The following is a 48,444-nucleotide window of genomic DNA, read 5'->3' on the forward strand; positions in this document are numbered from 1 at the left end:
TTTTTATTGTTATTGTTATTGTTATTGTTATTGTTATTGTTATTTTTGTAGTGGTAATTTTGACAGTTGACGAATTTTTGCTTTAAGTACTTCAATCGCCATTCTGTTTTTTCCGCCTCGTGTGATCACTATATCAGCCCAAGCTTTAGAGGGTTCAATAAATTGATAATACATAGGTCTAACCGTTTCTAAGTATTGATTTGTTACAGACTCAACACTTCTATTTCGCTCGGTTAAATCACGTTTAATTCGTCGAACTAAACAAATATCAAGTGGCGTGTCCATGTAGACTTTTATATCAAACTGATCTCTAAGTGCTTTGTTTGAAAGCAGTAAAATACCTTCAACAAGCACAATCTTCGTTGGTGTAAATACCCGTGTTTCATTTAAACGTGTATGCGTTTTATAACAGTAAATAGGCACGTCGATAGATTTATTTTCAGTGATATTTTTTAAGTGCTCAGTTAACAAGTCATGTTCAAAGGCACTGGGATTATCATAGTTTGTTTGTTCACGTTCAGACATCGACAAATGAGATTGATCGCGATAGTAGGCGTCTTCACTTAGAATAGAAATACCATCTTCACCTAATTCATCGATAAGTTCGTCGTGAATAGTATGCGCAAAAAGGGTTTTACCCGATGCAGAAGGACCTGTGATTGTAATGATTGTCGGTTTATTTGCGTTCAATTGTTTATGCCTGTCGATAATTCAGCTTCAGAAATGGTTTTAATCCTATCATTAGTGATAAAGTGATAGTAATTAACGCTAATTTTATACTTTTACGGTTAAATGATCAAAAATACGTTACTTTATTCGCGTATATTTTAAAGCATCATTTACCCCATTTTCAAAAGATGGTAAATTAGCACAACTTGACCATGTGGTCATGTTTTATTCTGCTATTTATGAATATATATTGAAAAAAGATCATAAAGGAAATGGTATGGCCCGCGCAATAGTTTTAGTAATAGACAGTTTTGGTATCGGTTACTCTGCTGATGCAGCTGAGTTTGGTGATGTAGGTGCAAATACCCTTGCTAACCTCGCTAAAGCATATTATGCAGAGACAGGCAAAGCGATAAACTTACCTAATTTGGCAAGTTTAGGCTTATTTCAAGCTTGCCATGAGGCGTCAAATACCGATTTTCCACAGCAAGGCGGTGAACCTCAAAAAGGGGCTTATGGCTACGCACAAGAGATAAGCACAGGTAAAGATACCCCAAGTGGTCATTGGGAAATGGCAGGTGTGCCGGTTCTCTTTGACTGGGGATATTTCACCAATAAAGAAGAAGCCTTTCCGGTTGACCTAATAGATAAAGTTAACAAAGCCACTGGCTTTAGCGATATGCTAGGCAATTGTCATGCCTCAGGTACGGTTATCTTAGAAAAGTTAGGACAAGAGCATATCAAAACTGGCTTACCTATTTGTTATACCTCAGCAGATAGTGTTTTTCAGGTTGCCGCACATGAAGAACATTTTGGTCTAGACAATCTTTATAAGTATTGCGAAACAGTTAGAGCAGAACTTGAAGGCCTTAATATAGGGCGAGTTATTGCCAGACCTTTTATCGGTGACAACCCAGACAATTTTTCTCGAACAGGTAACCGCCGCGATTATTCGGTATTACCACCAGCACCAACCGTGCTAGATAAAATTTTTGATGCCGGTACGCATGTGATCAGTGTTGGTAAAATTGCTGACATTTTTGCCCATCAAGGTATTAGCGAAAAAACCAAAGCGACGGGCTTAGATGCTTTGCTCGATGCCAGTATTAAACATCTTAATAGTGCAGCAGATAATTCGTTAATATTTACTAATTTGGTTAATTTCGACCAAGATTTTGGCCATAGACGTAACCCGGTCGGCTATGCACAAGAACTTGAAGCCTTCGATCTACGTATCCCTGAAGTACTCAATGCGATGACCGATAACGATGTGCTGTTTTTAACCGCTGACCATGGATGTGATCCAACGTGGCCAGGTAGCGACCATACCCGTGAGTATGTGCCAGTATTGGCTTATCATCACAATATTGCTTCGGTAAATTTAGGTAAACGAACAACCTTTGCTGATTTAGGGCAAACCATAGCTGAAATGTTTAATGTTGATAAAATGGATTACGGCACCAGCTTTCTCACTGAGCTTAACTTTAACAATAAGTAGCGATGTGGCTTTGATTAAAAAGCTGTTATTCGTGTAAATAATGATTATAAAAAAAGGGGTTAGCAAAAATGCTAACCCCTTTTTTATATTCAGAATGAACGAATATAACGTTATAGAATACTTTCTAAGGTTAATTCCATCATGTCTTTAAAGGTGGTTTCGCGCTCATCTGCGGTAGTTTGTTCACCAGTTTTAATATGATCGCTCACGGTTAATACCGTTAAAGCTTTTTTACCGTATTCTGCTGCAACGCCATAAAGGCCAGCAGCTTCCATTTCTACCGCTAAAATCCCATATTTTTCCATAGTGGCAAACATTTCAGGCTGCGGAGTATAAAATAAATCCGCCGTGAAAATATTACCAACGCGCACAGGTTTATTTAAACGTTCAGCCGTATCTACAACACTCTTTAACAATGAAAAGTCTGCACATGCGGCAAAATCAACGCCATGAAAACGCTGTCTGTTAACGTTAGAATCGGTACTTGCTGCCATACCAATAACAATATCACGTACTTTAATGTCATCACGAACAGCGCCACAAGAACCAATACGAATAATACTTTCAACGCCGTAGTCTTTGTATAATTCAGTCGCGTATATTGAAACGCTAGGGATCCCCATTCCAGAACCCATTACTGAGATAGGCTTGCCTTTATAGGTGCCCGTGTAGCCAAACATGTTTCGAACACGTGTAACGCATTTAACATTTTCTAAGAAATTATCGGCAATATATTTAGCGCGAAGTGGGTCGCCCGGCATTAATACAGTTTTTGCAAAGTCGCCTGCTTGAGCTTCAATATGTGGAGTTGGCATAAGAGTTATCCTTTAGTTTTTAAGTGTAACTCAGTAAGTTTCTAGCCAGACCTGATGGGATCAAACTGCTATCAAGGGTTTTTTACTGAAAAAAATGTTTATGGCGACTATTTAAAAGTCGCCTAAAAGTTAATATGGGTATAATAATACTAAGTACTGTAACGATCAATTACCTATTAATCATTAAGGTTAACAACAACCAATAAAATTTATAATCGCAGTGTGATTGATAGCAATATTATCTTTACGCTATAGTTTTAATTGGCGTAATGTTTGTTTTTCATCATGGCTTAAAAAACTCATTTCAATGGCATTGCTTTGTAATTGCGTTATTTGTGCTTCACTGAGTTTAAGTAAGTTACTGGCAAGGTTAAATTCATCTTCAAGCTCAATATTCTCAACTGCAGGATCATCGGTATTTAAACAAACATTAAGGCCATTTGCTAAAAAAGTTTTTACTGGGTGCTGACTTAAATCTTTTATCGTACCTGTTTGATAATTTGACGTCAGGCAAGACTCAAGACCAATGTTATGTTTAAGCATGTAGTCCATTAGCTTTTGATCTTTTACACAAGCGACACCATGACCAATTCTAGTCGCTCCCAATTTTTCTATAGCATGCCAAACGCTTTCTGGTCCGGCCGCTTCACCCGCATGCACGGTTACTTGCAAACCCGCATGTGATGCTTTCTTAAAGTGACTTTCAAAAAGGCTACCAGGAAAATTATATTCGTCTCCCGCTAAATCAAGTGCAACAATATTATCTTTATGGGCTAAAAGGGCGTTGAGCTCAGTTTCACAATTGTCTACTCCAAAAGTACGGCTCAAAATACCAATTAAATTTATTTTGGTCGGATACTTTTTACGGCCTTGGTTAACGCCTTCAATAATCGCTTCCACAACACCTTCAATAGGGAGTTTATGGGTCATTGCCATATAAAAAGGTGAAAAACGTAATTCGGCATAATCAATATTAGCCAGATAAGCATCTTCTACATTTTCATAACCGATGCGAATAACATCATCTAATGAAGAGAGAACTTGCACGCCCCAATCTAACTTCTTTAAAAAAGCGAGCAGGTCGGCTTCATTGTCAGTAATTTTAATATGAGGTAAAAAGTCTTCGAAATTAGTTTCAGGTAAGGCAATATTATTTTTCTGAGCTAATTGCCAAACAGTTTTAGGTCGAATGTTTCCGTCTAAATGTCGGTGAAGGTCTATAAGTGGCAGTTGCTTGTTATACATGTGGGTCTATTGTCCTGATAATATAAAGTGTTGCTAGTTATCACTAGCAACGGTTTATGTCTGTGGTCTATTCTAGCTCAAAATCCTTATTAAATGTTTAAAGCTGTACTTTAACCGAAATAGGGCAATGGTCTGTTAATGTATTAGCAAGCTCGCGAGTATATTTTTCTTTGAAAACTAATTGTTCAAAAGAGTTTTCAATATACATGTTTTTAGCGCTAGGGTTAAAAACAATATGGTCGATATAATCTTTGTAGTAACCGCCCCAACAAGCAGACTCTTTAGTCATTGTTGGTGTCCAAAGCGCTTCATTGCCTTCATCGTCAAGTGCTTGCCATAAACCTTGGTCTTCGGCATATTGATGACTTACATCTTGTGAGAACCTGCGGTTAAAATCGCCAAGTACAATAAAGGCTTCATTATCTTTAGCTCGTTCATCTACCCAACGTTCAAGTGGGTCTATTTGCATACTTAATGTAGTGCAGGCTTCTTTTAGTCTTAATTCTTTATCTGTACTACTTGGCATCGCTGCAAGATATTTGCTATCAAGTGGCAAAGCAAAACAACCAGACTTTAAATGTACGGCAAGTAACCTGATTTGTTTACCATCTCGAGATAAGGTTAAGTCCATACCATGTCTGACACGGGTAACATTTAATGCTTTATATTCTTTGGCAACCACTGTTAAGCCCGCTGATTTTTTAACAGCAACACCAACACGCTGTACCCAATCTTTAGTTGAAAAATAAAAATCGTATTCGTTACCGAAGACCATTTTCGCCCAATTTTCATCTTCAACTTCTTGTAAAGCAATCACATCGGCATCAAGTTGTTTAGCATAGACGGCTAATTGCTGATAATCATCTGATTTTCGTTTATTATACTCATGAGAACCTAACCAAGCGATATTCCATGAAGCTACTTTTAGTTCTTGAGAGTAACTTGGTGAAACATACATTAAGCTAAATAGTAAACTAGCAGTTGTTAATATTGTTTTTTGCATTAATACTTCTCTTAGTTAAACTCAAGTTTTTTGAGTACAGGTAAATAATAAACGTTAATTCACTGAATAATTTACTTAACCATTCGGTCAAGAATTGATATAATTCGCCACATTACACTACTTTTACAGTAAGAAACAACCACTATGAATAAAAAATTTATCACCGCACAAGAATTACTAGAAGATTCTTTTAGACTGGCCGCAAAAGTCTTTGAAGATGGTTTTCGTCCACAATTTATCATAGGCATATGGCGTGGTGGAGCACCTGTTGGTATTGCTGTTCAGGAGTATTTTGATTTTAAAAATATTGAAACAGATCATATCGCTGTCCGTACTTCTTCTTACTACGGCATTAACCAACAAAGTAAAGAAATCAAAGTGCATGGTTTGCATTACATTATCGAAAATGCCAATGCAACTGATGGCTTATTAATTGTTGATGATGTTTTTGATTCAGGCCGCAGTATTGATGCATTAATAAAACAACTTAAAAAATTAGCGCGTAATAATATGCCAACAGATGTTCGCATTGCTTGTCCTTGGTATAAGCCAACCAATAACGTGGTTGATATCAAACCAGACTACTATGTTCACGAGTCTGATGAATGGTTGGTATTTCCACATGAATTGTCAGGATTAACACAAGAAGAAATTGCTGAAGGCAAATCTGACCTTACCAATATATTACACCTTTTAAAATAATTACAGGTTGAGTTGTTAATGAAGCTGCTACCCTTTATAGCTATCTATCTCTCTGCTTTTACTGTGCTTGCTGATGATAACATTCATCAGCAAGTGACTTTAAAGGGAAAGTGGCTGGTAGAAGCTGATCAGCAAGTTATGTTCGATCCACAAACCTCCGCGTTAAAGCTATGGCGCGGAAAGTTACTGACGCTCTCTGATGGTTCAGCTGATAAGTCTCAGCAGAAACAATTACATATTATTGAGCCCACGAGTGGATTAGTAGAAGAAAAATCAATGCTTATGACCCTGTCTAGCCAGGTAAAGTCTAGCTGCTTTTCCTCGTATCTAGCAGGTGAGCCTGATTTTGAAGCTTTAGCGGTTGACCCTAACAATGATAAAGTTTTCATTATAGTGACCGAAGATGCCCGTAATGGCGATGAACTTTCATCGGCATGTCAGCAGCGTTTTCAAAATACCGGTTCGACAACATACCCCACACTTATTGTGAGATTAGCGCTTGATGATAATAATATATTATCGATGACGCATGTTAGACCCTTACAATTTGACGCAAGTTATAACGTGGGTGACTTTTCTAATGATGGTATCGAGGGACTAGCTTTTGGTCAGGACAATACTTTATACCTTGGTTTAGAAAAAGACAGTCAGGGTTTAGCTCGTATTTTTTCGTTGGTATTAGGCGAAAATTTTTGGGCGACTGATGAATTTGCTCCGGTAATTGATACTGAAGTTCTATTACCGACATTTAGTCAGGGTGGGCACCCTATAAATGGTATGGACTATCTTTCGAAGGATAATCACCCTGGTTATATCGTTGCTGCAGCTAGGAATGATGATCAATTATGGATTATCGATTTGGCAAAGAAACAACCAACAAAAATTATTGCGATGAATTTTTTAGCGCCAGTGAGTGCTGAAAATAATGAATGCAGTGATTGGGAGCCTATCGGTAACACCTCATTAGAAGGCGTTGCAGTAGCGAATAATAAAATTTGGCTAATCAATGATCCATGGAAAGCGCATTATATAGAGAATGCAAAGTGTCCGTCAAATGATGAAAAATACAAATCTTTTTCGCCTTTATTGTTTTCATTAACAATTGACAAAGGTTGGTTAGAATAAATAATGGCTATATATACAACATAGTTATTTGTAATTATAGCCATATTGTTTACGAAGCTTACTTGAAGGTTTATAATACTCAGGTTAACCAGTGGTACAGCCACTGGTTTTTTATGTCTGTACTTACTCAGGCACATAGATCGCGAATAAATAGTCATAAATTTTTAATACGCTTTAGCGTTCTCGCGGAATAATTAATAGTAATAGAGTGATGAATAACGCCAATAGGTGGTATTTTCACTTTATTAGGCAATTAGCAATAGGAAAGTAAATGAGCTCAGATTCAACAAAAATAATTTATACGATTACCGATGAAGCGCCTGCATTGGCGACTCACTCTTTATTACCAATTATTCAGGCATTTACGGCTTCTTCTGGTATTAACGTTGAAACGCGTGATATTTCACTTGCGGCACGTGTATTAGCAAACTTTCCAAAATACTTAACAGCAGAACAACGTGTTAGTGATGCTTTATCAGAATTAGGCATGTTAGCTAAAACACCAGAAGCTAACATCATTAAATTACCTAATGTTTCAGCTTCAATACCACAGCTAGAAGCCGTTATTAAAGAACTTCAAGCTAAAGGTTATAACTTACCAAACTACCCAGCTGAACCACAAAATGAAGCTGAGCAATCTATTAAGCTTACTTACGCAAAAGTTTTAGGCTCTGCGGTTAATCCTGTTCTACGTGAAGGTAACTCAGACCGTCGTGCGCCTAGCTCGGTTAAACAATATGCACGCAAAAATCCACATTCTATGGGTGCTTGGTCAAAAGATTCTAAATCACACGTTGCTCATATGTCAGCGGGTGACTTTTACGGTAGTGAAAAATCAACCACTATTAATGGCGAAACCAATGTAAAGATTGAATTCGTTAGCGAAAATGGTGCGGTCACTTTATTAAAAGAGCACTTACCGTTATTAGACAAAGAAATTATCGATGCGGCAGTAATGAGTAAAGCGGCATTAATTGAATTCTATGAAACACAAACAGCTAAAGCTAAAGAAGAGGGCGTTTTACTTTCTCTTCACTTAAAAGCAACCATGATGAAAGTTTCAGATCCAATCATGTTCGGCTATGCAGTAAAAGTTTTCTATAAAGATGTTTTTGACAAACATGCTGCTATTTTCGAACAACTTGGTGTAGATGCCGATAATGGTATTGGCGATGTTTATGCAAAAATATCTCGTTTACCAAGCGAAAAACAAAAAGAAATTGAAGCCGATTTAGCCGCTGTTTATACCACACGTCCAGAAGTTGCGATGGTTGATTCAGACAAAGGTATTACTAATTTTCATGTACCAAGCGATGTAATTATTGATGCTTCAATGCCTGCGGCTTTAAGAGCTTCTGGTATGATGTGGGATCGTGATGGCAATCAAAAAGATACTAAGTTTATGATCCCTGATCGTAACTACGCCGGTGTTTTTTCAGCGGTTGTCGATTTTTGTCGTGAAAATGGTGCATTCAACCCAACAACAATGGGTACAGTGCCGAACGTAGGTCTAATGGCGCAAAAAGCTGAAGAATACGGTTCGCATGACAAAACATTTACCATGACAGGTAAAGGTACGGTTCGAGTAGTTAATGACAACGGCGAAACCTTGTTAGAACATAACGTTGCTCAAGGTGATATTTGGAGAATGTGTCAGGTTAAAGATGCGCCTATTCAAGATTGGGTTAAGCTTGCTGTTACACGTGCTAAAGCAACTAACGTACCGACAGTATTTTGGTTAGATGAAAATCGTGGCCATGATGCAGAGATGATTAAAAAGGTAAATACCTACCTAGCTGACCATGATACAACAGGTTTAGATATTCAGATTTTAGAACCCGTTAAAGCCTGTGAGTTTACTTTAGCGCGTACCGCTAAGAGTGAAGATACTATTTCAGTAACTGGTAACGTTTTACGTGATTACTTAACTGATTTATTTCCAATTTTAGAATTGGGCACCAGCGCTAAAATGCTTTCAATTGTGCCACTAATGAATGGCGGCGGATTATTTGAAACAGGCGCGGGTGGTTCAGCACCTAAGCATGTTCAACAATTTGAAAAAGAAAACCATTTACGTTGGGATTCTTTGGGTGAATTTTTAGCCCTTGCTGCTTCTTTAGAACATGTAAGCGTTCATACCAAGAATAACAAAGCGCAAGTACTTGCTGATACGCTAGATTCAGCAACAGGTAAGTTCCTCGATGAAAACAAATCGCCTTCACGTAGAGTGGGTGAATTAGATAACCGTGGTAGCCATTTTTATCTTGCTATGTACTGGGCACAAGCACTTGCTGAACAAACAAATGATGAAGAGTTAAAAGCGAGTTTTACTGCTATTGCTCAAGCATTAACTAAGCAAGAAGCTAAAATTATTGCTGAATTAAATGCCGCTCAAGGTCCTTCAATGAACATCAACGGTTATTATTATGCTGATGTTGACCTAGCGCGTAAAGCGATGCGTCCAAGCGAAACGTTTAATACTATATTGTCTAGCTTACTGTAACGTAACATTCGTTAAGTTATAAAGATAAAAAAGGCTGAGTATCTTAATTGATACTCAGCCTTTTTATTGAATGCTAATAATGATAATTAGTCTTACTTAGATATTTTCACTCTAATTCTATTACTACCAATTCTAGTTTCGTGCAGTGCTTTAATCGCTTTTTTAGCTTCTGCTTCATTAGGCATTGCCACAAACGCGAAACCTTTAGATTTTCCCGTTTCTTGGTCTAAAACTAAAGTACATTCGGTGACACCACCATGAGCTGAAAATAAAATCCGAATTTCTTGTTCGGTTGTAGAGCGAGATAAGTTACGTACTAATAGTTTCATCAACAATCCTAAAAAATAATATTAAAAGTAATTATCTCAAGATAGTTAACTTTCACCAAGCTATTTTATTTCATTAGCGGTTATTAATAGCTTTCAAACACATAATTTAAACGGTTGTTTAAATTATTCACCTCGGTTATAGTCAATATCATCTATTCTGTATTAGTGTTGAAGCTCTTTTTCATTTATTTTTAACATTCAAGTAAAGATAACCTATACTAAAATAAGCAGTTTTATCCATAATTCAAACAATATAGCTTTAAAGTTAATACCTGTTAACGTTATTGTGCTAAAGAAGAGGAATCATATATGTCTACGAACGTAACAATCCCGACTGAAGGTCAAGCCATTACCTGTGAAAACGGGCAGCTATGTGTCCCGAATAATCCGATAATCCCTTTTATTGAAGGTGACGGTATTGGCATCGATGTAACACCGCCAATGATAAAAGTTGTTAACGCTGCTGTTGAAAAAGCTTATAACAGTGATCGTAAGATCCACTGGATGGAAGTTTATGCCGGTGAAAAGGCAACCCAAGTTTACGATTCAGAAACATGGTTACCTGATGAAACATTAGAAATGTTTAAGCAGTTTAAAGTGGGTATAAAAGGGCCGTTAACTACCCCTGTAGGTGGTGGCATGCGTTCATTAAACGTAGCACTTAGACAAATATTAGATCTATATGTTTGCCAACGCCCAGTACAATGGTTCACCGGTGTACCCAGCCCGGTTAAAAAACCAAGCGAAGTAGATATGGTTATTTTTCGAGAAAATTCAGAAGATATCTATGCTGGTATTGAGTATAAAGCGGGATCTGATCAAGCGAAGAAAATGATTAAGTTTTTAATCGATGAAATGGGCGCAACAAAAATTCGTTTCACCGAGAACTGTGGTATAGGTATTAAGCCAGTATCTAAAGAAGGTACCGAACGCTTAGTGAGAAAAGCCATTCAGTATGCTATTGATCACGACAGAGAGTCAGTAACTTTAGTACACAAAGGTAATATCATGAAGTATACCGAGGGTGCCTTTAAAGAATGGGGTTACCAATTAGCACGTGATGAATTTGGTGCTGACTTTATTGCGGGTGGTCCTTGGTGTTCATTTGTAAACCCAAAAACGGGTAAAGAGATCATCATTAAAGATGTTATTGCTGATGCAATGCTACAGCAAATTTTATTAAGACCCGCAGAATACAGTGTTATCGCAACATTAAATTTAAACGGTGACTATATATCTGACGCATTAGCAGCACAAGTTGGCGGCATTGGTATTGCACCAGGCGCGAACATGAATGATGATATTGCCATTTTTGAAGCAACACATGGCACAGCACCAAAATATGCGGGTTTGAACAAAGTTAATCCAGGCTCTGTTATTTTGTCAGCAGAAATGATGTTGAGACATATGGGTTGGGTTGAAGCTGCTGATTTATTACTTAAAGGTATGTCAGGTGCCATTAACGCTAAAACAGTCACTTACGATTTTGAACGTTTGATGGATGGTGCAACACTCGTTACATGTTCAGAGTTTGGTGATTGTATTATTGACCATATGTAATATTAACGTCATTAAGTTATAGTAAAGAGGATCAGTCGAACCAAATTCGACTGGTCTTTTTTAATGATAATTATTATGATATTTACCCTAGAACAAGCTTTAATAGTTTATAACCAAACGCTGTAATGGAATCGTGATGCACAAAGGACAATTAACAAGTTGGAAAGATAATAAAGGTTTTGGCTTCATTCAATCGAGTGAACTGGCTAAAGATACCTTTATTCATATATCATCATTAAAAGAGATGAGCAGAAAACCTAAAGTAGGTGATTTAATTTACTTTGAAGTAGAAAAGCAAACTAACGGTAAAAGCAAAGCCGTTAATTGTCGTATTGAAGGTGTTGAAGCTAAAGTGATACAAGAACATAAACCTCGTATTTACAGAAATACTTCAGCCGTTAAAAGTAAGCTTGTTTTATTATTAGTGCTAGTAGGTATTGGTGCTTTTGCATTTCAACGACTAGGGTTAGCGCCTTAACACTTGACGCGATAAACAACGTTCGTAATTTATCGCGTTGCTAGACGACAAGTTTATGAAAAAAATTAAAGTAGATTAAGACTAAAATAGCAGATCAGAAGTTTTTTAATCTACGAGTAATTACGGGGAGCACTTCCCTATATTCCACATAGCTCACTATGTCCGATACTCTTCAGTATTGGACATAGTACGTATAATGGTTTAGACTGCCTTTATACGTACTATCTACTTGGTTTTCAAAATAATGTTGTTAAATAAACCTGTTCCTTTATATCCACCATACATTGATTTGTGTGATTTTGATTTTGATGACTACCCAGAGTTAGATAAAATATTCTCATCAAATGAACCTTGGTGGCTTGAACAATTTGATTGGGGGAAAATCTTCCTTACTTATATAGGTAGAAATAAATCTACTCACACTTATGACCGATTTAGAAACGACGTTGAACGTTTTCTTTTGTGGTCATTTATTGAAAAGAAAAAACCAATAGACCAATTACGTAAATCAGACTTACTTGAATATGCTGACTTTTGTTGGCAGCCACCAGTTACTTGGATTGGTACATCAAATCAAGAACGTTTCAAAATATCCAATGGCTATTCCTTGGCTAATGAGCTTTGGTTCCCGTATAAAATCCAAGCACCTAAAAGTCTAAAATCTGAATACATCATTGATAAGAAAAAATATCGTCCATCACAACAAACACTTTCATCAATGTTTACCGCAATTATCGTTTTCTACAACTATTTAATGGCTGAGGATTTTTGCATTGGTAATCCTGCACAAATAGCTAAAAAAGATTGCCGACATTTTATAATAGACTCTCAAGTTAAAGAAGTTAAACGTTTAACCGCTAGCCAATGGCAATATGTTTTAGATACAGCCATTGAAATGGCTGATGAAAACCCACTATTTGAACGAAATTTATTTGTTATATCTGCATTAAAAACCCTTTTTTTAAGAATTTCCGAACTATCAGAACGTGAAAATTGGTCACCTACAATGGGACACTTTTGGCAAGATGATGATGAAAATTGGTGGCTTAAAGTCTTTGGAAAAAGCCGTAAATTGCGTGACATCACGGTTCCTCTTGATTTCTTACCTTTTTTAGAGCGTTACCGCTCTTCCCGAGGTTTATTAGGTTTGCCATCAAGTAATGAAAATTCAATTCTTGTTGAGAAAGTTCGTGGCCAAGGTGGTATGACATCTCGACATTTACGCCGTTTAGTTCAAAGTGTTTTTGATCAAGCACATGAAAATATGCGTAGATCCGAAGGTGAAAATAAGGCATTAAAATTGAAAGAAGCTTCTGCCCATTGGTTAAGGCATACCGGTGCAAGTATGGAAATTGAACGTGGGCGCCCTCTTAAAGATATTTCAGAAGATCTGGGCCATGCAAGCATGGCAACAACCGATACGGTATATGTTCAAAGTGAAAATAAGAAACGTGCTGAAAGTGGTAAAAAACGACGGGTTAATTAATCCTACACTCATTTATTTGTATAACTTACTACTGACTTAATAAATGAATGTAGACCTTAATATATAGCGTTAATATTTTCTATTTAATGGCAACAGCTCTTAACGCTAATGCGGGATCTAAGCGCATATTGAACCAATTAATACGCCAATCTAAATGAGGACCTGTAGTTCTGCCACTAGAGCCAACGGCAGCAACAACTTGTCCTTTTTTAACTTCGTCACCGGTTTTAACGTAAGATTTACTTAAATGTAAAAAACTAGAAGTAATACCATGACCGTGATCAATTATCATAGTGCCACCTGAATAAAACATATCAGGTACGAACATTACCACAGTGCCCGCTGCGGGAGCTTTGACTGGATCGCCGGTTTTTCCTGCGTAATCTAAACCATAATGTGGACGTTTAGGCACACCATTAAAAACCCGTTGGCTACCATAAACACCAGTAATAATACCTGTTATTGGTGCAATAAATCCGTTAGCAAAATCAGTTTTAGTACTTAAGGTTTTTCTGGCTGCACTCACTTGCGCGCCATCTTGCTTAGAACGAGTAATAGCTTTCGGATTTGGGTTCATTATTTTTTTGGCAATACCTTCAATACGCTGTATATCGTATTGACGCTTTGCCGGTGTTAAAGACTTTAATTCTTTTTCACCATTTGGCTGAGTGATCACTAATTGATGTGTTTTCTCATCATCGCGGCTAAATCCAAAAACGTAATCGCCATATGCAGATAAAGGCAGCACTTTCCCATCAAAAGTAACAACATTATTATTAGCTGTTTTACCTATGACTAAAGCGCCCTGCTTTATTTCTCCCGAAAGCTTAATATCAGCAAACGTATGCGGACTAAAAAAAACACCGACTAAACAAAAGGTTATAAGCTTAATTTTTTTAGTATTAAGCATTTGCAATAGCGCCTTTACCAACACCTTCAAAGGCAACAACCGTTACATCACTTTGATTATCAGCAACTAATTGTCTGGCAATAAAGTCGGCTAAAAGCTCAACGGTTGAGTCACAATCGACAACGTCTAATACCTTATTCTCAACCGCTATGTCAAAGCGACCTTGTGGCGCGGTATAAGAAAAGAAATGGTGATCGGGCGTCAAATTATGTTGAGCAAAATTTGACAGTTCAATATCTGCTTTTGCAACACGGTCAACATCTGAAGCAATATAAATATCTTGCCAACGTAAGCACCAAGCTTTTTCTAATGCAGCTACCCGTTGACCTTTTTGTAAGATATGAATAGTAGAACGGTGACCATGGGCAATACGCTGACAATTTCCGTCATGTAATTTTAAACCATGGGTGTAGTGGTAAAAATCGCCACTTATATTCTCTGGTCGAAGGGTTAGCTTAAGACCTTGAACATTTTGTGGTAATTGCTCAAGAATTATTGCGGTTAAATGCTCAGTAACAGATGCTACATCAATCGTATCGCTAGTAATTTTAGCAAAAGCACATTTTGGTGACTGTAAATAGTAACTGGCTCGCTCACTAATAAAATCAACATATTCATGGTTTTCCTGATGTAATGAATCAGAAACAGTAATACATTCGTTTTTCATCGGTAATAATAATTTATGATCAACAGCATCATCTATAATTGCTTTAATTTGCTTTTTAACCACAGCAAAGTCAAGCACCATGCTCATTTCATTGAGAGCACCATCAAGGAGTACATCAACGATCCAACTCTCGCCGACAATGCCACGTTCCTGGCAACAGTATGAAAAATCAATGACCGTTAAATCATTTACAAATAATTGCATTATTACTTCCTATTTAAATCTAGTCTTTTACTTGCCAAGCAATAGTATCGTTAGCACGGATTGGCACAACAACATCATGACCAAACGACATCGTCGCTGGTACATGCCATTGGGCTTTTTCTAAAGTTATTTTATCGTTATTAACGGGTAAATTATAAAATGCTGGCCCATGTAAACTCGCAAAGCCCTCTAATTTATCCAAGGCCCCTGCTGCTTCAAATGCTTCAGCATAAAGCTCAATTGCAGCATGTGCCGTATAAGATCCCGCACAGCCACAAGCAGATTCTTTGGCATGTTGTGGGTGAGGAGCAGAATCAGTGCCTAAGAAAAATTTACGACTGCCTCCAGTTGCTGCAGCAATTAATGCTTGTTGATGAATGTTACGTTTCAAAATAGGTAGACAGTAGTAATGAGGTTTAATTCCGCCAACTAACATATCGTTACGATTAAATAATAAATGGTGAACGGTAATTGTCGCCGCAACGTTATCACCTGCTTGCTCAACAAATTCAACCGCATTTTTAGTGGTTATATGTTCTAAAACTATTTTTAATTCCGTATATTTTGCTACTAAGGGCGTTAAAATAGTTTCAATAAATATCGCTTCACGATCAAATATATCAATATGGCTGTCAGTCACTTCGCCGTGGATCAATAAAAGCATGCCCACTTCTTGCATTGCTGTAAGTACATCAGCGATGTTATCAACACTCGTCACACCAGAAGAAGAGTTTGTCGTTGCCCCAGCAGGATACAACTTAGCAGCAAAAACAAGACCCGTTGCTTTAGCGTCGTATATTTCTTGTACGGTGGTTTTATCAGTTAAATAAAGCACCATTAATGGTTGAAATGGCGTACTTTGTTTTGAGCCGTTTACATTAGCAGCCATAATGCGTTGATGATATTGCGTCGCTAATTCAGCATTGGTAACTGGAGGAACTAAGTTTGGCATAATAATAGCGCGGCCAAAGTAACGGCTAGTATCTGGAACTGTGGTCGTTAAAGCATCGCCATCGCGTAAATGTACATGCCAATCGTCTGGGCGAGTAATGGTTAATGTTGTCATTTTTATACCTATAAATTAGTTAACTAAGTTTAAAATTCTGTATTTTCAGATTGATGAGCGTCTTGCTCTTTCTTATCAGCCGTTTGCAATAACGCTAATAATTGATCTTTTAAATTTGGTGGTACTTTATAAATAGTAATACTTTCATTTGCCGCATTGTAAACAACGTCTTCGCCAAAGTGACTGCGTTCAAAGCTCAAGCTGATCCCGTTACCATACCCTGAGTACTTAGTGACCTTATTAACAACCGTTTGATCATGTGGAAAAGATTCTTCCAACGGATAAGATTGCTCTTGGCAAAATTGGTGAAAATCTTGAGTGGCGCCCTCTTGCTTGATCACTTGCCCTATTTCTTGAATGGAGACATCCTGAGCAGCACTTTTTTGTTCTTTACAGTAACTCAATAATTCTTTGCGAGTATTCTGTTTTTCTGTCGCATCAAGTTGATTAACAGCAACATAATCTTCAACGGCCTGCACTAACGTTTGTGTTTGTTCTTTGGAATTTAAGCCTTCTTCACAACCTAAAAAGTCTAAAAAGAAATCAGAAACAACACGACCCGCTCTACCTTTGATAAACGAAACATACTTATTACCTTGCTGGTTTTCTTTATAATCAAATAAATCGATACGCGCTGCTAATTGCATACGCGCGGTATCAAGGTGTTTGTCAGCAGAAATATTTAATTCGCCATCGACAGAATAATGTTCAGAAACGGGGATCACTGTAGCAAGTAAATAACGACCGCCCATGTACTCATAGTGACAAACAACTAAGTAGCCGGTTTCTGCCAGGTTATATTTTTCCAATTCATTTTTTAATAAATTAGCCGCCTGACTACTAAAAGCATAAAAACTTTGTGATTCACCTAAATAGCTTTCCATAATATCAACAAAACGAGCAGTATCTCCTGCTGCAGGCATAGTGGTAAAATGTCCGTAGGCTTTACTCGCTTTAGCATTATAGATTTTATGAAGTCCATCAACAAAATTTTCAATCTTATTGCTGATTTCGATAGATTCTGGCCCTAAACGCAGCACAACTTCACCGGTTTCTTCTTTTTTGGTTAAAAAATGTAGGGCAATGTTTGAAATAATTAAGCTCATAGTTAAAGGCCAGTTTTATATTGTTCAGGCATTTGATAAACTTGTACCAATCTATCAAATAACCTATTAAGTATTTAAGATGCCTATTGTATCCAAGTATTCGAATGAACGTGTAGAAAAAATTATCCAAGATTTACATAATGTTTTAGTTAATGAGTCTGCAACCCCTGATCTAGCGCTAATGTGCTTAGGAAATACCTTAACAGAAATTATTAATAAAAATATTCCTGAAGCAAAAAGAGCTGATATTGTAACCAATTTCACTAATGCTTTAAAAAAGTCGGTCCTATAATTACCACTATATTCATAAAATATAGAATTGATAAACTACAATAATAAGAGAATGATAATTAACTATGGTTGCATTTGATTCAAAAACGTATAGCAAGCGCCTGTTACACCTGATCAGTTGGAGCCATTGGTTCACTTTTTTTAATATAATTGCCGCCATTGGATTATCATCCTTTTATATTTTTAGTGAAGGAGGTCCCGAGACATTCCTTGGACAATTTTATTTAATCACCACGTGGTTTAGTCATATGGGTTTTTTAACCTTTATGACTTTTGTTTTAATACTATTCCCGATCACCTTAATATTTCCACATACCCGTTTTATTCGAGCAACAGCCTCTGTGGTCTTTACCCTGCAATTGTTAATATTACTGCTAGATGCTTATATATATAACAGTTTGGGTTACCATCTAAATGCTTCTTCAAGCGCACAAATTGTTGATCTAATTAGCACGCAAATACAACATAACAGCCGTATGTTTTGGTTTGTTAGTATCGTATTAACCTTGTTTATTTTAGCCTTTGAATTAATTCTGAGTAATTATGCGTGGAAACATTTAAGAGACTTACAGAAAGTCGTCTTCGCAAAATTTGTTGTTATTGGTTTAGTCTGTTCTTTTTTCTTTAGCCACTTATTACATATTTGGGCTGATGCGAACTTAGAATATGATATTTTAAGGCAAGACACAGTATTACCTTTGTCATACCCTTCGACGGCAAAAACATTACTCACCAAATACGGTATGTTTGACCGTGAAGCATACATAGAAAGAACAACAAGCCCACTAGCCTTTACCAATGCTATTCCTCAATACCCGTTGCTCAATGAAGCGTGTGTATCACAAACACCAATACAAAAATCAGTATTTATGGTGGTTAACGATGTGAGCTTAACAGATAAGCAAATCAAGCAATTCAAGCAGAGAAACACCCAAAACCAGTTAACGCTCGAACATCATATAGATAACGCCTTACACAAAAACGCGTGGTTTAACTTGTTTTACAGCTTGCCTAGTATTTACCAAGAAGGCTTGGAAGAACAAAAGGCGATCCCTTTACTCTTTCAATTATTAGACAGAAATAAGTTGGCAAGTTCTTACACAATGATCCATGACAAGATAAATAAAGAACTAGTTTCAGAATCACAAGGTTTTGAACATTTATTTAGCCAGCAAACGACACTTGATAATATTTCATCACTAGTCTTTGCTGATAAGCTTAATAGCTTACCTGTAGGCTTACATTTATTTTATTTTGCTGACAGTAATACTTACCAATTTGAATTGTTTATGGATGCTTTGCTACTAGCACAAAAAACAAAACAAACTAAAGATATTATTTGGATCACTTCCGTTGGCAATAAGACCAAGGCGACCAGTTTATCTATTAAACCTTCGTTACTTATTTTACCTGAAAGTAAAAGTAAAACAGTGAGCCATTTAACCAGTCACATGGATATTCAACCAACCCTTATACAGGAATGGTTAAACTGTGAAATTAATGAAACAACCTATAGTAATGGTAAAAATGTTCTGCGGTTATCCAAAGACCGTATTATTGCCAATACCATGGACGATGGCATGATGGTATTTAGTAAAGACAAATCGGTGTTTATTGATCAAAACGGTAATTTCCAAAGCTACTCTCGACAATTAGCGGCTCCCATAATGGTAAACTCTGATTTTCCATTAATGATTGATGGGGTTAACTTTATTAAGCAGTTTAGTAAGCAGGCAGAGAAATTGAACAATAAATAAACTAACAGATTGATTTTCTATATTTTATATTGCAATCAGTATTTAAACCATTATTATACAGGCAGTAAACAGATTAACCCTCTTAATGTTTACTGATTCGGGGTATAGCGCAGCTTGGTAGCGCGTGCGTCTGGGGGACGTGAGGTCGCAAGTTCGAATCTTGCTACTCCGACCATATTAATGAATCAAGACGTCCTAGGACGTCTTTTTTTATGCCTAAAGACCAATCTAAACGACTAATCAGCAAAATTATAACGCTTTTTACAGACCTATATTGTGTTATGAAATCCCACCGCTAATTAACACTCTAAGTAACACTATCTATTACTCATGATTATGATGTTATTTAGAAAGACCTGATTGTTTAATTACTATACTATTGATGTGTCATAGCAAAATAGCATAACCATTAGGCAATATTTAAGTTAAGGCCGCAAAAGACATAAATTATAATTTTACTGATACTTTAGGCTTACAAATGGCACCAAGAAAAGATAATGGATAAAAGAGATCACAGTATTACTTTAGCTAAGCTCTCTCTTTACCGTGATAGAAATATACAAACTTCTCAATATCGTGAACGCCTGTTCCCCACATAGGTGAGTTTAATGAAATAACAGAACCGTCCTTTGCTATTTTAATCTTTTCTCTTACATAAGTTTCAAATTCTGAAAAGTTCTCAATTTTAATGTTTTTTAATTCTTCTACAAAGTGCGCTGCTTTATACTTAACGGCTTCTCGCTCATAGTGTTTCGCACAGTTTTCAGGAATAAGAAAAAATTCTTCATCTTCATCCCAATCAAAGGCTTCCACGTAGTCAATTTCTATACTTCCTGACCCATCTTCTGAGTAACAAGCAAAGGCGACATCATAGTCTTTTGTTTCAGGCTGCTTGCTAAAGACAGACTCTAAATCGTCGATGATATGCTGAACCTTCATTTAGCTTCCTAACACCCCATTAAGAGGTTTTAATTGTTGGTTAAAAAAGTGACGAGGGAGCAAATAGTGAACTCTTACTTGTCCTTGTTAAATGGCTTGTTAGCCTTATGTTACCTACTTGTTACGTAGAAAAAAACTCCATTTTTGTCTTCTATTTAAGCTTGAATATTACATTAAAATATCTATAATCCTGCTGGCTAATAAGTTTAAGGAATGAACGATTTATAATTAACTCCATTAAACGCAGGTAAATATTACAATTATGACTGTCATGGCACACCCAAACTTACAAAATGTTAAGCGATATAGAGTTCAAGATAAGGTGTTTGGTATTCAAGAATACTTTTCTATTGCCAAGCATGGTGACAAAGCTAAAATTTTAGCAGAGAAAAGACAAAAAGAAATCTCTCAAAAAAGACTATATCGTCAAATACGTATGCAGTTAGATATAAATAAGATATTTCATCCTGATGGAACCGTTATTGGACTAAAACGAACATTAAAAAATAAAAGTGGTTCAATAAAGCAAATTTTACATATTCAAATTATCGTAAATGGCAAACAGAAAAAAACTGATATCACAATTGATAATAAAACCTTTGAACAAGCATATCTTAAGGCTCAAAATAAAATATTGGAGTTAAGAAAAATTGAGCAATCTCCTGAAATAACAGAAATATTCAAAAAAATAGCAGGATACTACAAATACAGCTAATGCCCCATCAAGAGGCTTTTAATTGTTGATTACAATGTTAACGCCACTTAACCAATGGTTTAAATGCCTGCTTGAATGCCTTGCTATGCATCAATTACCACCAATCAATGATTCAATAATACTAACAACTAGATCAGGATCTGCTATATGTAGATGATGTCTTTTTGATTCAGAAAAAATAATTTTAGTATCAGTCGATAAAGCTTTAAAACTGTTAATTGTATTAGCATATAAATCATTCATAGGCTTAGCAATACTGTCGGGAACAAAAGGTTCATCATATCTAGGTGTTTGGTTAATATAATCTTTACTTGTTTTTGAAAAAAGAACAATAAGAGGCTTACCTTCAAAAGTTTTGGAAGCTGTGATTAACTCATAACTTTTAAGGTGATCTACTTTTTCAGCCATGTTTTTAAACATAGGGTCTTTTACACCTAACTCAAATTCCATTATATCTTGCAAATCTTTATTTTCTGTTTCAAAGCCATCAGGCCATCTTGTAGCCATTGTATGAAAATACCCATAAATACCTGGGTCAATGAATACAGCACCTAAAACATCACTGGTATATAAATGATTGTAAGCTCGAATAATGTAGGATGCATAGGAACCACCAGCAAAATAATATGGAGGTTTAACATTGGCGACAGACAATAATTCATGTAACCAGTTTGCCGTATCAAAAACGGTAAAAGGTACAGGCCCTTTCTCACTTTTCCCCAACCCTAAACGATCGTATAAACAAATACTGAAAGTTTTATTTAGCCGCTTAACATTATTCATCCAAGCTCCATCCGAGCCTGCTCTGCTATAACCTTGCTCTAAAATAAGCTTAGGTTTATCGTTTTCATAACATTCTAAATAAAGTTTAAAACCACCAACATCATAAAGTCCTTTCTTTGTTGGTAATAGAGTTTCATCGTTGGCTGTACTGCTAAAGTTTACCAAGAGAAATATAAATGCTAAATATGATTTCATACACTGTCCTTGTATATATTTGATACCTAACGCCCTATTAAGAGCCAACTGTTATTTGTCTTGCTTTAACAGCTTGTGAGGCGTTTAAAAAAACCAACCCGTTGGATTATCAATAGCCTTTTCCTGGTCAAGCGCTTTCATGCCTTTAACCGAACGAATTATTAGCCAAACCATCCAAAACAGCAGCACAAACCAACCAATTAAGATCACAGATAAAACTGAACCTAAAAAGATAAAAAGAGCACCAATCCAAAAAGTTCTAATTTGGAATTGATAATGTGTTTTTAACCATTCAGGTGCTTCGTCCCTATTGATATAGGCCATTACAACGCCAATAATCCCGGTTATACCAAAGATTAAGCCGACCATATAAAGTATGTAAACTATTTTGGCAGACCCTTTCGTTGTACGGCTATTTTCCACTGTTACTTCACTCATCTATTTTTTCCTTTAATTGTGATGAATTTTAATTAATTTCTAAACATCAATAAAAGCCTAACGCCCTGCTTGAATGGCTTATACGCACGAACCTTTTGAAAAGCTTAAATTCATAATATTCTCTAATCGATCACTATCTCCATTCCTAATATCTATAGAAACATAGTTCCCAGCGTTTATATATTCTACAAGCTGTGCGTCGCTACAAACTTTATCTTTTATGTACTTACCAGAGTTTGTTTTTATTTTAGTTTTATCATTTGAATCAAGATTTTCACCTATACCACTTAATTCTAATGCTAAACCTACAGTATTTTTATCAACGTGAAAATATGTCATTTTTATACGATCATCATTTTCAGTAAAATATTGTTCAAACGATGTCTTTAATTCTTCCTGAGATGGTTGCATTAAATCATTGTATGCCATTCTGCCTATATTTAGAGCCAATAGAAAAAATAGTATTTTTTTGAGATGCTTCTTCCAAACCATATTAGATAACCCATTGCGTTTAACGGCCCATTAAGAGGCAAATGATCGTTGGCTAAAATAAGCGACGAAAGAGCAGATAGCCAACTGTTATTTTTCCTGCTTGTATAGCTTATATTACATTTCTACCGATGCGCCCCAACCTACTGTTTCGCATGAGTTTGATGGAATTAAGGGCATTAATTTAGCTCTAAATGAAGAAATTTCACTTAAATTCAACTTCATATAAGCGCTTAAAGATGAAGACCAAAGTTTCCTTTTTTCAGAATAGAATATGTAATCATCGTCAAAGCCAACAATTTTTGCTCTTGATATTATTTCAGCAACTTGTTGCTGACTTTTGCAGTCAACCATAAAACTTACCCAGTGTACTTTCTTAGCATTAGATCCTTTCTGAATGAGCAACTCAATTAAACTTTGATCAGCTTCAAGATAATTAAATGGTGAAGGTTCCGGATTTATCTGCTTTGTAGCACAGCCACAAATAGAAATAAGTACTAAAGTTAATAATGTTATTTTGCGCACAAACTTTCCTTGTAATATAACGCCCAATTAAGAGGTAAACAGTCACCTGTTTTTATCCGTTTGAAGTTATTGTTAAGCTTTTTGATTTATTGGCTCAACATCAAGAAATGGTGTTGAAGGTGTTAACCTAAAAAATACTACACGAACACCAATGTCTGAAGTTTTAATGGTAATATTTATTAAAGCATCACCGTTTTCGAAAGTGCCTTTGAACGAAAACTCGCCTGTTGTACCAGACGTGTGAGCATTGTAATTACCAATTTCAAAATCTGAAATACTTTTAATTTTTCCCATCGTTTTGAATTGGGCCAGTATTATTTTACTCTCTTGAGTATTGATTTGTTCAATAAATTCATTACTCAAACGAGCATATATGTCCTGTGTTTCCCAGCGCTCACTGAAATCAGCCATAAACTGTTGCACAAATGGCTCTTGTTCGTCCTTAAAGCTAGATGAACCTGCCGCTAAAAATATAATTAAGATTACAATCAGCGTAAATAGACCACCAAGCCACATCATTAACTTTTTTAGAAACTCCATACTATGATTTATCCTTAAATGTCTAACGCCCGTTAAGCGGTAAAAATATTGTTGGCTAAAATTGACAACGCAGAGATAACAGTCAACTGTAGTTTGAATGTCTTGTTAGCAAACAATTTAGTTAAAAAAAACAAGCTTTTACACTGTACTGATGGAAGTAATAAGCATAAATTACCGCATCACTTAGCCACAAAACTTAATAGTTAAACAATAACACAGAATGCTTAACAAATTATAAACAAAATAATTACAACAAAAAAGGAAGGAAGCAAACACTAATCCTTTGATGTTAAGGGACAAACACACCGATAATAGTTAAGAAATTGTGTTGCCTCCCCTGTAGCTTATAACGCCCATATTAAGCGGCAAATAATAGTTGACTATAGGTGAGCAACAAACAGCAGCCAACTGTTTTTGTCCGTGTGAACGTGTTGTTAGTTGCTGATCACACCAATAGTTGATACATAAATCAGAAAGATACCAAATATAAGAGAAACAACACCCGCAGGCCTGAATGTGCTTTTAAAATTATGAGCTGACCAAACAGCAAATTTACGATGCTTATCAGAACCCATAATTACAAGCCCAATACCAACAGCGATGAGTAAATAGCCAATACTAAGTATTAATTGAGGATACAGTGTAGATTGATTAAAAAGTACAAAGACAACCCCTGCAACTAACCGACTAATAACTTCGAACCAATGGAAATAACTTCTATTACTGAAACTTACGATCCCATCTGACCAATAATTTGGATTAACAATCATGACGATGCTTAGACAGATCATTATTAAACCAAACGCAGTGATGAAATACACAGAAATCTCCTAAGCAACTAACGCCCATATTAACGGGCAAATAATAGTTGGCTAAAATATGATGCGAAGCGGAACCAGCCAACTACAATTTTCCCGCTTAAATAGCTTGTTATATGTAAATTACCTAACTAGTCCTAATACTTCTTCGCCTTGAAACCCAACACTTAATTGATTACAGCTTTTTGCCGTTATTTGGACATCGACAAATGAACCTTCAGCTGCACTATACATTTTTGCATCCCAAGAAGATTTCGTTGAGTCTATCTTAAGACTTTTTAATACAACTAAACCAATGGACTCAGGGTTTAAGTTATGAGAATAAACTGAGATTTCACCTTTAGTTAAATCAATAAAAAGTTTTGCCGGTTTAGCTGAGTGATCCCAAATACCAGTAAAATTACATTCATCACTTTTCGCCTCAGGTGAAAATATTGAGACTATAAAGATTGAGCTTAAAACTATCAGTTTGAACATGACTATCCTATACATATAACACTCGCTTGAGCGCTTGTCAGAGAGCAGTTAACACCATTCACCTCTAACTATTTGATTTAAAAGCGCGTTTTAATGCCTTGGGAATTATTGAATCCCCCTTAACAATCCTACTATTATTAATTCCTCTAAACTTAGATATTACTGCTGAGTCTGCAGTATATGATTGTCCATTTATAGTGATGAAGCCATCAGTAAAGTACACTTTAAACAATTCATTCTGATTTGGAGACATTAACAACAATATGTCAGAACTTTCTAGGTTGACTGGATTTTTGGTTGTTGTAGCCGTTAATACTACGGTATCAATAAAATTTTTTATTAATTTAAAATTTTCCCATCTAGCATAAATAATTGCACTATCTTGCTTTTGATTTAGCCAATAAATAGATTCTACTTCTTGAATCGTACTTGTGTCATAAAATTCATCACTAGCAGCTAATACAACAGTAGGTATTATGCACAAACACAAACACAAAAATAAAAACTTAATCATTTCGCAACTCCTTGATAATTCGCAGAGACTATCTCTGCTCCCTAACGTCCCGCTAAGGGAAATTTAATTGTTGGTTATAACGTGAAGCGAGCAGAGCCTAACCAACTGTTAAAAAGACCTGCTTGAATGGCTTATAGTGACTTCAAACTGAATGCTTCATTAATTTTATTAACCAATTCTTTAGCTTGAGCTTCATTAAGTGAAATAGGTAAAGAAGAATAAGACAAAAAACCTTTAGATACTATGTTTAGACCAACACCAACGGAACCGTCTTCTAAGCCTAGCTTATGTACATTAACCTTAGTTTTTATTAAAGTTTTAGCTAACGCATCTACTTGACCTAATGCGCCAATTTCTTTGCCTTTAAATAGTTTAAAAAGTGCCATGCTCGTCCTTGTAAAATATAACGCCCAAATAACAGGCTAAAAATAGTGGGCTAAAATGGAGCCAAGAGAACGGCCTGCTGTTTTAGTCCTGTTGATTTTCTTATTAGGTACTTTTACCCAAACCAAGCGACTTAAGTATTAAAAGTGATAATAAACTAATAAGACTAGAACATATAAAGCCTGTAAGCGGAGCAAATGTTCTTCCCGTATCGGATATGACCTTACTCATCGCTAGCTCTTGAGATGCGGTAATTTCTAAACCATTAAACATACCGTCATTATTAAGATCGAACTTATTTAATTGAAATTCTAAGTAAACTTCATATCCAAAGACTGAATATATTATTAAGCCGTATGAAATGGCAAAAATATAAAGACTGATTTTCGATGGAAACGCTAATTTTTTTCTTGATAATTTAAGATAAACAAATATTACAATTGGCGCAAGATACAACAAAACAAAGAACATGTAGATTAGAACCATCCAGACACTCCAAACGCCACGTTAACCGACAAAAGATTGTTGGTTAATGTTGCGAAAGGAGTGAAATAGCCAACTTTTTTTGTCCTTGTTTAATTTCTTAGGCATTTTTACACCTATATTTTTGCTGCATATACTGAACGGATAACTTAGCTATTTTTTCGAGAACATCCAGTTTGATATCGGATAATTTATTAATATACAAACAAGATTTGCCCAGTTTATGTTTACCTAGTTCCTGTAATAAGTCTTCGATTTTGTCAAAACCAGGCATTATATAAACCACTAAGTTTTGTTTTCTAGGAGAGAACGAGATTACTGCGGAATCTCCTTCACGACCGCTATCGTATTTATAGTGATATTTACCGAAGCCAATTATGCTGCCACTTAAATAAGGCTTATACCCAGATACTCTTTCCAAAAAAGATAACAACGCAAATGAATCCGATTTTCTGGTCTCATTTTCAATGCACGATATAAAATTGTTGATTTCATCCATTTGACTGCTCCAAAATTATCGAAATGCCTTGCGGCCATATTAAGTGGCAAATAATAATTGGCTAAAATGTGAACGGAGTGAAACTGCCAACTGTAATTTTTCCGTTTGAAGTTCTGTTAGGTTTAAAGAAAGCCTGCAGAAAAAATACCTGCACCAAGCCCCAAAAACCCCATAGAAGCTCCACGAATAACCTTTAAAATTTTAGACATTTCATATATGTTTTTACCTTTGAGCAGTGAATCAACAATATGGTCTTGCCCAACCAAAGAAAAAAATATTGATAGAGCTAAAAAAGCTAATGAAACATAGATACCATTTCCAATTACAACAACGTTTAATTGTATAAGAATTATTATTGCACCAATGACAGCAGATGAAAGCCACGCATATTGTTTTAATAATTCAAAATGAAGCTCTGTTGTCAATGTTTCATTCTTCGCTTTATTTGTACCGACTGATTCGACTTCGATATTTTTTTCTACTATTACTTCTTCCATAATTTAAAAAGAACTCCAATGTATGGTTAAACCTATTGCCTACTTTTAGAGGCAAATAATATGTTGGCTAAAATAAGCGACGCAGGAGCAAAAGCCAACAATTATTTGTCCTGCTTTAACGACTTGTTATATTTTTATTGCAGAGTGATATTGGCTTCATATGTTTCACCGTTAGGCTTCAACATACTCAAAACGACATTATCACCAACTTTCTTTTGTAAAGAGCTCTTAGCTGTCGAAGCTGAACAGCCAGGAATTTTACAGCCATCAATTGCAACTACGTCATCGCCAACGTTAAGCCCTTCTTTTTCAGCGGAAGAACCTTGAACAACTGATTTGATAGTAGCTTTAGTTACTTCAGGACTAAAAAATCCAGATACATTTACATCCATTTTAAAACCTTTTTCACCTTGCTCCTCTGCAAAAGTATAGAAAGAAAACATAGTTAACAAAATTGTGATTAATACTCTCATGGTAGATTTTATCCTTAAAATATAACGCCCCATTAAGAGGCTAAAAATTGTTGGCTATATTCGCGAGGAACGAGCACAACCAACTGTTTTTTGTTCGTATTGACTTGCTTGTTAGGTTTGATTTTCAAGCCAAGCTAATGCTTCTTTTTCACTATTGAATTTCTTTATTTGATACCCCATTTCAGCGGCTTCTTTAGTTACGATTTGATCCGTAGGCTTTTCAATGTTATCAAGCACCGCGACTGAGGCCATATTAAACTCTTCTTTGGTAGCTATATATTTTCCAAAAATTTCCTGTTCAACGTTAGTCATCTCTTGCTTTATACTTCTAACGTCAATTAACAATCTGAATCTCTTAAAAGCATTAAAATTACAACATAGTTCATGAACTGAAGACAATCGTTCTTCTAAAGTCATAACTCCTTTATAAGTGACTTTAATTATTTTATTAGTTTCAATGATTTCAATTTTATGACTCATAGTTTATTTTAAACCTACGCCTTGCTATACGAAAAATAATCGTTGGCTATAATGTTCGATGAACGAGCGCTAGCCAACTGTTTAGCGTCCGTTTGAATCACTTTTTAGGTTAATACCTTAATTTTCACTCAATTCTACAACCATTGGCTTACCGCCAAAACCATGTTCATTACATTTGGCTCTTACTATTACCTTAGATATTTCTGATGGAATTTTTATATCACACTGGCTACGAGTAAATGGTTGCTCATTATCATGAGGATGAGCAAGTTGACGGTATCCAAGTTTATTACCGTCTAAATCTATAACTTCCCAACCATCTGCGTAATGCCCCCACCCTTGGTCATTGTGCCGAACTGAGATGGCAAAGCACCAACTACCGTTTGATTTCTTAGTAGCGAGAACCTGTGTAACCTGAGCAAAATCCAAAGAAGTAGAATAAGTATCTACGTCAAATTTTGATGCGAATGTTGATGATGCAAACATCGATAATATTACCAGTAGTTTCATGTAAACTCCATTTCACCTAGCGCCCTAATAACGGACAATAAATTGTTGTTTAAAATGGCGCGAAGCGAACAGCCTGCACTTTTCAGTCCTGTGGATTAGCTTGTTATACATTACTTGCTAGTGGTATTTCGGCTTTAGGCCATTTCCACGCGTACCAAATAATCGCCAATGAGATTAAAACCTCTATCGCTGTTAAAAATAAGTAAAACACCCAGGTTTCTGTCAAATTAGTTGCAATAAGAATAACTATATAAAGCGTGCTCAATATTATATTCAACCAACGATTTATCTTAGGTTGCACCACTAGGGTAAAAAATATCATCACACTTGGCATTGCCATTAATAAAGCAACTGCAAAAAACTCTAATTGAGTTTCAGCCGTTACTTTTACTGCCATAGCATCTGCTAATATTCCAGGTACATAAATCTGTATATAGTCACCGTAAACATAACAAAACATAACCGCTACCCAAAGCGCAGAAATCTTTAATTTTACATTAATTTTAAAATCTTCATAAACTTCCGTATTATTTTTAACTGTACTCATTCAAAACTCCATATTTTCGATAACCTATAAGGCCTGTTCAGGGGCTAACTTTGGTTGGCGTACTGTGAGCGGAGCGAGACCACCAACTGTAACTTGTCCTTTTAAGTGATTTGTTATATTTAGAATTTATAACCAACATCTAATGTAAACATAGCCTTTCTTGAAGGGTTGATACGCTGATTACTAAATAATGGTGTATATGATTCTTCATCATAGACACCCACTCCAGCTCCTAAAACCCAGCCACTGTCTTTAAAACCTTCCAAATGATAATTATAAGTTATAAAACCATATCGGCTATCTCCATCAAAGATACCTTGAATTTCACCAAGTGAAAAACCAACAGAATGATATTCATCATCTGAAACAATTGTTTGCATTCCTATTGAATATCCAGGTAACCCAACTGACATGAAATATTTACTATCTTGATGTTTTACTGAAAACTGAGTCCCAATAATTCCACTATATTGAAAACCTGCCCCAAGTGAAAACTCAAATTCAGCTCCAAAAGCAGAAATAGGGAGATAAGATAATAAAATAAGCAGTGATTTTTTGAACATAACACCATCCTTGATTAATAAAAATAACGCCGCATTAAGCGGCTAAAATTGTGAACGCAGTGAAACAGCCAACTGTTTTTTGTCCGTTTTAATGCTTTGTTATATGTTTTTTCGGCGATAAACTACAACCCAAAAGTATACTAATATGGCAATTAAATTTAGAAAATACAAAAGAAAACCAATTAGCATCCGATGATCAGTATCATCATTTTCAATAAAGTCTTCTAACATTAACGTCCAAAAGCCAATAACAGTAATAAATAATATAGGGATACCGACTTTCTCAACTAAATGAGCTTTATTCCAATTAACATATGTATATTCATCTAAATACCCCATTAGAGCTGCAATAAGAATTACAACGACAACAAGTGTGTACCAAAAACCTGCAAGTAATTTCATAAAAGTTTAAACATAAAATGCCCCATTAAGAGCCAAGTGTGTTTTTTCCGTTTGAATAATTTGTTAGGTGAATTATTTACCGTACCTGCGAATAACGGATACCTGACCATTTTCTAACTCAATAACATCTAGTACCACTTTGCTATAACTAAATTCTGAACCATCTGAGCGTAGACCTTTAGCAGAAAATTTATGCTTAAATGCAATTGAGTTGTAACCAACAATATACGCTATTAATTTTGAATCATAACTAGTATGGACACCCAAATAACGAGTCATCCCTTTGCGCATCATTTCTTTCCCATCCGGTTCTCTAGAATCATCGGGAGCATTAGGGAAATGTTGATTGCCTACATCATCAGTTAAGAATGATAAGTAATGTTCTAAATCTTCTTTAGAAGCATTAGGCTGTTGAGTTTTTACCTTTGCTTTATAGTATGCTTGAAAAAATTTATCGTAATCAACCATATCTTCATTGGCTACCACATTTGTTGAAAGACAAGTAATTAAAACAGCTACGATTGATATAAATTTATTCATTTGTGCTCCTTAGTATGAGATTCACATAACGCCTAGTTAAGCGGCAAAAGTGTGAAGCGGAGCGGAACCAACCAACTGTAATTTGTCCCGCTTAAACAGCTTTTATGTGCACTTTATTACCTGTACGGGTGAATTACAATACTCTAATTTCCCTATTAATTCGTTATTATCTGCATAGTTAGGACAATTACCAATAGTAACAGCATAAACGCTACCATTTGGTTGTATCTCTACATCGACAAAAGATGCAACAAGCCTGTCTCTTAATTGACGACTCCAAGTAAAATGATAATTGGTATTATGGGATTTTAGGAATGATCTGTCTGGCGCGTTAAACTTACTAGTAAAAGAAGTTAAAGCCATATCCTGAGTCTTTACATTTATACTCGCAGACCTTGCTGTCCAGGAGAACGGCCAAGATCTGGTGATATCTACAGATATTTTGCATTCTCCAAGCTCCGAGGTACGCGATAGTTCAGAAACTATTTCTGCATATTCAATGTTCTTTAAACTACTTGAGCCTGCTTGACTAAGCCAAACAAAAAGAATAACTATTGGAATCAATATACGATTCATGATGAATACGCCTCACGTCCTGTGTACCTAACGCCCAATTAACGGGTCAAAATAGTTGGCTAAAATGTTAAACGAAGTGAAAAAGCCAACTATCATTTGTCCTGTTTTAACGACTTGTTATGTTTACAGCACTATCTACAAATTATAATAAGCACCAACAAAAAAACCATGTTGTTTGAAAGCATTTATATATCCTGATAGAGGAATAGATAAACAAGCGCTGAAATAATCATTTATTTTATATGTACCTTGATCTTTCCACCCATGTTCAAAAGCTAATTGTATTGGCCCTTTAATTGGATGTTCTCGTTGTATATCTGTTAGTGGGATTGAAATAAAATAAGAACCATTATTTGAATTAACAATATCCTTGAAAGTAAATGGTTCTCCGAACTCTTTAGCTCTAATTGTATCCTTTAGAAAGTCAACATAATGCCCTGCTTTTTCTTTACAAATATTAAACCTAATATGCTTTGAGGCTACCTTTATTGCATCACTAGGCCACTTATCCTGCTGGTACGAATATTTTGCAGATAAAACTAAAATATCTCTGTCGTAAGGGCTTCCCATTTCTTCCAATTTATCAGGTGTAAAGTTCTCTATTTCTTGAGGTAATTCATCAATGAACTTTACAATATTATTGTTAGCAAATGATTGGGAAGATAAAGTTGAGATTGTCATGCCTAATAGCAATGATATGTGTAATTTATTTAAATGATTCATAATATCCTTATTATTTAACTATGATGGTAATTGAATGTAAACATAACGCCCCATTAAGAGGCTTCTAATTGTGGGTTAAAATGTGAAGCGAAGCGGAACCTAGCCAACTGATAAAAGTCCTGCTTAAATCGCCTGTTATGTGCCAGATAAACACCAAACAGCAAATTCATTACCACTAGGTTCAATAAAGTGAAAACGACTACCACCAGGGAATGAGAAAATTGGAGTAGATATTTTGCCACCAAAAGACTCTACAATTGATTGAGCTTGCTCCAAATCATTCGTTTTCAATACGAGCAAGGCAGAACCGTTTGAGGTTACTGATGATAAGTCCGATTTATAAAAACCACCGTCCAATCCTTCATTTGCAAAAGCAGTATAATCGGGACCGTAATCTATAAAACTCCAACCAAAGGCATTCTCAAAAAACTTTTTTGTAGCTGGAATATCTTTAGCAGGAAACTCTACATAATTTAACTTTAAATTTACAGGCATAACCTAAATCCTTTTTGGCACATAACACCCAATTAACGGGCAAAAAATAGCGAGCTAAAATACGAACGAAGTGACAAAAACCCGCTGTTTATTGTCCTTGTTAAATGGCTTACTATGTAACTATTTAACCGCTACATGGACTTCTATTTCATTTCCGTTTGGGTAATACTCGAAATCCGTTGTATAAAGCCTTATATGTTCTTCTTTAACGTTAGAAAAATAATTCCAAACTTCTGTCCAAGCATCAATAGCTATTTGAGGCATTTCGCCTTTATGCGTAAACACAAGATATTTTGCTTCAGGAATAGTTATCTTTTCCATATTTATATTCGATGGAAAAGACGTTCCGTCAAAACCAGCAAGAACAGTAAACTTTCCTGTGTGGTCTGATTCATAGTTAGAATATACACCATATACTCTTTCGCCACTTTTATAATCCACTGGAACCGATTCATCAAAAGCTTGCCACAAAGCTCCTATTTTACCTTTATTAGGATCCATCTCTGTTGCGTTGTCAGTTCGAATACTAAGCCCGTTAATAGTTTTTTCTGAAACAAATTTTAATTCCATCACGATACTCTTCTAGTTACATAACGCCCTACTAAGCGGCTAAAAATAGTTGGCTATAATTTGCAAGGTACGAGCAAAACCAACTGTTTGTGTCCGTATTGAGTTGCTTATTATGTGTTTACTTTGACCTTGTAACCGCCAAAAAACCAACATAAAGCAGTACCTATAAAGATAACAGGTAGCAAAACAACAATTTTAAATTTTGAAACTTCAATGTGTAAATCAAAATAATTTAATGCATCGTTAACATATGGAAATAATGAAAACATAACGAGTAGAGTAATTATAAAATTGAAATATACAAAAGCATTAGCTTTCAGATGAACATTACAGTTGATACACCTTGTTGAGAATGCATTTCTAGCTCTGATCCAAGCTGTAAAATTGATAGCTCTTTCGTTGCAATTTGGACAATCCATAGTCGATACACCTTAAACACATAACGCCCTGTTAATGGGCAAAAATTGTTGGCGAAAATGTTGAACGGAGTTAAAACAGCTAACTGTTTTTTGTCCGTTTGAAAGCCTTCTTAGCTATACACTATTTACACATTCCAATTGACGAAAACTAAAACACTCGTTTTCCAGATATTGCGATATAAATGGCAACAAAACCAAGCAATGAATATATCCATTCGAAATAATCAACCTCTTGGTAATTACCTTTCAATGCCATTGTGCCAATCATATACGCTAAAAATAATGAAGGAACAGCAAAAGCACCTAGTAGAAGCCGAATATTTAGAGGTAATTTTGTACTTTTATTTTTCGTATTCATTGTTCATGCTGTCCTTTGTAAATTTTAGCTAGTGCCACAAAATATGATCTGTATAGCTAACGCCTCATTAAGAGGCAAATAATAGTTGGTTAAAATAAGCGACGAAGGAGAAAAAACCAACTGTTTTTTGTCCTTGATGATTTTATTGTTAGGCATTTTTGCCACGGTGTGAAAATATTAAGCTAATACCAGCTAGAAATGCAGCACATATGACCCAAAAAGTGACAATAGATACAAAAAGTGGGGTAATCACTGGCGGTAAATTAAATAGAACAGCTAAAGCAATAAATCGCTTTATAAACACCTTTAATTCAACATACTCAAATCCTTTTGAATGCTTTGTTATACCTATTATTTCACATGCTTATTAAGTGACTCATCAAGTTGCTTTTTCTGTTTTACTTTTTCATTTTTACATTTGTTTCTTTCATATTCATAGGGATGATTACAGTTTTCATCAGCACCTAAACTGATTATTAACGTCTGCTCTCTTTCCTTACATTTAGCTTCTTGAGCTGGTTCCATATTGATGCATGATGATTCTATTTTATTTGTTTCTGCTTCACCATAATCATCTTCACTATAAATGCTACATCCATTCATAACAACTAAAGCGATAACTAAATATAATATATTAAACTTTGAATTCATCTGCTAACTCCATATGTGTATAACACCCAAATAATAGGATAAAAATGGTTGGCTATAATGGAGTGAAGTGAACAGCTCGCATTTTTTAGTCCTGTTAGTTTTCTTATTATATGCCAATTAGTCACTAGTTTTTACTTTAGAGCCAAAAGTCCCAAGCCAAAAAAACAAAAGTGATATTGCCATATGTTTAGATAAATAAGCGTAATAGCCCCAATGTTCGCCTTTGACAAAAGTATACTTTCCATCAAGCGCAATACTTGTAGCTAACGTTTCGTATACATTAAAAACAAAAGGAAGAGAAACCAAAATCATAGCTATACGAAAGAACCAAAGGTACTCACTTTTTAATTTAACTTCGATCAGTGTTAATTTGCTCACCGGCTTGAACCACTCCTTGGCATAAAACGCCACGTAAAGAGGCTTTTAATTGTTGGTTAAAATGTGAAGCGGAACCTAACCAACGGTTAAAAGTCTGACCTGCTTGAATGGCTTATAGAACCTACAAACAACCCTGTCCTGTGTAACAGGATACATACAATGACATAACCCAAAATAAAGGTACAGAGATAGCTGTACAAAGAAAAACATATAACTGGATGACAATTTGCGACTTTATTTTAATGAGCAAAAAATTCAATCCAATAAATAAACACATTAAAATAGAGAAATTTATGATTAGGTTTATAAATGTAAGTAGACCATTAGCTGAACCATAATTAGGCGTGAGCAAGTAAAGTAAAACAGAAAATAAAAATGTTAAAGAAATGCTTACCAATATCTCAGTACGTATGCCTTTTACAATTCGTAAGTACAACAATAATTCCATAACTATAAGTATTATAAGGAAAGGAATGACAAAGATTGATAGTTTACTCAAATCCATAAGTACTCATAACGCCCCATTAAGGGACAAATAATAGTTGGTTAAAATAAGCGACGAAGGAGAAAAAACCAACTGTTTTTTGTCCGTTTAATTGCCTTGTTATATTTTTTATACCATAATCTAATATATATTGGTACAAACAAGGGTTTCATTATGGCTAAAAATACTAGCGTCACACTAGGCGATCATTTTGATCAGTTTATTAACCAACAACTTAACACAGGTCGTTACGGTTCAGCGAGTGAAATTGTTCGAGCTGGGTTAAGAGCTTTAGAAGATCAAGAAACTAAACTATTAAATTTACGCAATATGCTTATTCAAGGTGAACAAAGCGGTATAGCTGATTACAGTTATGATTCTTTATTAACAGAATTAGATAACGAAAATAACTAATGGAAAAATTAGTATTATCCGCTAAAGCGAAATCAGATTTAATTAAAACAGCTCGATACACTCAACTTACATGGGGAACCACGCAACGAAATGATTATTTAAAAATATTAGATAGCACATTTCGATTATTAGCTGAGGAGCCAGAGTTAGGAATAGACTGTGATTACATCAGAGAGGGTTACAGTAAATATCCTCAAGCTAGCCACGTAATTTATTACAAAGAACATAAAGTAAATCAAATATTAATTGTACGTGTGCTGCATAAAAGTATGGATGTTAACTCTGCTATCTAGAAAAATTTAACGCCCCATTAAAAGTCCTGCTTGAATGGCTTGTTATATTTCAATTACTTACACCAAGTTACAGGGATTATACGAGTTTTATCCGTATTAACAGCACCTGCATGAAAACCACACTTATTACTGCCGCACATATAACCAAACATCCCAGTTATTTCCCCATATTCTGAAGTTAACTTTATGCTTTGGTTGTTTTTAAAGTAAATTTTAGTTTCGTCATTTCCAGTAGGTAACGCCAATGGAATTGGTACAATTAAAACAAAAGCACCAACGCCAGACCAATTATAACCATCGTGATATGTGAGTACGTCACAAGAACCATTGGTACTAATTTTATCTGGTTTTCCCCAAAGAGATATTACTTCCTCTTTAGAATATGATTTATTTTCACCGTATCCTTGTTCGTTACGCTGCTCTGAAAGATTAAAACTTTCTTTTTTAGACTCGAATGTTCCATATGACCCAACGGATAAACCGATACAACCAGAAAGAAAGAGTAATGAAATTAAAACTACCAGAATACGCATAATGTCCCTATTGAAATATCGCCCTGCTAAGCGGCGCGAAATAGTTGGCTAAAATGTAGGAGGAACGAGTGCTAGCCAACTGTTTAGCGTCCGTTTGAGTAACTTGTTATAACTTTTATACACCAATCAGCTTTCTTTCTTTAACACAATTTCAATATTTGAGTTATCCAAGATTAATATCATAGTATCTCCTGAGAAAGAAGAAATAGTATTGGTTTCTTTGGTTCTGCTCTCTTGATTTGTCGGTTTACCATAAAGGTACGTCCAACTAATTTTGTTATTTGAAATAAAGAACCCCCCTGAGTTTACGCTATCTTGTTTGCCCTCTATTGAATCTTTACGGGCAAACGTTAAATCTGCCTTTAACTCAAAAATGACTTGAACAACTTTATCGTCTTTGTCTACATATTGCCCATTCCATATTCCAATGTATTTATCTTCATTTTTAATAACTAAAGGGATTATATTTGAAGTAGGTAAATGTGATGTTTTAAGTATGCTAATGACTTCCGACTGAAGAACGTTCGCTCCGTTATCCGAAGTTGGTGTTGCAAAGGCTAAATAGGAATTTTTGTGGTCTGTAATAAAATGAACCAGTTGTTTCCTTGTTTCTTGTTCACCCTTTGGTATAAATGAAATTTCAATATAATTTAAATCAAACTTCCCATTTGATTTGTAGTTACCTTTATCTAATAGATTGTAAGAACCAGTTTCACTTGCAGCATTAATATCTCTAATAAAACCAGAAATCCATTTTTCGGCATTAAGCCAACCAGCCGGTAATTTACTAAACGCGACAAAGTACTGGAATTCATCTCCATTCCAACCAGCTAAAACATTTTCAGTTTCATCATATTCTGGGATTACCTGAAAAGTTAGATCTAAAGTTTCCATTAGATCGATTGCCAATCCATCAGCAACTACTTGAGAATCAGAATAAGCATGTGCATGTGCATGTGCATGTGCATGTGAGGAATAAACCATAATGATTACCAAAAGAAAACAAATTTTAAAATTAGACACAGGATATCCCAAAGTTATAACACCCCATTAAGAGGCTTTTAATTATTGGTTATAATGTGTAGCGAAGCGGAACCTAACCAACTGTCAAAGCCCTACTTGAATGGCTTTTTATATTTTATTTACACGATACTTCAACCGTTTTTGGGTACCAAATTGGTCCCAACATATTTACTGCACCACTAGCCAAACCATTTATAAAAGTTAATTCGGTTTTTACTGATGCCCAAGGCGTGTTACCACATTCTTTTTGGAGATCTACAACTGGCGAGCCCTCATATAAAGAAAGGGCGAAGTTATGATGCCATAATTGAGTGGTTTGATTTGATTTAACTTGATCACCTTTATCAAAATGGATTGTTGAACAACCGGAAAACAAAGTAACACATAAAACGCCTAACAGTATGTTTTTCATTATGATTCTTCCTTAGGACACCAAATTTTCACTGTATGTGGTGCATAAATACCTAGTGTAATTAATGCTAAAATACCATCAGAAAATGTTTGTTGTGATTGCATTTGCAATGGTTCATTTTTGTTACAAACTTTCAGGACATCAACACGATGTTCTCCAGATAGCCCCCATAAATAAAATGGTTTTGAATCTTGGTATGTGGGTTTATTGACAAGTTTATTTTGCCCTTCCGGTTTTATAGTAACCGTTGAACAAGCAGTGATCCCCACTAAAAGTACACTTAAAATTAAACTATTTTTTTTCATAATTACTCCATATGATGATTTAAAATATAACGCCCCTGTTAAGCGGCTAAAAATTGTTGACTAAATAACTTAGAGCATAATATCTAGAGTTGAACTTTAAAATGTTCGATTAATGTTGGGGAAATGTAAAAATGTGTAAGATATACCTGACGCGACCAAAAAATATAACGCCCCATTAAGAGGCTTTTAATTGTCGGCTAAAATTGCGAGGAACGAAGCTAGCCAACTGTTTAGCGTCCGTTTGAATAGCTTGTTATATGCCCTTTACAATACGCATTAGAGTGCGCATAATAAACGTAATGATTACTTGGAGACATACTATGCAAGCATTATACGATCTTAAAGCACCTAAAAAAGCAACAAACCTTAGTCTAAATAGTGACTTACTAAAAAGAACAAGAGCACTTAACATTAATTTATCTGCAACTTTAGAGCAAGCATTAAAAGATAAATTGAAAAGTATTGAAGCTAAAAAATGGGTAAAAGAAAATAAAAACGCTATAAAAGCCTACAATGATTTTGTAGATGAAAATGGCTGTTTTGGTGACGAATTTAGAGAGTTTTAATGGCACAATTTGATGTATACATAAACCCAAGTAAAAAAAGCAGAGAAGCATATCCTTATATAATTGATATCCAAAATGCGTTAATTAGCGATATTGCAACTAGAATTGTGCTCCCTTTAGGGAAGCTTAGTCATTTTAGAAATGAAAAAATGAATGGCTTAACTCCAGCGATAGAATATGAAAATGAACAATTCATTTTACTCACTCCTCAGATTTCATCGATGCCAGCAAATTTACTCAAAAGCCCTGTTGGCTCGGTTGAATCATTAAGAGATGAGATTATTGCAGCGATCGACTTTGCTATTACGGGCTTATAACACTACGTTAAGCGGCAAAAAATTGTTGGCTAAAATTGTGAACGGAGTGAAACAGCCAACTGTTTTTTGTCCGTTTGAACGCCTTGTTAGCGGTATTTAGCTCTGTAGAAGAAATCTACGAAGATCTCGCTCTTGACGCATGACATGTAATATATAAACTTTGTCGCTATCCACTTTATAGAAAATACGACAAGGATTAACATTAACTTCACGGTAATTTAAGTTAATTAATTCAAGTGGTCTTTTACCTGATTCAGGATGGTGTTCTAACCTAGATATTTTGTCAAATATTTTGTGAGTCAATTTCTTAGCCGCATCAATATTACTTAAAGCAATATACTCAGCAATATCATTTAAATCATCAAGAGCTGGAGATGTCCAAATTATTTCAGCCATTTGCTCATTTTCTCTTTTGCTTCTTGATTCGAGAATGTATTACCGCTTTTAATTGCTTGCTCACCGCGTGCAACACCCTCAAGAATTGCCATTCTTTGCTGCATAAATTCATAATCGTCAACATCAACTAAATATGCCGATGGTTGCCCATGCTCAGTAATTAACACAGGTTCTTTGGATATGTGAAGTTCAGCTAAAATTTTTGTAGCTTGACGCTTAAGTGTCGTAACAAGTTCAACTCTCATGATAAATCCTATTTAGAACTCAAATAATGTATCACTATAGTATCACAAAAGTTCGAGGTTACAACTTTACGGCTAACGCCACATTAAGCGGCAAAAAATTGTTGCTATAATAGCGAGGAACGAGCGCAGCCAGCTGTTTGTGTCCGTTTGAGCAACTTGTTAGTTGTCTACTCTTCCTCAATAATATAAAGGTATTCAATATTTATATTTTTAATGTCTTCATATTTGAGGATAAGGCGATCTCCCTTTATTTCATAAAAACGTGTAGTTGGTGGGGTTGTTGGTTCAGAATCGTCTGACTCTATTGGTCTTCTCATTGCACCAGATAAAACAACTCGATTCAATTGCCCATTAGAATCAAGATAAAAATCTTCAAGAACACCATAATATAAGAAGGATGTATTATTAGACTCAACTAAGCAGGATAATTTAATTAATTCTGCGTCCTGAGTTTCAGATAATTTACCTGTAAGCTCATAGTACCATGGAGTGTCAAAAGCATACTTTGATGATTTGTAGGGATTAAAATAAAAAATTATTTTTTGAAAAAATTTCCCAAATACATACGCAAGTAAAAAAGAACTAGAAAAATATAAAATAATCTTAGTGATGTTACCGCTTATAGCTCCTAAATCAGATGCAGAGATTGATTTAGAGCCAGTTAATAGTTTTACACAAATATCGTAATTAATTTCGTTACCTGATAGAGGTACTACAACAGCAATTAAAAAAACATGTAAAATTAGCGCATAAAAAAAAGCCAAAGATGAAGAAACATCAAATGGCTTTTTTTCTATACTTGTATTTTCTAGTTTTTCGTAAGAGTTTTGGAATATAAAACCGGGAATAATAAGTACTAAAATAAAAAAAGCAGGAAAAGCTATATTCATGCCACGGCTTTCTCTTTAGGAGAAGTAGAAACTCGATATTTTTTACCGTTTGACAAGGTGATAACTTCGTACTCTTTTGAGCTACTAGATATAAAAGCTCTTAACTGTTCACTTCCAGAAGGATCGCCTTTTATTTTCTTGGCTAGATTACCTAATAAAGCTTTCATAACATCTCCTAACATGCGGTCGTATATTTACAGTTTACTTTAAATTTGATTAATGCGCTACAAGTGATGGCATAAGGCAACTAACGCCCATATTAAGCGGCTAAAAATTGTTGGCTAAAATAAGCGACGAAGGAGCAAATAGCCAACTGTTATTTGTCCTTTTAAGTGACTTGTTAGCATACTGGGTACACCTGTCGTTTAAATTTTCTTTGACAGCCAATGCATGACATTTAGAAGAAACTGTTCATTTTGTTCCGCACCATCTGAGACTAAACCATATTTTTTACCCGTTGAAACCGTAACTTGCGATGAGAACGTCATCCCCTCAGAAAACACTGCAACTCGACCTTCTCCAACTTCCAAAACTGCTCCTTGATACCAGCCATTCATTGATACTCTTGGAGTTTTGCCATTTACTTGAAAAGGTATCTCGGGCACAACAGATGTGGCTCCTTTACCTAGAGTTAAAAGGGGCTGTGCACTTTCAGGTATTTGAAAAGCGGAACCACCAAATGTTTTAACTTGAGTGATATCTTGGGTTATTGAATGTTCTATAAGGGATTTATTATCTAAGCGAAATAAGGCGTCACGGACATGACCATTACTAAACTCAAAACCAAAAGCAGATGATAGTTTTTCTATAACTTTTGGAAAAGGTGTGTGATCGGCAACTAGAAAAAGAGAACCACCTTGTGATACCCATTGTTTAACGGCTTCAACTTCTCCTTTGTCAAATGCATCTCCGAATGGAGGGTTCCAGTCCTGTCTATTTTTATCTAGTGCATTTGCGACTACCAATATATCCGCTTGTTTTAAATAAGTTAAAGTGAACTTTTCTTTACTAGATTTCACAGTATAACCATCACTAGACAGAACTTGAGAAAAAGGCTTGTATCTGCCCTTTTTTGTAAGGAAGTTATTATGAGCTTCATCAATAAGAACAACAGGGCTATTTAATTTAGAAAAGGTACTATTGATATTTTTGGGGACGAAATCAGGATCTGGTTGTTGATCACTATCAGAACAAGACGACACTCCAACTAAAAGGAGTCCTAAAAGAATAGTTTTACAAATTGATTTCATTTAAATGTTCCATATTGATTACCACGATTCTAATTAAAGTATGCTAACGCCGTTTTAAGCGGCGAGAAACAGTTTGCTAAAATGTGAAACGAAGTGGAACCGAGCAAACAGTTACGAGTCCGACTTGAAAACCCTTGTTAGCTTATGTCAACACAGAGCCTATTTCATTTGTCTTTTGACTTTATCTACAACTATTTCCACTGCACTTATTACCTCTGTAGGTTTTTCAAATTGTATGTAGTGCGATGTGTTATGAAATAACTTCAAATTGCTATTTGATGACCATGATGCTTGGTCATTAAACATAAAACGATCCTGCTCCATAACTGCCGGAATAATATCACGATTTAAACCCGCATTGGCAAGTTGTTGATCAGACATTTCTGTGTAGTTAACAATATTACCTAGAACAAACATAGGTCTTTCGCCAAAGTCTCTTAACGGACTAACTTGCTTTAATCCAATTGAATAATTAGAAATTTCCTGAGTTAAAATATAATCAGATGACGGTGTGAAAGCTTTCACAGCCTCTGAGTGATCCTTTGACTGGTTTGGAAAATAATAACTAGTCTGATTATTTATAATGCGAGATAAACCTGTTAAATCCATAATTGGCTTGAATGCTTTAGAAATTGAATTATTTAAAGATAAAGTTAATGGCATTTCAATATCTTGAACTAAATCCATTTGTTCTGGGTGAGGTGAATCTATAAACACAATACCTGCAACTTTTTCACTAAAAAGCTCAGTAAATTTTGTAATATATGGACCGCCAAATGAATGGCCGACCATGATATATGGAGGTTTCTCGTTAGATATAACAAGCGCTTTATTTAAATCACTTGCTATATCTTGCATCAAGTTATTTGTATGAGGTCGAGGATCACTCCACATAATACCAGCACGATCGTAGGCGCATGTTCTCGTTGTTTGAGCTAATTGGTCATGGACTGCAGACCAACTTAATGAGCCCAAAGTATCCAGACCTGATTCAAGAATGACAATAGGGGTTCCTTCTCCTCGGCAGTCAATGTGTAAAAAGCGAGAACCTATATCAACCAAAGAACCTTTAGCTGTATATTTTACTAAAGCATTATCTCGGGAAATTTGTTCATAAACTATACCCGCACTAAGAAGTAACAGTATGAATACACATAAACTTAAGATTATTTTCTTATTTGGTAACAACGGTAAACACCTGAACTTAATTTAGTAAGCTAACGCCCCATTAAGAGGCTTTTAATTGTTGGTTAAAATGTGGAGCGAAGCGGAACCTAACCAACTGTTAAAAGTCCTGCTTGAATGGCTTATAGTTTTTTACTCGATGATTTTGAATTCACTAATTTCGTAAAAGCACTCATCATCCATTATGTCTTTATTCCAATCAATTTCAATGACTTCTGGAAATCCATATTTAGGGTGATATTTAATGTCCATGCTTGCAGCTTCAAATAACCCTTTATTTGCAGCTATAAAAAGATCATTTATTACTAAATTGTGTTCGTGTTCACCTAGTTTTTCAAAAAGTGCTACGTCATTTACAACAAGAACTTTTGAACCTGCTACATACATACAACCTTCTTGGGCAACATAGCTATACCTTTCAGGCTCATTTTGTTGCCAAATATCTAATTGTCTTTGTATTTTTTCGTTTGTTTGAGAGCTTACGGATTGATAACCAACACCCCAAAAACTAAATATAAAAACTATTATAGTTCCTAATACAAAGAATACTGAATATGGATTGCGACTATCGAATATTTGCATAAAACTCTAACGCCCCATTAAGCGGCAAAAAATTGTTGGTTAAAATGTTGAACGGAGTGAAAACAACCAACTGTTTTTTGTCCGTTTGAATGCCTTGTTAGCGAGGCCGAATTCATATACTAAGTGCGACACCCAAGTTAATAAAAACGATGAACTGCGATATCCTTAGTTTTTTGCTCCCGCCAAGAAGTAAAACACTATGAAATACAAGCAGCTCACCGAGGGTGATAGATATACTTTAGCCGCCTTAAAAAGGCAAGGCTTAAGCTTTACTAATATTGCAAAAGCAATGAATAGAGACAGAAGTACTATTTATCGAGAGGTAAATCGTAATAGTTGTTGGATTATTGATGACTCATATAGACCAAGTAAAGCACAGCGACGGACAAAAGCTCGGCGTAGTCGCTCTAGACGAAATCAGCACTTTACTCAGAAAGATTACGCCATTGTTCGGCGGTTATTGCATAAACAATGGAGCCCTGAGCAAATAACGGGGCACCTCAAGCAGCAAGGTCTTCGCTGCTTCAGTCATGAAACTATTTATCGTTATATTTGGCGAGATAAGAAAAGTGGCGGTAAGCTATGGAAGCAATTGCGATGTGCTAATAAGCAAAGACGTAAACGCTACAAGGCTTACGACAGCCGCGGAAGGCTTGCCGGTAAACGAAATATAGCTGACCGGCCAGCGGAAGTTGAAACACGAAAAACACAAGGTCACTGGGAAATAGATACTGTGATGGGAAAAGGCTCTAAGCACTGTATTGTGACTTTAGTTGAGCGTAAAACGGGTTACACATTGATAGGTCAATTAAATGATAGAACGACTAAATCAACGAACACGAGAACGATTAAACTCATGAATAAAATGCCTAAGCAATTTAAGACAATTACTTCTGATAACGGCACCGAGTTCCATCAATATAAGAAAGTAGAAGAAGCTACTCATTGCCCTTATTATTTTGCTAACCCACATCACTCCTGGGAGCGTGGAACGAACGAAAATACTAACGGTTTAATCAGACAATATTTGGTTAAAGGAACATCAATGAAGGGCTTAACTCAACAACGATGTAATGCCATCGCAGCTAAATTAAATACAAGACCAAGAAAGAGATTGGGATATAAAACACCAGAGGAATGCTTTTATGAATAATCACTTTTGTCGCACTTCAAACTTGAAACTAAGTTTCTACTGCTTATCAGCCTGAATTATAACAACTTCTGGTTTCGAATTTACTAGTGAATGAGGTCCGCTAAAATAATTATCTGCTCGCAATAATATAACACCATCCATGAATTCGACTTTCTCCCCACCAATATAAACAGAAAAAAATATGCTCGATACGTTATTACAGCTTACTTTAAAAGTAAAAGCAGAATTATTAGAAACACTAAAACTTTTTACAATTTTTTCTGATGAATCCGAATACTTAATTTCATTTAAAATTGGAAGTTCTGCATATAAAGAATCTTTGAAACCCATATTAGTTCGGTTAATTTCAGAATAATTAACATTAATATAATCTGAGCAATGATTAGTTGCGTAGCTACTTAAAGAGAAAAATATTAACGCAAATACGAAAAATAGTTGCACAAGTTTATCCTTGAAACCTAACGCCCTGTTAACAGGCAAAAAATTGTTGGCTAAAATGTTGAGGAACGAAAACAGCCAACTGTTTTTTGTCCTTGTTTAACAGCTTGTTAGGTAAGCTTTACACCGCAACTTTTGCATTCATCGACAGCCCAACCATTACCAGCAATACTGTCACATTTTGGACAAAGAGAATTCCGATATGCCAACACGATAAAAACCAAACCTAAAGCTTTTAAAATAAGATCAAAGTAATCCATTCGCATAGGGATAAAACTAAAAGTTAAGTCATAATAACTGATTGCTAAAGCTGGTATCCAAAACATCAAAGCTAACACAGTATTGATAATTCTTTTTTTACTCTGAACTCTAAATTTTTCTACAATATCCATTTGCTTACCTAACGCCCTATTAAGCGGCGATAAATTGTTGGCTATAATGCGAGGAACGAAGCTAGCCAACTGTTTAGCGTCCGTCTTGAATAGCTTGTTATGTGTTTTTTAGAGTAAGACTGTAATTCTCAGCTTATTGTAAATTTGCCGTAATTCAAATTCACCAACTAAATAAACATCAATATAAGCATGACTATCTACATTATATTTTATGATTAAGTTCTCATCATTGTCATGTCGATCTTGAGAAAAGTACACATTAGTAATTGCACTAACTTTAATTTTTTCCATGTCCAAAGAACTGAGTGACTTAGGAAAACTAATATAGTCTTCAGTAAGTTCAATAAAGCGATCAGTACCTTTTATTTTATTATAAATTTTTATAAATGGCTTAACCGCTAAAAGAGGGCTAAGCATCAAAAAAGTTAACAATACTGAAAATAAATAGAATATCGGTTTATCGGTAATATTTTCAAGTTCTAGGACAAACTTAATAAACACAAAATCGAATACGTAAAAAAGAATACCAGAAAATATTACGCAACCAATAGCATAAAATATAAAATCACCTGCTTTAGCGGTACACCTAATTCGTTTCATACACCTAAACACATAACGCCTTACTAAGCGGCGCGAAATAGTTGGCTAAAATGTACGAGGAACGAGTGCTAGCCAACTGTTTAGCGTCCGTTTGAGTAACTTGTTAGCTACCAATTGCCTGCATAATAGCAGCTACATTTATAAACAAAACCATAATCATTGCTACATTTACAAAAACTAAAACACCCCAATGGCGAACAAAAGACAATAACGACAGCACATAATTAAACCATGCCTGCGAAGTAAATTGAACAATTAGAGGGCTTGATGGAATCCAAGGTTTTCTAGGAAAATGCTGAGCTGACACAAAACCAGCAAAACAAATTAAAATTAAAGAGCCAAAAATTGGAGCTAAGATATTGGCGATATACTCACCCAGCAGCGTTGATATGATAGCAATGATAAGGAATGCACCAAAGAAAAGTAAAAAGAACTTTGGGACTGAAATAGATTCAAAAAAATTAAATTTTTGAGCTAAATATTTTGGGATAAACTCCACAACACTTCCTTGGTAGCTAACGCCCATTTAAGGGGCAAAATATAGTTGGCTAAAATAAGTGAACGGAGTGAACAAAACAGCCAACTGTATTTTGTCCCTCTTGAAATTCTTGTTAGGTGTTTTTGAACCAATGACTTGGATATTCACCAAATAAAGTATATTTTTTACCTTGCTCAGTCGTAATTTCACCTTTACTGATTAAGTATGCCGACGTAAGGCCTACAACAATTAATACTGTAGGAATTATTGAAACGATATAAATAATTGGCAGTAAAATTAGAGCTAAGAAACTGTAATCTTTGCCTAATGGTACTGATGTATCAATACCTAACAATGAGGTTAAACTAAAGACTCCATAAAACATTAAGCCCAATGCTAGAAGTACAACAAGTAAACCGATTCTAGAAGTAAACTTGTAATACTCTTCTTTCAATTGATATGAAGATAGAGCATTTTTCCAAAGCCTTTTTAGATATCCCATGCCTGATAAACACCTAACGCCCCATTAAGCGGCAAAAAATTGTTGGCTAAAATGTTGAACGAAGTGAAAACAGCCAACTGTTTTTTGTCCGTCTTGAATTGCTTGTTAGGGATATTACTCCAACAAAGCTTCTTTAGTTTCAATAAGTAAGCGAGCTACTTCAAGTGCTTTTTTACTATTTGCTGACATTCCCATTGAGCCTGATTCCACTTTAATTAAATAAGCTGAAACCTCATGATCTTTTGAATCGTTGATTAGCAATTTAAAAACTTTAGGTAGATAGGATTGATATTCGTCACGAGCCATCGGTATGTCGCAAACACCAATTGGATCCCAAAGATAAAATAGGATTTCATCAACTCGACGATACAATCCTTTTTCCGAAGTGCTGAGTTGATTATTCATATATCCCTAACGCCCCATTAAGAGGCAAATGATAGTTGGCTAAAATAAGCGACGAAGGAGTAAATAGCCAGCTGTTATTTGTCCTGCTTGAATGGCTTATAGTTGGACCAATCCATTTATCAATCGATTAGTTTACTATATTTGATAAGTGGAATATGCCTCTGTTGGTTACGAATATTGAACGGC

General features: G+C 35.4%; 67 protein-coding genes, 1 tRNA gene and 1 pseudogene. 16 read left to right on the top strand and 53 right to left on the bottom strand.

Features of this window, described 5'->3' with window-relative positions; translation table 11 throughout:
- Positions 1 to 39 precede the first annotated feature (39 nt).
- Positions 40 to 690 (bottom strand): uridine kinase, encoded by a 651-nt coding sequence (gene udk / locus H4J69_RS15720; protein WP_070373568.1) that lies wholly within the window; start codon positions 688 to 690, stop codon positions 40 to 42.
- Between the two features lie 256 nt (positions 691 to 946).
- Here udk and H4J69_RS15725 point away from each other — a divergent pair, with 256 nt between their 5' ends.
- Positions 947 to 2,167, top strand: a complete 1,221-nt coding sequence (locus H4J69_RS15725; RefSeq protein WP_182244782.1) for a phosphopentomutase — start codon at positions 947 to 949, stop codon at positions 2,165 to 2,167.
- A 110-nt stretch (positions 2,168 to 2,277) separates the two neighbouring features.
- On the opposite strand, the gene deoD is transcribed toward H4J69_RS15725, so the two are convergent.
- From deoD to H4J69_RS15740, 3 genes are all read right to left on the bottom strand, one after another.
- Positions 2,278 to 2,982 (bottom strand): purine-nucleoside phosphorylase, encoded by a 705-nt coding sequence (gene deoD / locus H4J69_RS15730; protein ID WP_146800086.1) that lies wholly within the window; start codon positions 2,980 to 2,982, stop codon positions 2,278 to 2,280.
- A 249-nt stretch (positions 2,983 to 3,231) separates the two neighbouring features.
- Positions 3,232 to 4,227, bottom strand: a complete 996-nt coding sequence (gene add, locus H4J69_RS15735; protein WP_182243529.1) for an adenosine deaminase — start codon at positions 4,225 to 4,227, stop codon at positions 3,232 to 3,234.
- Between the two features lie 97 nt (positions 4,228 to 4,324).
- Positions 4,325 to 5,230 (bottom strand): endonuclease/exonuclease/phosphatase family protein, encoded by a 906-nt coding sequence (locus H4J69_RS15740; protein WP_182221940.1) that lies wholly within the window; start codon positions 5,228 to 5,230, stop codon positions 4,325 to 4,327.
- A gap of 144 nt (positions 5,231 to 5,374) precedes the next feature.
- On the opposite strand from H4J69_RS15740, the gene H4J69_RS15745 reads away from it, so the two are divergent.
- The 3 genes from H4J69_RS15745 (at position 5,375) to H4J69_RS15755 (ending at position 9,560) form a co-directional block, all read left to right on the top strand.
- Entirely contained in the window at positions 5,375 to 5,932 is a 558-nt protein-coding gene (locus H4J69_RS15745) for a phosphoribosyltransferase (RefSeq protein WP_146800083.1), read from the top strand.
- Between the two features lie 18 nt (positions 5,933 to 5,950).
- The gene (locus H4J69_RS15750) at positions 5,951 to 7,057 is read left to right on the top strand and encodes a hypothetical protein (RefSeq protein WP_182244783.1); all 1,107 of its coding nucleotides are present in this window, start codon (positions 5,951 to 5,953) and stop codon (positions 7,055 to 7,057) included.
- A 271-nt stretch (positions 7,058 to 7,328) separates the two neighbouring features.
- Positions 7,329 to 9,560 (top strand): NADP-dependent isocitrate dehydrogenase, encoded by a 2,232-nt coding sequence (locus tag H4J69_RS15755; RefSeq protein ID WP_070373575.1) that lies wholly within the window; start codon positions 7,329 to 7,331, stop codon positions 9,558 to 9,560.
- 92 nt (positions 9,561 to 9,652) lie between these two features.
- Here H4J69_RS15755 and H4J69_RS15760 read toward each other — a convergent pair whose 3' ends face one another.
- Positions 9,653 to 9,889: an RNA-binding protein gene (locus H4J69_RS15760; protein ID WP_070373576.1), complete on the bottom strand. Its 237-nt coding sequence runs from the start codon at positions 9,887 to 9,889 to the stop codon at positions 9,653 to 9,655.
- Positions 9,890 to 10,198: 309 nt separating this feature from the next.
- On the opposite strand from H4J69_RS15760, the gene icd reads away from it, so the two are divergent.
- From icd to H4J69_RS15775, 3 genes and pseudogenes are all read left to right on the top strand, one after another.
- Entirely contained in the window at positions 10,199 to 11,449 is a 1,251-nt protein-coding gene (gene icd, locus H4J69_RS15765; RefSeq protein ID WP_182215173.1) for an NADP-dependent isocitrate dehydrogenase, read from the top strand.
- Between the two features lie 136 nt (positions 11,450 to 11,585).
- Positions 11,586 to 11,799: pseudogene (locus H4J69_RS15770) on the top strand (cold shock domain-containing protein); the annotation flags it as partial.
- Positions 11,800 to 12,171: 372 nt separating this feature from the next.
- A complete protein-coding gene (locus tag H4J69_RS15775; RefSeq protein WP_182215169.1) occupies positions 12,172 to 13,413 on the top strand; it encodes a tyrosine-type recombinase/integrase in 1,242 nt (413 codons plus the stop codon).
- A gap of 79 nt (positions 13,414 to 13,492) precedes the next feature.
- Here H4J69_RS15775 and H4J69_RS15780 read toward each other — a convergent pair whose 3' ends face one another.
- The 4 genes from H4J69_RS15780 to yejK are packed head-to-tail and all read right to left on the bottom strand — an operon-like array spanning position 13,493 to position 17,366.
- Positions 13,493 to 14,323 carry a M23 family metallopeptidase gene (locus H4J69_RS15780; RefSeq protein ID WP_182244784.1) on the bottom strand — a complete coding sequence of 277 codons (831 nt, stop codon included), beginning with the start codon at positions 14,321 to 14,323 and terminating at the stop codon, positions 13,493 to 13,495.
- Entirely contained in the window at positions 14,316 to 15,194 is an 879-nt protein-coding gene (locus tag H4J69_RS15785; RefSeq protein WP_182215166.1) for a 6-carboxytetrahydropterin synthase, read from the bottom strand. The genes H4J69_RS15780 and H4J69_RS15785 overlap by 8 nt, the downstream gene beginning before the upstream one ends.
- Positions 15,195 to 15,213: 19 nt before the next feature.
- On the bottom strand, positions 15,214 to 16,260 hold the full coding sequence (pyrC, locus tag H4J69_RS15790; protein ID WP_182215164.1) for a dihydroorotase: 1,047 nt from the start codon (positions 16,258 to 16,260) through the stop codon (positions 15,214 to 15,216).
- 29 nt (positions 16,261 to 16,289) lie between these two features.
- Complete coding sequence (gene yejK / locus H4J69_RS15795; protein ID WP_070373582.1) at positions 16,290 to 17,366, bottom strand: nucleoid-associated protein YejK; 1,077 nt, start codon at positions 17,364 to 17,366, stop codon at positions 16,290 to 16,292.
- A 79-nt stretch (positions 17,367 to 17,445) separates the two neighbouring features.
- On the opposite strand from yejK, the gene H4J69_RS15800 reads away from it, so the two are divergent.
- The 3 genes from H4J69_RS15800 to H4J69_RS15810 all read left to right on the top strand — a co-directional run bounded on the left by H4J69_RS15800 (position 17,446) and on the right by H4J69_RS15810 (position 19,589).
- On the top strand, positions 17,446 to 17,658 hold the full coding sequence (locus H4J69_RS15800) for a DUF1414 domain-containing protein (RefSeq protein ID WP_070373583.1): 213 nt from the start codon (positions 17,446 to 17,448) through the stop codon (positions 17,656 to 17,658).
- 64 nt (positions 17,659 to 17,722) lie between these two features.
- The gene (locus H4J69_RS15805) at positions 17,723 to 19,414 is read left to right on the top strand and encodes a DUF3413 domain-containing protein (protein WP_182215162.1); all 1,692 of its coding nucleotides are present in this window, start codon (positions 17,723 to 17,725) and stop codon (positions 19,412 to 19,414) included.
- Between the two features lie 98 nt (positions 19,415 to 19,512).
- Positions 19,513 to 19,589: transfer RNA gene (locus H4J69_RS15810), tRNA-Pro, on the top strand.
- 353 nt (positions 19,590 to 19,942) lie between these two features.
- On the opposite strand, the gene H4J69_RS15815 is transcribed toward H4J69_RS15810, so the two are convergent.
- On the bottom strand, positions 19,943 to 20,353 hold the full coding sequence (locus H4J69_RS15815) for a hypothetical protein (RefSeq protein ID WP_182215160.1): 411 nt from the start codon (positions 20,351 to 20,353) through the stop codon (positions 19,943 to 19,945).
- Positions 20,354 to 20,615: 262 nt separating this feature from the next.
- On the opposite strand from H4J69_RS15815, the gene H4J69_RS15820 reads away from it, so the two are divergent.
- Positions 20,616 to 21,068, top strand: coding sequence for a hypothetical protein (locus H4J69_RS15820; RefSeq protein ID WP_182215158.1), 453 nt, complete (start codon positions 20,616 to 20,618; stop codon positions 21,066 to 21,068).
- A 90-nt stretch (positions 21,069 to 21,158) separates the two neighbouring features.
- Here H4J69_RS15820 and H4J69_RS15825 read toward each other — a convergent pair whose 3' ends face one another.
- The 26 genes from H4J69_RS15825 to H4J69_RS15950 all read right to left on the bottom strand — a co-directional run bounded on the left by H4J69_RS15825 (position 21,159) and on the right by H4J69_RS15950 (position 35,395).
- Positions 21,159 to 22,046, bottom strand: a complete 888-nt coding sequence (locus tag H4J69_RS15825; protein WP_182231113.1) for an alpha/beta fold hydrolase — start codon at positions 22,044 to 22,046, stop codon at positions 21,159 to 21,161.
- Positions 22,047 to 22,130: 84 nt separating this feature from the next.
- A complete protein-coding gene (locus tag H4J69_RS15830) occupies positions 22,131 to 22,484 on the bottom strand; it encodes a hypothetical protein (RefSeq protein ID WP_182215154.1) in 354 nt (117 codons plus the stop codon).
- A 78-nt stretch (positions 22,485 to 22,562) separates the two neighbouring features.
- Entirely contained in the window at positions 22,563 to 22,976 is a 414-nt protein-coding gene (locus tag H4J69_RS15835; RefSeq protein WP_182215152.1) for a hypothetical protein, read from the bottom strand.
- 114 nt (positions 22,977 to 23,090) lie between these two features.
- Positions 23,091 to 23,498, bottom strand: coding sequence for a ribonuclease E inhibitor RraB (locus H4J69_RS15840; RefSeq protein WP_182215150.1), 408 nt, complete (start codon positions 23,496 to 23,498; stop codon positions 23,091 to 23,093).
- 72 nt (positions 23,499 to 23,570) lie between these two features.
- Positions 23,571 to 24,038 (bottom strand): hypothetical protein, encoded by a 468-nt coding sequence (locus tag H4J69_RS15845; RefSeq protein ID WP_182215148.1) that lies wholly within the window; start codon positions 24,036 to 24,038, stop codon positions 23,571 to 23,573.
- A 434-nt stretch (positions 24,039 to 24,472) separates the two neighbouring features.
- Positions 24,473 to 24,859, bottom strand: coding sequence for a hypothetical protein (locus H4J69_RS15850; RefSeq protein ID WP_182215146.1), 387 nt, complete (start codon positions 24,857 to 24,859; stop codon positions 24,473 to 24,475).
- Positions 24,860 to 24,979: 120 nt separating this feature from the next.
- Positions 24,980 to 25,333 (bottom strand): hypothetical protein, encoded by a 354-nt coding sequence (locus H4J69_RS15855; protein ID WP_182215145.1) that lies wholly within the window; start codon positions 25,331 to 25,333, stop codon positions 24,980 to 24,982.
- A 64-nt stretch (positions 25,334 to 25,397) separates the two neighbouring features.
- Positions 25,398 to 25,847 carry a hypothetical protein gene (locus tag H4J69_RS15860; protein ID WP_182215143.1) on the bottom strand — a complete coding sequence of 150 codons (450 nt, stop codon included), beginning with the start codon at positions 25,845 to 25,847 and terminating at the stop codon, positions 25,398 to 25,400.
- 131 nt (positions 25,848 to 25,978) lie between these two features.
- Complete coding sequence (locus H4J69_RS15865) at positions 25,979 to 26,233, bottom strand: hypothetical protein (protein WP_182215141.1); 255 nt, start codon at positions 26,231 to 26,233, stop codon at positions 25,979 to 25,981.
- 103 nt (positions 26,234 to 26,336) lie between these two features.
- The gene (locus H4J69_RS15870) at positions 26,337 to 26,717 is read right to left on the bottom strand and encodes a hypothetical protein (RefSeq protein ID WP_182215140.1); all 381 of its coding nucleotides are present in this window, start codon (positions 26,715 to 26,717) and stop codon (positions 26,337 to 26,339) included.
- A 97-nt stretch (positions 26,718 to 26,814) separates the two neighbouring features.
- Entirely contained in the window at positions 26,815 to 27,213 is a 399-nt protein-coding gene (locus H4J69_RS15875; RefSeq protein WP_182221961.1) for a DUF1801 domain-containing protein, read from the bottom strand.
- A gap of 122 nt (positions 27,214 to 27,335) precedes the next feature.
- Positions 27,336 to 27,710 carry a hypothetical protein gene (locus H4J69_RS15880; RefSeq protein WP_182215136.1) on the bottom strand — a complete coding sequence of 125 codons (375 nt, stop codon included), beginning with the start codon at positions 27,708 to 27,710 and terminating at the stop codon, positions 27,336 to 27,338.
- Positions 27,711 to 27,844: 134 nt separating this feature from the next.
- Positions 27,845 to 28,183 (bottom strand): PDZ domain-containing protein, encoded by a 339-nt coding sequence (locus H4J69_RS15885; protein WP_182215135.1) that lies wholly within the window; start codon positions 28,181 to 28,183, stop codon positions 27,845 to 27,847.
- A 111-nt stretch (positions 28,184 to 28,294) separates the two neighbouring features.
- Positions 28,295 to 28,663: a hypothetical protein gene (locus H4J69_RS15890; protein WP_182215133.1), complete on the bottom strand. Its 369-nt coding sequence runs from the start codon at positions 28,661 to 28,663 to the stop codon at positions 28,295 to 28,297.
- A gap of 117 nt (positions 28,664 to 28,780) precedes the next feature.
- Entirely contained in the window at positions 28,781 to 29,173 is a 393-nt protein-coding gene (locus tag H4J69_RS15895) for a hypothetical protein (protein ID WP_182244785.1), read from the bottom strand.
- A 103-nt stretch (positions 29,174 to 29,276) separates the two neighbouring features.
- Positions 29,277 to 29,720, bottom strand: coding sequence for a DUF6326 family protein (locus H4J69_RS15900; RefSeq protein WP_182215129.1), 444 nt, complete (start codon positions 29,718 to 29,720; stop codon positions 29,277 to 29,279).
- Positions 29,721 to 29,839: 119 nt separating this feature from the next.
- The gene (locus H4J69_RS15905; RefSeq protein WP_182215127.1) at positions 29,840 to 30,283 is read right to left on the bottom strand and encodes a hypothetical protein; all 444 of its coding nucleotides are present in this window, start codon (positions 30,281 to 30,283) and stop codon (positions 29,840 to 29,842) included.
- A gap of 99 nt (positions 30,284 to 30,382) precedes the next feature.
- Positions 30,383 to 30,685, bottom strand: coding sequence for a hypothetical protein (locus H4J69_RS15910; RefSeq protein ID WP_182215126.1), 303 nt, complete (start codon positions 30,683 to 30,685; stop codon positions 30,383 to 30,385).
- Between the two features lie 72 nt (positions 30,686 to 30,757).
- Entirely contained in the window at positions 30,758 to 31,225 is a 468-nt protein-coding gene (locus H4J69_RS15915) for a nuclear transport factor 2 family protein (protein WP_182215124.1), read from the bottom strand.
- Positions 31,226 to 31,327: 102 nt separating this feature from the next.
- The gene (locus H4J69_RS15920; RefSeq protein ID WP_182215122.1) at positions 31,328 to 31,801 is read right to left on the bottom strand and encodes a hypothetical protein; all 474 of its coding nucleotides are present in this window, start codon (positions 31,799 to 31,801) and stop codon (positions 31,328 to 31,330) included.
- Positions 31,802 to 31,936: 135 nt separating this feature from the next.
- Complete coding sequence (locus tag H4J69_RS15925; RefSeq protein ID WP_182215120.1) at positions 31,937 to 32,524, bottom strand: hypothetical protein; 588 nt, start codon at positions 32,522 to 32,524, stop codon at positions 31,937 to 31,939.
- A gap of 135 nt (positions 32,525 to 32,659) precedes the next feature.
- Positions 32,660 to 33,019, bottom strand: coding sequence for a VOC family protein (locus H4J69_RS15930; protein ID WP_182215118.1), 360 nt, complete (start codon positions 33,017 to 33,019; stop codon positions 32,660 to 32,662).
- Between the two features lie 120 nt (positions 33,020 to 33,139).
- Positions 33,140 to 33,589, bottom strand: a complete 450-nt coding sequence (locus H4J69_RS15935; protein ID WP_182215116.1) for a GyrI-like domain-containing protein — start codon at positions 33,587 to 33,589, stop codon at positions 33,140 to 33,142.
- Between the two features lie 567 nt (positions 33,590 to 34,156).
- Positions 34,157 to 34,366, bottom strand: coding sequence for a hypothetical protein (locus H4J69_RS15940; protein WP_182218477.1), 210 nt, complete (start codon positions 34,364 to 34,366; stop codon positions 34,157 to 34,159).
- Positions 34,367 to 34,717: 351 nt separating this feature from the next.
- Entirely contained in the window at positions 34,718 to 35,017 is a 300-nt protein-coding gene (locus H4J69_RS15945; RefSeq protein ID WP_182221971.1) for a hypothetical protein, read from the bottom strand.
- A gap of 117 nt (positions 35,018 to 35,134) precedes the next feature.
- A complete protein-coding gene (locus tag H4J69_RS15950; protein ID WP_259364971.1) occupies positions 35,135 to 35,395 on the bottom strand; it encodes a hypothetical protein in 261 nt (86 codons plus the stop codon).
- Between the two features lie 658 nt (positions 35,396 to 36,053).
- Between H4J69_RS15950 and H4J69_RS15955 the strand changes: the two genes are divergently transcribed.
- Together H4J69_RS15955 and H4J69_RS15960 are read left to right on the top strand one after the other, a co-directional pair.
- The gene (locus H4J69_RS15955) at positions 36,054 to 36,293 is read left to right on the top strand and encodes a type II toxin-antitoxin system ParD family antitoxin (protein ID WP_182218473.1); all 240 of its coding nucleotides are present in this window, start codon (positions 36,054 to 36,056) and stop codon (positions 36,291 to 36,293) included.
- Positions 36,293 to 36,586, top strand: coding sequence for a type II toxin-antitoxin system RelE/ParE family toxin (locus H4J69_RS15960; protein WP_182218471.1), 294 nt, complete (start codon positions 36,293 to 36,295; stop codon positions 36,584 to 36,586). The genes H4J69_RS15955 and H4J69_RS15960 overlap by 1 nt, the downstream gene beginning before the upstream one ends.
- A 53-nt stretch (positions 36,587 to 36,639) precedes the next feature.
- On the opposite strand, the gene H4J69_RS15965 is transcribed toward H4J69_RS15960, so the two are convergent.
- From H4J69_RS15965 to H4J69_RS15980, 4 genes are all read right to left on the bottom strand, one after another.
- Positions 36,640 to 37,119: a hypothetical protein gene (locus H4J69_RS15965; protein ID WP_182244786.1), complete on the bottom strand. Its 480-nt coding sequence runs from the start codon at positions 37,117 to 37,119 to the stop codon at positions 36,640 to 36,642.
- Positions 37,120 to 37,245: 126 nt separating this feature from the next.
- The gene (locus H4J69_RS15970; protein WP_182244787.1) at positions 37,246 to 38,142 is read right to left on the bottom strand and encodes a hypothetical protein; all 897 of its coding nucleotides are present in this window, start codon (positions 38,140 to 38,142) and stop codon (positions 37,246 to 37,248) included.
- A gap of 115 nt (positions 38,143 to 38,257) precedes the next feature.
- Positions 38,258 to 38,554, bottom strand: a complete 297-nt coding sequence (locus H4J69_RS15975; protein ID WP_182221973.1) for a Bor/Iss family lipoprotein — start codon at positions 38,552 to 38,554, stop codon at positions 38,258 to 38,260.
- On the bottom strand, positions 38,554 to 38,859 hold the full coding sequence (locus H4J69_RS15980; protein WP_182244788.1) for a Bor family protein: 306 nt from the start codon (positions 38,857 to 38,859) through the stop codon (positions 38,554 to 38,556). Before H4J69_RS15980 ends, H4J69_RS15975 begins: the two co-directional genes overlap by 1 nt.
- A gap of 320 nt (positions 38,860 to 39,179) precedes the next feature.
- Here H4J69_RS15980 and H4J69_RS15985 point away from each other — a divergent pair, with 320 nt between their 5' ends.
- Together H4J69_RS15985 and H4J69_RS15990 are read left to right on the top strand one after the other, a co-directional pair.
- Complete coding sequence (locus tag H4J69_RS15985; RefSeq protein WP_182218462.1) at positions 39,180 to 39,425, top strand: type II toxin-antitoxin system CcdA family antitoxin; 246 nt, start codon at positions 39,180 to 39,182, stop codon at positions 39,423 to 39,425.
- On the top strand, positions 39,425 to 39,742 hold the full coding sequence (locus H4J69_RS15990) for a CcdB family protein (protein WP_182218460.1): 318 nt from the start codon (positions 39,425 to 39,427) through the stop codon (positions 39,740 to 39,742). The genes H4J69_RS15985 and H4J69_RS15990 overlap by 1 nt, the downstream gene beginning before the upstream one ends.
- 96 nt (positions 39,743 to 39,838) lie before the next feature.
- Here the strand turns inward: H4J69_RS15990 and H4J69_RS15995 are convergent, their stop codons facing one another.
- From H4J69_RS15995 to H4J69_RS16025, 7 genes are all read right to left on the bottom strand, one after another.
- Entirely contained in the window at positions 39,839 to 40,138 is a 300-nt protein-coding gene (locus H4J69_RS15995) for a type II toxin-antitoxin system RelE/ParE family toxin (RefSeq protein WP_182244789.1), read from the bottom strand.
- Entirely contained in the window at positions 40,126 to 40,383 is a 258-nt protein-coding gene (locus tag H4J69_RS16000) for a type II toxin-antitoxin system Phd/YefM family antitoxin (protein ID WP_182218457.1), read from the bottom strand. The genes H4J69_RS15995 and H4J69_RS16000 overlap by 13 nt, the downstream gene beginning before the upstream one ends.
- A 167-nt stretch (positions 40,384 to 40,550) precedes the next feature.
- On the bottom strand, positions 40,551 to 41,273 hold the full coding sequence (locus tag H4J69_RS16005) for a hypothetical protein (RefSeq protein WP_182243882.1): 723 nt from the start codon (positions 41,271 to 41,273) through the stop codon (positions 40,551 to 40,553).
- Positions 41,270 to 41,440, bottom strand: coding sequence for a hypothetical protein (locus H4J69_RS16010; protein ID WP_182218451.1), 171 nt, complete (start codon positions 41,438 to 41,440; stop codon positions 41,270 to 41,272). The genes H4J69_RS16005 and H4J69_RS16010 overlap by 4 nt, the downstream gene beginning before the upstream one ends.
- 198 nt (positions 41,441 to 41,638) lie before the next feature.
- Positions 41,639 to 42,523, bottom strand: coding sequence for a DUF4350 domain-containing protein (locus tag H4J69_RS16015; RefSeq protein WP_182244790.1), 885 nt, complete (start codon positions 42,521 to 42,523; stop codon positions 41,639 to 41,641).
- A 159-nt stretch (positions 42,524 to 42,682) separates the two neighbouring features.
- Positions 42,683 to 43,711, bottom strand: a complete 1,029-nt coding sequence (locus H4J69_RS16020) for an alpha/beta hydrolase (protein ID WP_182244791.1) — start codon at positions 43,709 to 43,711, stop codon at positions 42,683 to 42,685.
- Between the two features lie 129 nt (positions 43,712 to 43,840).
- A complete protein-coding gene (locus tag H4J69_RS16025) occupies positions 43,841 to 44,290 on the bottom strand; it encodes a DUF6174 domain-containing protein (protein WP_182244792.1) in 450 nt (149 codons plus the stop codon).
- Between the two features lie 199 nt (positions 44,291 to 44,489).
- On the opposite strand from H4J69_RS16025, the gene H4J69_RS16030 reads away from it, so the two are divergent.
- The gene (locus H4J69_RS16030; RefSeq protein ID WP_182244793.1) at positions 44,490 to 45,443 is read left to right on the top strand and encodes an IS30 family transposase; all 954 of its coding nucleotides are present in this window, start codon (positions 44,490 to 44,492) and stop codon (positions 45,441 to 45,443) included.
- Positions 45,444 to 45,479: 36 nt separating this feature from the next.
- Here H4J69_RS16030 and H4J69_RS16035 read toward each other — a convergent pair whose 3' ends face one another.
- The 6 genes from H4J69_RS16035 to H4J69_RS16060 all read right to left on the bottom strand — a co-directional run bounded on the left by H4J69_RS16035 (position 45,480) and on the right by H4J69_RS16060 (position 48,258).
- Positions 45,480 to 45,884: a hypothetical protein gene (locus H4J69_RS16035; protein WP_182251985.1), complete on the bottom strand. Its 405-nt coding sequence runs from the start codon at positions 45,882 to 45,884 to the stop codon at positions 45,480 to 45,482.
- Positions 45,885 to 45,991: 107 nt separating this feature from the next.
- A complete protein-coding gene (locus tag H4J69_RS16040; protein WP_182172826.1) occupies positions 45,992 to 46,273 on the bottom strand; it encodes a hypothetical protein in 282 nt (93 codons plus the stop codon).
- Between the two features lie 108 nt (positions 46,274 to 46,381).
- On the bottom strand, positions 46,382 to 46,873 hold the full coding sequence (locus H4J69_RS16045) for a hypothetical protein (protein WP_182245186.1): 492 nt from the start codon (positions 46,871 to 46,873) through the stop codon (positions 46,382 to 46,384).
- Positions 46,874 to 46,976: 103 nt separating this feature from the next.
- The gene (locus H4J69_RS16050; protein WP_182231131.1) at positions 46,977 to 47,372 is read right to left on the bottom strand and encodes a hypothetical protein; all 396 of its coding nucleotides are present in this window, start codon (positions 47,370 to 47,372) and stop codon (positions 46,977 to 46,979) included.
- A gap of 112 nt (positions 47,373 to 47,484) precedes the next feature.
- Positions 47,485 to 47,853, bottom strand: a complete 369-nt coding sequence (locus tag H4J69_RS16055; protein WP_182245185.1) for a hypothetical protein — start codon at positions 47,851 to 47,853, stop codon at positions 47,485 to 47,487.
- Positions 47,854 to 47,967: 114 nt separating this feature from the next.
- On the bottom strand, positions 47,968 to 48,258 hold the full coding sequence (locus H4J69_RS16060) for a hypothetical protein (RefSeq protein WP_182245184.1): 291 nt from the start codon (positions 48,256 to 48,258) through the stop codon (positions 47,968 to 47,970).
- Positions 48,259 to 48,444: the final 186 nt, after the last annotated feature.

Origin of the sequence: Colwellia sp. BRX10-9 (assembly GCF_014077405.1) — a bacterium.
Lineage (GTDB): Bacteria > Pseudomonadota > Gammaproteobacteria > Enterobacterales > Alteromonadaceae > Colwellia_A.

Bases quoted from the DNA above. Each gene is read 5' to 3' on its own strand.
- H4J69_RS15725 (WP_182244782.1), top strand. From the start codon at position 947: ATGGCCCGCGCAATAGTTTTAGTAATAGACAGTTTTGGTATCGGTTAC.
- deoD (WP_146800086.1), bottom strand. From the start codon at position 2,982: ATGCCAACTCCACATATTGAAGCTCAAGCAGGCGACTTTGCAAAAACT.
- add (WP_182243529.1), bottom strand. From the start codon at position 4,227: ATGTATAACAAGCAACTGCCACTTATAGACCTTCACCGACATTTAGAC.
- H4J69_RS15740 (WP_182221940.1), bottom strand. From the start codon at position 5,230: ATGCAAAAAACAATATTAACAACTGCTAGTTTACTATTTAGCTTAATG.
- H4J69_RS15745 (WP_146800083.1), top strand. From the start codon at position 5,375: ATGAATAAAAAATTTATCACCGCACAAGAATTACTAGAAGATTCTTTT.
- H4J69_RS15750 (WP_182244783.1), top strand. From the start codon at position 5,951: ATGAAGCTGCTACCCTTTATAGCTATCTATCTCTCTGCTTTTACTGTG.
- H4J69_RS15755 (WP_070373575.1), top strand. From the start codon at position 7,329: ATGAGCTCAGATTCAACAAAAATAATTTATACGATTACCGATGAAGCG.
- H4J69_RS15760 (WP_070373576.1), bottom strand. From the start codon at position 9,889: ATGAAACTATTAGTACGTAACTTATCTCGCTCTACAACCGAACAAGAA.
- icd (WP_182215173.1), top strand. From the start codon at position 10,199: ATGTCTACGAACGTAACAATCCCGACTGAAGGTCAAGCCATTACCTGT.
- H4J69_RS15775 (WP_182215169.1), top strand. From the start codon at position 12,172: ATGTTGTTAAATAAACCTGTTCCTTTATATCCACCATACATTGATTTG.
- H4J69_RS15780 (WP_182244784.1), bottom strand. From the start codon at position 14,323: ATGCTTAATACTAAAAAAATTAAGCTTATAACCTTTTGTTTAGTCGGT.
- H4J69_RS15785 (WP_182215166.1), bottom strand. From the start codon at position 15,194: ATGCAATTATTTGTAAATGATTTAACGGTCATTGATTTTTCATACTGT.
- pyrC (WP_182215164.1), bottom strand. From the start codon at position 16,260: ATGACAACATTAACCATTACTCGCCCAGACGATTGGCATGTACATTTA.
- yejK (WP_070373582.1), bottom strand. From the start codon at position 17,366: ATGAGCTTAATTATTTCAAACATTGCCCTACATTTTTTAACCAAAAAA.
- H4J69_RS15800 (WP_070373583.1), top strand. From the start codon at position 17,446: ATGCCTATTGTATCCAAGTATTCGAATGAACGTGTAGAAAAAATTATC.
- H4J69_RS15805 (WP_182215162.1), top strand. From the start codon at position 17,723: ATGGTTGCATTTGATTCAAAAACGTATAGCAAGCGCCTGTTACACCTG.
- H4J69_RS15815 (WP_182215160.1), bottom strand. From the start codon at position 20,353: ATGAAGGTTCAGCATATCATCGACGATTTAGAGTCTGTCTTTAGCAAG.
- H4J69_RS15820 (WP_182215158.1), top strand. From the start codon at position 20,616: ATGACTGTCATGGCACACCCAAACTTACAAAATGTTAAGCGATATAGA.
- H4J69_RS15825 (WP_182231113.1), bottom strand. From the start codon at position 22,046: ATGAAATCATATTTAGCATTTATATTTCTCTTGGTAAACTTTAGCAGT.
- H4J69_RS15830 (WP_182215154.1), bottom strand. From the start codon at position 22,484: ATGAGTGAAGTAACAGTGGAAAATAGCCGTACAACGAAAGGGTCTGCC.
- H4J69_RS15835 (WP_182215152.1), bottom strand. From the start codon at position 22,976: ATGGTTTGGAAGAAGCATCTCAAAAAAATACTATTTTTTCTATTGGCT.
- H4J69_RS15845 (WP_182215148.1), bottom strand. From the start codon at position 24,038: ATGGAGTTTCTAAAAAAGTTAATGATGTGGCTTGGTGGTCTATTTACG.
- H4J69_RS15855 (WP_182215145.1), bottom strand. From the start codon at position 25,333: ATGTTCAAACTGATAGTTTTAAGCTCAATCTTTATAGTCTCAATATTT.
- H4J69_RS15860 (WP_182215143.1), bottom strand. From the start codon at position 25,847: ATGATTAAGTTTTTATTTTTGTGTTTGTGTTTGTGCATAATACCTACT.
- H4J69_RS15865 (WP_182215141.1), bottom strand. From the start codon at position 26,233: ATGGCACTTTTTAAACTATTTAAAGGCAAAGAAATTGGCGCATTAGGT.
- H4J69_RS15870 (WP_182215140.1), bottom strand. From the start codon at position 26,717: ATGGTTCTAATCTACATGTTCTTTGTTTTGTTGTATCTTGCGCCAATT.
- H4J69_RS15875 (WP_182221961.1), bottom strand. From the start codon at position 27,213: ATGGATGAAATCAACAATTTTATATCGTGCATTGAAAATGAGACCAGA.
- H4J69_RS15880 (WP_182215136.1), bottom strand. From the start codon at position 27,710: ATGGAAGAAGTAATAGTAGAAAAAAATATCGAAGTCGAATCAGTCGGT.
- H4J69_RS15885 (WP_182215135.1), bottom strand. From the start codon at position 28,183: ATGAGAGTATTAATCACAATTTTGTTAACTATGTTTTCTTTCTATACT.
- H4J69_RS15890 (WP_182215133.1), bottom strand. From the start codon at position 28,663: ATGAGTCATAAAATTGAAATCATTGAAACTAATAAAATAATTAAAGTC.
- H4J69_RS15895 (WP_182244785.1), bottom strand. From the start codon at position 29,173: ATGAAACTACTGGTAATATTATCGATGTTTGCATCATCAACATTCGCA.
- H4J69_RS15900 (WP_182215129.1), bottom strand. From the start codon at position 29,720: ATGAGTACAGTTAAAAATAATACGGAAGTTTATGAAGATTTTAAAATT.
- H4J69_RS15905 (WP_182215127.1), bottom strand. From the start codon at position 30,283: ATGTTCAAAAAATCACTGCTTATTTTATTATCTTATCTCCCTATTTCT.
- H4J69_RS15910 (WP_182215126.1), bottom strand. From the start codon at position 30,685: ATGAAATTACTTGCAGGTTTTTGGTACACACTTGTTGTCGTTGTAATT.
- H4J69_RS15915 (WP_182215124.1), bottom strand. From the start codon at position 31,225: ATGAATAAATTTATATCAATCGTAGCTGTTTTAATTACTTGTCTTTCA.
- H4J69_RS15920 (WP_182215122.1), bottom strand. From the start codon at position 31,801: ATGAATCGTATATTGATTCCAATAGTTATTCTTTTTGTTTGGCTTAGT.
- H4J69_RS15925 (WP_182215120.1), bottom strand. From the start codon at position 32,524: ATGAATCATTTAAATAAATTACACATATCATTGCTATTAGGCATGACA.
- H4J69_RS15930 (WP_182215118.1), bottom strand. From the start codon at position 33,019: ATGCCTGTAAATTTAAAGTTAAATTATGTAGAGTTTCCTGCTAAAGAT.
- H4J69_RS15935 (WP_182215116.1), bottom strand. From the start codon at position 33,589: ATGGAATTAAAATTTGTTTCAGAAAAAACTATTAACGGGCTTAGTATT.
- H4J69_RS15940 (WP_182218477.1), bottom strand. From the start codon at position 34,366: ATGAATACGAAAAATAAAAGTACAAAATTACCTCTAAATATTCGGCTT.
- H4J69_RS15945 (WP_182221971.1), bottom strand. From the start codon at position 35,017: ATGAATTCAAAGTTTAATATATTATATTTAGTTATCGCTTTAGTTGTT.
- H4J69_RS15955 (WP_182218473.1), top strand. From the start codon at position 36,054: ATGGCTAAAAATACTAGCGTCACACTAGGCGATCATTTTGATCAGTTT.
- H4J69_RS15960 (WP_182218471.1), top strand. From the start codon at position 36,293: ATGGAAAAATTAGTATTATCCGCTAAAGCGAAATCAGATTTAATTAAA.
- H4J69_RS15965 (WP_182244786.1), bottom strand. From the start codon at position 37,119: ATGCGTATTCTGGTAGTTTTAATTTCATTACTCTTTCTTTCTGGTTGT.
- H4J69_RS15975 (WP_182221973.1), bottom strand. From the start codon at position 38,554: ATGAAAAACATACTGTTAGGCGTTTTATGTGTTACTTTGTTTTCCGGT.
- H4J69_RS15980 (WP_182244788.1), bottom strand. From the start codon at position 38,859: ATGAAAAAAAATAGTTTAATTTTAAGTGTACTTTTAGTGGGGATCACT.
- H4J69_RS15985 (WP_182218462.1), top strand. From the start codon at position 39,180: ATGCAAGCATTATACGATCTTAAAGCACCTAAAAAAGCAACAAACCTT.
- H4J69_RS15990 (WP_182218460.1), top strand. From the start codon at position 39,425: ATGGCACAATTTGATGTATACATAAACCCAAGTAAAAAAAGCAGAGAA.
- H4J69_RS15995 (WP_182244789.1), bottom strand. From the start codon at position 40,138: ATGGCTGAAATAATTTGGACATCTCCAGCTCTTGATGATTTAAATGAT.
- H4J69_RS16000 (WP_182218457.1), bottom strand. From the start codon at position 40,383: ATGAGAGTTGAACTTGTTACGACACTTAAGCGTCAAGCTACAAAAATT.
- H4J69_RS16005 (WP_182243882.1), bottom strand. From the start codon at position 41,273: ATGAATATAGCTTTTCCTGCTTTTTTTATTTTAGTACTTATTATTCCC.
- H4J69_RS16010 (WP_182218451.1), bottom strand. From the start codon at position 41,440: ATGAAAGCTTTATTAGGTAATCTAGCCAAGAAAATAAAAGGCGATCCT.
- H4J69_RS16015 (WP_182244790.1), bottom strand. From the start codon at position 42,523: ATGAAATCAATTTGTAAAACTATTCTTTTAGGACTCCTTTTAGTTGGA.
- H4J69_RS16025 (WP_182244792.1), bottom strand. From the start codon at position 44,290: ATGCAAATATTCGATAGTCGCAATCCATATTCAGTATTCTTTGTATTA.
- H4J69_RS16030 (WP_182244793.1), top strand. From the start codon at position 44,490: ATGAAATACAAGCAGCTCACCGAGGGTGATAGATATACTTTAGCCGCC.
- H4J69_RS16040 (WP_182172826.1), bottom strand. From the start codon at position 46,273: ATGGATATTGTAGAAAAATTTAGAGTTCAGAGTAAAAAAAGAATTATC.
- H4J69_RS16045 (WP_182245186.1), bottom strand. From the start codon at position 46,873: ATGAAACGAATTAGGTGTACCGCTAAAGCAGGTGATTTTATATTTTAT.
- H4J69_RS16055 (WP_182245185.1), bottom strand. From the start codon at position 47,853: ATGGGATATCTAAAAAGGCTTTGGAAAAATGCTCTATCTTCATATCAA.
- H4J69_RS16060 (WP_182245184.1), bottom strand. From the start codon at position 48,258: ATGAATAATCAACTCAGCACTTCGGAAAAAGGATTGTATCGTCGAGTT.